We start from the raw sequence: 57671 nt of genomic DNA on the forward strand, positions 1-57671 counted from the left end.
CGCTATCCACCCAACCACTTTATTTCTGTCGCTATCAGGATTTTCAGGAGCCGCAAAATCGTTGAAAGCCTTTCATCGCATGCAAATTCCCCCGCATTACCGTTGTGATGCGGTAAACTACCGGCAGATTAACCCGTTAAGGCCGTATCATGTCCAGTTCGTACATCTCATTAAAAGCCGACAACACGCTGGGGCTTGATGTCAGCGCAAAAACACGTATTGTCGCCGAATCGCCGGAAGCCATACTTTCAGCCTGGCAAATGAGCCAGCATAGCCAGCAACCTTTTCTGATCCTCGGGGAGGGCAGCAACGTGCTCTTCCTTGAGGACTTTGCAGGCGTGGTGGTGATCAACCGCATTGCAGGGGTTGAAATCCTTGATGAGACTGAGCGCTGGAAACTGCACGTTGGCGCGGGCGAGAACTGGCACCAACTGGTAAAAACTACCCTGGAAAAAGGGATTTCGGGTCTGGAAAATCTGGCACTCATTCCTGGAATGGTAGGATCAGCACCCATACAGAATATCGGTGCCTATGGCGTTGAATTAAAAGATGTATGTGAATACGTCGATGTACTAAATCTGCATACCGGTCTCACACAGCGTTTGAGCCGTGACGATTGCCAGTTTGGTTATCGCGACAGTATTTTCAAACATCAGTACCAGTCAGGCTACACGATTATCGCTGTCGGATTTTCATTGAAAAAACACTGGCAGCCCGTCCTGACCTACGGTGATTTAAAAACGCTAAACCCTGCCACGGCAAATGCCTGGGATGTTTTTCATGCGGTCTGTCATATGCGACAGAGTAAATTACCGGATCCGAAAATAACCGGTAACGTGGGCAGTTTTTTTAAAAATCCCGTGATAACTGGCCAGCAGGCGGCTGTGCTGTTGAGTGAGTACCCAGCGATGCCACATTATCCTCAGCCTACAGGTGATAGTAAACTGGCTGCAGGCTGGCTCATCGATCAATGCCAGCTTAAAGGCAGCCGAATTGGCGGTGCGGCAGTGCATCAGCAGCAGGCATTAGTGTTAATCAATGCTGAAAATGCCACACCTGACGACATTGTCGCGCTGGCAAAAAAGGTACGTTCCCGGGTAGGTGAAAAATTTAATGTCTGGCTGGAGCCAGAAGTTCGTTTCATTCAGGCTCAGGGTGAATGTAACGCTGTAGAGGTCATCTCATGAAGGATCATAGCGTACCGCTTAAATTAATTGATATCCTGGCCGATGGTGAATTTCACTCGGGTGAGCAACTCGGTGAAACGCTTGGTATGAGCCGTGCGGCGATTAATAAACATATTCAAACGTTAAAAAGCTGGGGCCTTGAGGTGTATACCGTCACAGGTAAAGGCTACAGTTTTCCAGCCCCACTTCAGTTGCTCAATGAACAAGAGATTTTGGGGCAACTGTCTCAGGCTGATATAGCCGTAATACCGGTTATTGATTCAACTAATCAGTATTTACTCGAACGTATGCATTCTCTGCCTTCAGGATCCGTCTGCCTCGCTGAATATCAGCAGGCAGGACGTGGCCGACGCGGACGTCACTGGTTTTCACCCTTTGGTGCCAACCTCTATATGTCTATGTACTGGCGCCTGGAACAGGGCCCGGCAGCGGCAATGGGGCTGAGCCTGGTGATTGGTATCATTATGGCGGAAACGCTGCGGTCATTAGGTGCGCAGGACGTACGGGTAAAATGGCCTAACGACATTTATCTTCATGACCGGAAGTTAGCGGGGATCCTGGTTGAATTAACCGGTAAAACCGGCGATGCAGCACAAATCGTGATGGGCGCCGGAATTAATCTGGCGATGAGAACTGCCGAAGCGGCGCAGATTAATCAGGGCTGGATTAACTTACAGGAAGCCGGCGTGACAATTAATCGCAATGAACTGGCAGCAACACTGATTAATCGCCTGCGTGAAGCACTACCCGTATTTGAGCAGGAGGGATTAACGCCCTTTGTGACGCGCTGGGCCGAACTGGACAACTTCATCAATCGCCCGGTTAAATTACTGATTGGTGAACGTGAAGTGCACGGTATTGCTCGTGGCATTGATAATCAGGGTGGTTTGCAGCTGGAACAAGACGGAAAAATTCAATCGTGGGTAGGGGGAGAAATATCTCTTCGACCGGTTTGAAAAATAAAATAAAGCCTGCTTTTGGCAGGCTTAATCGCCACCTGTTATTTTCTGAGACGCAGTTTTTCCACCGCGTGGTTACCGCTTTTCGTCATAATTAAGCTGGCTCTTTCACGTGTAGGGAGAATATTTTCTTTCAGATTCAACCAGTTAATCTCCCGCCACAATGAGCCAGCAATATTAACGGCTTCGTCTTCAGGTAGCTGAGCATAGTGATGAAAATAAGAGTTGGGATCGGTAAAAGCGCCCTGGCGAAATTTAAGGAAACGATTCACATACCAGCGCTGCAAAAGATCTTCTTCAGCATCCACATAGATTGAAAAATCCACAAAGTCGGAAACAAAAACATGGTGTGGATCGTGAGGATAATCCATGCCGCTCTGCAGCACATTTAACCCTTCCAGAATCAGAATATCAGGTTGCTGGACAACCTTATCGCCATCCGGAATAACATCATAAATTAAATGGGAGTAGACGGGAGCGGTAACCTGGCTGGCGCCCGACTTAAGGTCGGAAACAAATTTCACCAGCCGATGCATATCATAGGACTGAGGAAAGCCTTTTTTCTTCATTAAGCCGCGCTCTTTCAGCACGGCATTGGGATGAAGAAAACCATCTGTCGTAATTAACTCAACCTTACGGTGTCCGGGCCAGCGGCTCAGAAGCGCCTGCAAAACACGAGCAGTGGTGCTTTTGCCCACCGCAACGCTGCCTGCAATGCTGATGATATAAGGAATTTTTTGCCCATTCGTTCCCAGAAACTGCTCCAGCACGGCCTGACGGCGGACATTTGAACTTATATAGAAATTAAGCAGACGTGATAGAGGCAGGTAGATTTCTGCCACTTCCTCAATGGAAAGATCTTCATTGATCCCTTTCAATTGCGCGATCTCATCCTCTGACAGCGTCATTGGAACCGAGTCGCGTAATGCCGCCCACTGTTCACGAGTGAACTGTAAATAAGGCGTCGTAAGTGATGTCGTTTTATCCATAAGTATACATTTGACTGCAGATTCAAACCGATCTGTACATTTTCGCCGATGACGAGTCGGGCCGTGTAGAGAAATGAATTGCCGGTCACAGGGCTATTAACGAGAACAATGGGCTGGAGGGTATCACCAGTATAGCTTTTAAAAGAAGTAAAAAATAAACGGCGGCTTGCTTTCGCAAGCCTCTCCGCAGATTTGATAAATCGTCGGTACAGAGACTTGAAATCTTTAATCGTTATGCTTTTTATTGCCATTCAGACATCAGGCAATTTTGTGCAAAGGCGTTTGTGGCTTTCGCACCGCTGTCATCGTGACGCATGATTCAGGCCGGGTGCATGGCATCAGATATGCCCGGATATACCCTTTTGATGCTGCACAGCTGGCGCTATAGCACGACGTCCGTGCCTGCTGTTCGAAAGACAGCCGCGCTGTGTCGTACAGGCGCATGCAGATTGTCAGCGCTTGCTCTCCATTGCGTGAACCCTGTCTGCCTTGGCGTCTTCGGTCTCGTGCTGCTGTATTAAGGACAGCCATAGCTTATCTGTCAGCGACGCTGGTGCATCAGACATTCTTATAGAGGCTGTCAGCGACGTTCTTTATCGCATCTGAGTTTCATGCTCACCCGACCTGCTATGCGGTGGACAGCATGACAGGCTGTCTGTGAGTCACACAGCCGCTCTACGAACGCTTATGCAGATTATCAGCCCTTATTCTCCTCAGGCACCGAACCGCCCCACAGGTGGTCTGTCAGCCGTGACGTTTTTATCTGCCTTTCGCCTGATACTGATACTTATCTTCATGCCGGGCAGTGTCGCCTGAAAACTTTTAGGGGATAACACTCAAGGCTGCGGCCTTAGGTAGGGTCCTGTCGCGATAAAAGTACGCATGAGGTGATTGAAAACTGAGCAGTTAATGCATTTTTCTGGCAGAGGCCTAAGAAAACCTGAGGGATGAAGACAACAAAGTGGGCGAGACAGGGGGAGGGAGCAACATTATCGGAAAGAGAGCGAAGAGAAATTTTAACCAATAATTGGATGTTATTTCTGCATATCAGGGGTAAATTGCGATGCTTTGCACAAATAGTAAGCGATAGAACAAAAACAGTGATTTTTTTGTTGCATCCTTCTGCCGACCTTCCTAGAATGCGCGTCACTTGATGCCGGCTTAGCTCAGTTGGTAGAGCAACTGACTTGTAATCAGTAGGTCACCAGTTCGATTCCGGTAGCCGGCACCATCAAGTAGGTGGGATTCCCGAGCGGCCAAAGGGAGCAGACTGTAAATCTGCCGTCACAGACTTCGAAGGTTCGAATCCTTCTCCCACCACCATTTCAACCCCCGGGTTGAGAAACAGATAAACAACCTGTTTATCTGGCAGGTGAGTCGCTTCTTCTCACCCTGAATTCAGATTGGGTGTAAGCTCAGTCAAAGTCAGTCAGCTTCGCTGACGGGCGAAGGATAACAGAGGACATCTTCTGTTATTCACAAGCTACAGAAAGAACAGGTAGCCGAGTTCCAGGATGCGGGCATCGTATAATGGCTATTACCTCAGCCTTCCAAGCTGATGATGCGGGTTCGATTCCCGCTGCCCGCTCCAGATGTGCTGATATGGCTCAGTTGGTAGAGCGCACCCTTGGTAAGGGTGAGGTCCCCAGTTCGACTCTGGGTATCAGCACCACTTCCTTTATCTCCCTCCTGATTTTTCTCTGTAACTCCTTGCAGTCAGGCAATGCCTGGTTAATGTGACGATATCTTTGATATATCCGTGTCTTAGAGGGACAAGCGATGGCTAAAGAGCAATTTCAACGTAACAAACTGCACGTAAACGTGGGCACCATCGGTCACGTTGACCACGGTAAAACCACCCTGACTGCAGCGATCACCACCGTTCTGGCTAAAACCAACGGCGGCCAGGCACGTGCGTTCGATCAGATCGACAGCACCCCGGAAGAAAAAGCACGTGGTATCACCATCAACACGGCACACGTTGAGTATGAAACCCCGTCTCGCCACTATGCGCACGTTGACTGCCCAGGCCACGCCGACTATGTGAAAAACATGATCACCGGTGCTGCGCAGATGGACGGCGCGATCCTGGTTGTTGCTGCGACTGACGGCCCAATGCCGCAGACCCGTGAGCACATCCTGCTGGGTCGTCAGGTAGGCGTTCCTTACATCATCGTGTTCCTGAACAAGTGTGACATGGTTGATGACGAAGAGCTGCTGGAACTGGTTGAGATGGAAGTTCGTGACCTGCTGTCACAGTACGACTTCCCGGGCGACGATACACCAATCGTTCGCGGTTCAGCCCTGAAAGCGCTGGAAGGCAACCCAGAGTGGGAAGAGAAGATCGTTGAGCTGGCTGGTCACCTGGATAACTACATCCCGGATCCAGTACGTGCAATCGATATGCCATTCCTGCTGCCAATCGAAGACGTATTCTCAATCTCTGGCCGTGGTACTGTTGTAACCGGTCGTGTAGAGCGCGGTATCGTTAAAGTCGGCGACGAAGTTGAAATCGTTGGTATCAAAGATACCGCGAAATCAACCTGTACCGGTGTTGAAATGTTCCGCAAACTGCTGGACCAGGGTCAGGCAGGCGAAAACTGTGGTGTTCTGCTGCGCGGTATCAAGCGTGAAGACATCCAGCGTGGTCAGGTTCTGGCGAAGCCAGGCTCAATCAAGCCACACACCAAGTTCGAGTCAGAAGTTTACGTTCTGTCTAAAGACGAAGGTGGCCGCCATACTCCGTTCTTCAAGGGCTACCGTCCACAGTTCTACTTCCGTACCACAGACGTGACCGGTTCAGTAGAGCTGCCAGAAGGCGTTGAAATGGTTATGCCAGGCGACAACATCAAAATGGTTGTTACCCTGATTCACCCAATCGCAATGGACGAAGGTCTGCGCTTCGCAATCCGCGAAGGTGGCCGTACCGTTGGCGCGGGTGTTGTTGCCAAAGTTATCGCTTAATTACCGATAATATTTGACGCAATGCACGTGGAAAGGGCATCATTTGATGCCCTTTTTGTACGCTGTTTCATAGAACCTGACTCATCAGTGATTTTGAACCATAATCATTGCTGAGACAGGCTCTGTTATGCGGCGCTGGATACCGAGTTACGCCCCAAAAGCTCATTCGGTTTGGATGCCTCGCAATGCGGGGCAGAATAGTTTCTGAATTATTGTGGCAGGTTGGTTTATGAGTGCGAATACCGAAGCTCAAGGGAGCGGGCGCGGCCTCGAAGCGCTGAAGTGGGTAGTGGTAGTCTTATTACTGCTTGCGGCGATCGTAGGTAACTACCTCTATCGCGATGTGACGCTGCCTTTGCGCGCGTTAGCTGTGGTTGTACTGATTGCGGCAGCAGGCGGCATTGCGCTTTTGACGACAAAAGGCAAAGCAACCGTGGCCTTTGCACGTGAAGCAAGAACCGAAATGCGTAAAGTTATCTGGCCAACCCGCCAGGAAACACTGCATACCACGTTAATCGTTGCCGCGGTTACTGCCGTGATGTCACTGATTTTGTGGGGGCTGGATGGTATTCTGGTCCGTCTGGTATCGTTTATCACTGGCCTGAGGTTCTGAGATGTCTGAAGCTCCAAAGAAACGCTGGTACGTCGTGCAGGCGTTTTCCGGTTTTGAAGGCCGCGTAGCACAGTCGCTGCGTGAGCACATCAAACTGCACAACATGGAAGAGCTGTTTGGCGACGTCATGGTTCCTACAGAAGAAGTTGTTGAGATCCGTGGTGGTCAACGCCGCAAGAGCGAGCGCAAATTCTTCCCCGGCTACGTTCTGGTACAGATGGTAATGAATGACGCCAGCTGGCACCTGGTGCGCAGCGTTCCGCGCGTTATGGGCTTCATTGGCGGTACCTCTGACCGTCCTGCGCCGATTAGCGACAAAGAAGTCGATGCGATTATGAATCGCCTGCAGCAGGTGGGCGACAAGCCGCGTCCGAAAACGCTGTTCGAACCGGGCGAAATGGTACGTGTCAACGATGGTCCATTTGCCGACTTTAACGGTGTGGTTGAAGATGTGGACTACGAAAAGAGCCGCCTGACGGTTTCTGTTTCCATCTTTGGACGCGCAACGCCAGTAGAACTCGACTTCGGTCAGGTTGAGAAGGGCTAACCTTTTCCGACATACAATTTGGCTGTTGCAGCAGGCGCGAAATTTAACTATAATTTCGCGCCTTTTGTTTTTATGCGCTGGCAACAGCGTGTAAATCGTTACCACGGGGAGCCTTTTACAGGCGCTATAACCCAATTGAGGAATTATCATGGCTAAGAAAGTACAAGCCTACGTCAAGCTGCAGGTTGCAGCTGGTATGGCGAACCCAAGTCCACCGGTTGGTCCAGCTCTGGGTCAGCAGGGTGTTAACATCATGGAATTCTGTAAAGCGTTTAACGCCAAAACAGAATCACTGGAAAAAGGTCTGCCGACTCCAGTTGTTATCACCGTATACAGCGACCGTTCTTTTACCTTTATTACCAAAACGCCTCCGGCTGCCGTTCTGCTGAAAAAAGCAGCAGGCATCAAGTCTGGTTCTGGTAAGCCGAACAAAGATAAAGTCGGTAAAGTGACTCGTGCTCAGGTACGTGAAATCGCAGAAACTAAAGCTGCGGACATGACTGGTTCTGACGTTGAAGCGATGACTCGCTCAATCGAAGGTACTGCTCGTTCCATGGGCCTGGTTGTAGAGGACTAAGAAATGGCTAAGCTGACCAAGCGCATGAGCGTAATTCGCGACAAAGTTGACGCGACCAAGCAGTACGATATTGCTGAAGCAATCGCTTTACTGAAAGAACTGGCTACTGCCAAGTTCGTCGAAAGCGTTGACGTTGCTGTTAACCTCGGCATTGATGCACGTAAATCTGATCAGAACGTCCGCGGCGCGACCGTTCTGCCACACGGTACTGGTCGTTCAGTACGTGTAGCTGTCTTCACCCAGGGCGCAAACGCTGAAGCTGCTAAAGCAGCTGGCGCTGAGCTGGTAGGTATGGAAGACCTGGCCGATCAGATCAAGAAAGGCGAAATGAACTTTGACGTTGTTATTGCTTCTCCGGATGCAATGCGCGTTGTTGGCCAGTTAGGCCAGGTTCTGGGTCCACGTGGCCTGATGCCAAACCCGAAAGTCGGTACTGTAACGCCTAACGTTGCTGAAGCGGTTAAGAACGCTAAAGCAGGTCAGGTTCGTTATCGTAACGACAAAAACGGCATCATCCACACTACCATCGGTAAAGTGGACTTCGATGCTGACAAACTGAAAGAAAACCTGGAATCTTTGCTGGTTGCGCTGAAAAAAGCAAAACCTGCACAGGCGAAAGGCGTGTACATCAAGAAAGTTAGCATCTCTACCACCATGGGCGCCGGCGTTGCCGTTGACCAGGCGGGTCTGACTGCCGTAGCAAACTAATTGCTACTTGAAACGGGCGAAAAATTCACCTAGAATCTTACGCCCGTTGTTCTGCATTAATGCAGACGTCGATGTGGGTTATTCAGAACGTGGTAAGACGGTGGCCGAGTCAGCGACCTGAAGCACAGTGAACTGTGCGGCGGGTGAGGGCAAAGACAGCCAGCGCAATGCGGTTTGAGTGACAACACACGACCCAAATTTTAGGTTGGAGCCAGGCCTTATCCTGGCCTCCGTCCAAGACCGCAGGAGCGGAACATCCTCGGATGTAATGCTTAATCCCCTGCGTAGACGGTGACAGAACCAAAAGATTTTTTCTTATCTGGATTCTGCTCACCGTGTATTAGCGCTTATTTCCCTTCGGGTGAGTAAGTGAAGTGAGTTCCGGGGAAATCCTTCCCCGGTCAAATCCAGGAGCTAAAGCTAATGGCATTAAATCTTCAAGACAAACAAGCGATTGTTGCTGAAGTCAGCGAAGTAGCCAAAGGTGCGCTTTCAGCGGTTGTTGCGGATTCTCGTGGCGTTACCGTTGATAAAATGACCGAACTGCGTAAAGCAGGTCGTGAAGCTGGCGTTTACATGCGTGTTGTTCGTAACACCCTGCTGCGCCGCGTCGTTGAAGGTACTCAGTTCGAGTGCCTGAAAGACACGTTTGTTGGTCCGACCCTGATTGCATATTCTATGGAACACCCGGGCGCTGCTGCTCGTCTGTTCAAAGATTTCGCGAAAGCGAATGCAAAATTCGAGGTCAAAGCTGCAGCCTTTGAAGGTGAGCTGATCACGGCGGCCAATATTGACCGTCTGGCAACTCTGCCGACCTACGAAGAAGCACTGGCACGTCTGATGTCGACCATGAAAGAAGCCGCTGCCGGCAAACTGGTTCGCACTCTGGCTGCTGTTCGCGATGCAAAAGAAGCGGCTTAAGGCCTCTCTTTTCTTCGCACTTGCTAACGTATAAACTTTTTCTGATTCTTAGGAACAATTGTTATGTCTATTACTAAAGACCAAATTCTGGAAGCCGTTGCCGCTATGTCCGTAATGGAAGTAGTTGAGCTGGTTTCTGCTATGGAAGAAAAATTCGGCGTTTCTGCTGCTGCTGCTGTAGCTGTTGCTGCTGGCCCAGCTGAAGCTGTTGAAGAGAAAACTGAATTCGACGTCGTTCTGAAAGCTGTTGGCGCGAACAAAGTTGCAGTAATCAAAGCCGTACGTACCGCAACTGGTCTGGGCCTGAAAGAAGCCAAAGATCTGGTTGAAGCAACTGGCGTTATCAAAGAAGGCATCAGCAAAGATGACGCAGCTGCACTTGAAGCTGCTCTGAAAGAAGCTGGCGCTGAAGTTGAAGTTAAGTAAGACAACCCTCGGGTTGCAGTCTGAGTAGTTTCAGACTGATGGCTGGTGACTTTTTGGTCACCAGCCTTTTTGCGCTCCAGGGCCTCAATGGGGTTTCGCACTGTTTGTCCATTGTTGCTCATCAATATCTTTCTCTATCGACGACTTAATATACTGCTTTCCCGTGCGGGTTCCCTGCCCACGCTGAAGCAATGAAATGATTTAAGCGTGATAGAAAGAGGTATTGCACGTACTGCAGAGCAGTAGGTGAATCAAACAAAATCGTGTTGCATGAACTGTCCTGTCAGGACGGACAGCGTGGGTCGACTTGTCAGCTAGCTGAGGAACCCTATGGTTTACTCCTATACCGAGAAAAAACGTATTCGTAAGGATTTTGGTAAACGTCCGCAAGTTTTGGACATACCTTATCTCCTTTCCATCCAGCTTGATTCGTTTCAGAAGTTTATCGAGCAAGATCCAGAAGGTCAGTACGGACTGGAAGCTGCATTCCGCTCTGTATTCCCTATTGCGAGCTACAGCGGCAACTCTGAGTTGCAGTATGTCAGCTATCGCTTAGGTGAACCTGTCTTTGACGTGAAAGAGTGTCAGATCCGTGGCGTGACCTACTCGGCACCGCTGCGCGTGAAACTGCGTCTGGTGATCTATGAGCGCGAAGCGCCAGAAGGCACAGTAAAAGACATTAAAGAACAAGAAGTCTACATGGGTGAAATTCCACTCATGACTGACAACGGTACCTTTGTTATCAACGGTACTGAACGTGTTATCGTTTCTCAGCTGCATCGTAGTCCTGGCGTGTTCTTTGACAGCGATAAGGGTAAAACCCACTCCTCGGGTAAAGTGCTGTATAACGCACGTATCATCCCTTACCGTGGTTCATGGCTCGACTTCGAGTTTGACCCGAAAGACAACCTTTTCGTCCGTATTGACCGTCGTCGTAAGCTGCCGGCCAGTATCATTCTGCGCGCACTGCATTACACCACTGCTCAAATTCTCGACGTGTTCTTCGAGAAAGTGGTGTACGAAATCCGTGACAACAAGCTGCAGATGGAACTGGTGCCAGAGCGCCTGCGCGGTGAAACCGCGACCTTCGATATCGAATCGAATGGCACGGTCTACGTTGAGAAAGGGCGTCGCATCACTGCGCGTCATATTCGTCAGCTGGAAAAAGACGGTATCCAACACATCGAAGTCCCTGTGGAATACATTGCGGGCAAAGTGGTCTCTAAAGACTACATCGATGAGAATACCGGTGAGCTGATCGTTGCGGCCAACATGGAACTGTCGCTGGATCTGCTGGCGAAGCTGAGCCAGTCGGGTCACAAGCGCATTGAAACGCTGTTCACCAACGATTTGGATCACGGCCCATACATCTCCGAGACGCTGCGCGTTGACCCAACCAACGATCGCCTGAGCGCGCTGGTTGAGATCTACCGCATGATGCGTCCTGGTGAGCCGCCAACGCGTGAAGCTGCAGAGAACCTGTTTGAGAACCTGTTCTTCTCTGAAGATCGTTACGATCTTTCTGCAGTCGGCCGCATGAAGTTCAACCGTTCATTGCTGCGTGATGAGATCGAAGGTTCAGGTATCCTGAGCAAAGAAGACATCATCGAAGTGATGAAAAAACTGATCGACATCCGTAACGGTAAAGGCGAAGTGGACGATATCGACCACCTCGGTAACCGTCGTATTCGTTCAGTCGGTGAAATGGCTGAAAACCAGTTCCGCGTCGGTCTGGTCCGTGTTGAGCGTGCAGTGAAAGAGCGTCTTTCTCTGGGCGATCTCGATACGCTGATGCCACAGGACATGATCAACGCCAAGCCAATTTCGGCGGCGGTGAAAGAGTTCTTTGGTTCCAGCCAGCTGTCTCAGTTTATGGATCAGAACAACCCCTTGTCAGAGATTACGCACAAGCGTCGTATCTCTGCTCTCGGCCCGGGCGGTTTAACCCGTGAGCGTGCCGGCTTCGAAGTGCGTGACGTACACCCAACGCACTACGGTCGTGTCTGCCCAATCGAAACCCCTGAAGGTCCGAACATCGGTCTGATCAACTCCTTGTCTGTGTACGCGCAGACGAACGAGTACGGTTTCCTGGAAACCCCTTATCGTCGCGTTATTGACGGTGTGGTTTCCGATGAAATTCATTACCTTTCTGCAATCGAAGAAGGTAACTACGTTATCGCGCAGGCGAACACCAATCTGTCAGAAGAAGGTGCGTTCGTTGATGACCTGGTCACCTGCCGTAGCAAAGGCGAATCAAGTCTGTTCAGCCGCGATCAGGTTGACTACATGGACGTTTCCACCCAGCAGGTGGTTTCTGTCGGTGCGTCACTGATTCCGTTCCTGGAACACGATGATGCTAACCGCGCCCTGATGGGTGCGAACATGCAACGTCAGGCCGTTCCTACTCTGCGTGCTGATAAGCCGCTGGTAGGTACCGGTATGGAGCGCGCTGTAGCCGTTGACTCCGGTGTTACCGCTGTTGCGAAACGTGGTGGTACCGTTCAGTACGTTGATGCATCACGTATCGTTATTAAAGTTAACGAAGACGAGATGTACCCGGGCGAAGCGGGTATCGACATCTACAACCTGACCAAATACACCCGTTCTAACCAGAACACCTGTATCAATCAGATGCCGTGTGTCTCTCTGGGTGAGCCCGTTGAACGTGGTGATGTGCTGGCTGACGGCCCGTCTACCGATCTCGGTGAGCTGGCGCTGGGTCAGAACATGCGCGTCGCGTTCATGCCGTGGAACGGTTACAACTTCGAAGACTCCATTTTAGTCTCCGAGCGCGTAGTGCAGGAAGATCGCTTCACCACCATCCACATTCAGGAACTGGCCTGTGTGTCTCGTGACACCAAGCTGGGGCCAGAAGAGATCACGGCTGACATCCCGAACGTGGGCGAAGCTGCACTCTCTAAACTGGATGAGTCCGGTATCGTTTATATCGGTGCTGAAGTGACCGGCGGTGACATTCTGGTTGGTAAGGTGACGCCAAAAGGCGAAACCCAGCTGACGCCAGAAGAGAAGCTGCTGCGTGCGATCTTCGGTGAGAAAGCGTCTGACGTTAAAGACTCTTCTCTGCGTGTACCGAACGGTGTTTCCGGTACCGTTATCGACGTTCAGGTCTTCACCCGCGATGGCGTGGAAAAAGACAAACGTGCGCTGGAAATCGAAGAAATGCAGCTGAAGCAGGCCAAGAAAGACCTGTCTGAAGAGCTGCAGATCCTGGAAGCGGGCCTGTTTAGCCGTATCCAGTCTGTCCTGATTTCCGGTGGCGTTGAAGCAGACAAACTGGACAAGCTGCCGCGTGAGCGTTGGCTGGAGCTGGGTCTGACTGACGAAGCCAAGCAAAACCAGCTGGAGCAGCTGGCAGAGCAGTACGACGAACTGAAGCACGAGTTTGAGAAAAAACTCGAAGGTAAGCGTCGTAAAATCACCCAAGGCGATGATCTGGCACCTGGCGTGCTGAAAATCGTTAAGGTTTATCTGGCTGTTAAACGTCAGATTCAGCCTGGTGATAAAATGGCAGGTCGTCACGGTAACAAAGGTGTTATCTCTAAGATCAACCCAATCGAAGACATGCCTTACGATGAGAACGGTACGCCGGTCGATATCGTACTGAACCCGCTGGGCGTACCTTCGCGTATGAACATCGGTCAGATCCTTGAGACTCACCTAGGGATGGCAGCGAAAGGTATCGGCGAGAAGATCAACGCGATGCTGAAGAAGCAGGAAGAAGTCGCCAAGCTGCGCGAATTCATCCAGCGTGCTTACGATCTGGGCACCGATGTGCGTCAGAAAGTTGACCTGAACACCTTTACTGATGACGAAGTTCTGCGCCTGGCTGAGAACCTGAAAAAAGGTATGCCAATTGCCACGCCGGTGTTTGATGGTGCGAAAGAGAGCGAAATCAAAGAGCTGTTAGAGCTCGGCGGTCTGCCTTCTTCCGGTCAGATTACCCTGTTTGATGGCCGTACTGGTGAGCAGTTCGAACGTCAGGTAACCGTAGGCTATATGTACATGCTGAAACTCAACCACCTGGTTGATGACAAGATGCACGCACGTTCTACCGGTTCCTATAGCCTCGTTACTCAGCAGCCGCTGGGTGGTAAGGCACAGTTCGGTGGTCAGCGCTTCGGTGAGATGGAAGTATGGGCGCTGGAAGCTTACGGTGCTGCGTATACCCTTCAGGAAATGCTTACCGTTAAGTCTGATGACGTCAACGGCCGTACCAAGATGTATAAGAACATCGTGGATGGCAACCATCAGATGGAACCTGGCATGCCAGAATCGTTCAACGTACTGTTGAAAGAGATTCGCTCGCTGGGTATCAACATCGAGCTGGAAGACGAGTAACCCTCAGTAACAGGCCTGGCCTGGAAGCGCAGGGTTAACGCGCTCGCATTTGTACTGGTTATGGGGCGTTCAATTTCGGTTGGACGCCCCTGAGTCTCACTCCGACGGGAGCAAATCCGTGAAAGACTTACTTAAGTTTCTGAAAGCGCAAACTAAAACCGAAGAGTTTGATGCGATCAAAATTGCGCTGGCGTCGCCAGACATGATCCGTTCCTGGTCTTTCGGTGAAGTGAAAAAGCCGGAAACCATTAACTATCGTACCTTCAAGCCAGAGCGCGATGGTCTGTTCTGTGCCCGTATTTTTGGGCCGGTAAAAGATTACGAATGCCTGTGTGGTAAGTACAAGCGTCTGAAACACCGTGGTGTGATCTGCGAGAAGTGCGGCGTTGAAGTGACCCAGACTAAAGTGCGTCGTGAGCGCATGGGCCACATCGAGCTGGCTTCGCCAACCGCACACATCTGGTTCCTGAAGTCACTGCCTTCGCGTATCGGCCTGCTGCTGGATATGCCGCTGCGTGACATCGAACGCGTGCTGTATTTTGAATCTTATGTCGTTATCGAAGGTGGCATGACCAACCTCGAGAAACGTCAGATTCTGACTGAAGAGCAGTACCTGGATGCGCTGGAAGAATTCGGTGACGAATTCGACGCGAAAATGGGTGCAGAAGCGATTCAGGCACTGCTGAAAAACATGGATCTGGAGCAAGAGTGCGAACAGCTGCGCGAAGAGCTGAACGAAACTAACTCCGAGACCAAACGTAAAAAGCTGACCAAGCGTATTAAGCTGCTGGAAGCGTTCGTTCAGTCTGGTAACAAGCCAGAGTGGATGATCCTGACCGTTCTGCCGGTTCTGCCGCCAGATCTGCGTCCGCTGGTACCGCTGGATGGTGGTCGTTTCGCTACGTCGGATCTGAACGATCTGTATCGCCGCGTGATCAACCGTAACAACCGTCTGAAACGCCTGCTGGATCTGGCTGCGCCAGATATCATCGTGCGTAACGAAAAACGTATGCTGCAGGAAGCGGTTGATGCCCTGCTGGATAACGGTCGTCGCGGTCGTGCGATCACCGGTTCTAACAAGCGTCCTCTGAAATCTTTGGCCGATATGATCAAAGGTAAGCAGGGTCGTTTCCGTCAGAACCTGCTCGGTAAGCGTGTTGACTACTCTGGTCGTTCTGTTATCACCGTAGGTCCATACCTGCGTCTGCATCAGTGCGGTCTGCCGAAGAAAATGGCACTGGAGCTGTTCAAACCGTTCATCTACGGCAAGCTGGAACTGCGTGGCCTGGCCACCACCATCAAAGCCGCTAAGAAAATGGTTGAGCGTGAAGAAGCTGTCGTGTGGGATATCCTGGACGAAGTGATCCGCGAACACCCGGTACTGCTGAACCGTGCACCAACTCTGCACCGTTTGGGTATCCAGGCATTTGAGCCCGTCCTGATCGAAGGTAAAGCTATCCAGCTGCACCCGCTGGTTTGTGCGGCTTACAACGCCGACTTCGATGGTGACCAGATGGCTGTTCACGTACCGCTGACGCTGGAAGCCCAGCTGGAAGCGCGTGCGCTGATGATGTCTACCAACAACATCCTGTCACCTGCGAACGGCGAGCCAATCATCGTTCCTTCACAGGACGTTGTACTGGGTCTGTATTACATGACCCGCGACTGTGTTAACGCCAAAGGCGAAGGCATGGTACTGACCGGTCCGAAAGAAGCTGAACGCGTTTACCGCGCCGGCCTCGCTTCGCTGCACGCTCGCGTTAAAGTGCGTATCACTGAGCACGAGAAAAACGAGCAGGATGAGTGGGTTTCTAAAACCAGCATCATCGACACGACGATTGGTCGCGCCATCCTGTGGATGATCGTGCCTAAAGGTCTGCCTTTCTCCATCGTCAACCAGGCGCTGGGCAAGAAAGCGATCTCCAAGATGCTGAACACCTGTTACCGCATCCTGGGCCTGAAACCAACGGTTATCTTTGCTGACCAGACCATGTACACCGGCTTCGCCTATGCGGCACGTTCAGGTGCGTCTGTTGGTATCGACGACATGGTTATCCCAGAGAAGAAAGTGGAAATCATCACCGAAGCGGAAGCGGAAGTGGCTGAAATCCAGGAGCAGTTCCAGTCTGGTCTGGTGACGGCAGGCGAACGCTATAACAAAGTGATCGATATCTGGGCTGCGGCCAACGAACGCGTTGCTAAAGCGATGATGGAAAACCTCTCTACTGAAGTCGTGATTAACCGCGATGGTGAAGAAGAGCGCCAGGTTTCCTTCAACAGCATCTTTATGATGGCCGACTCCGGTGCGCGTGGTTCTGCTGCACAGATTCGTCAGCTGGCCGGTATGCGTGGTCTGATGGCTAAGCCAGATGGCTCAATCATTGAAACGCCGATTACGGCGAACTTCCGTGAAGGTCTGAACGTACTCCAGTACTTCATCTCGACGCACGGTGCACGTAAAGGTCTGGCGGATACCGCACTGAAAACAGCAAACTCCGGTTATCTGACGCGTCGTCTGGTTGACGTTGCACAGGATCTGGTTGTGACTGAAGACGACTGCGGCACGCACGAAGGCATCATGATGACGCCGGTCATCGAAGGTGGCGACGTGAAAGAACCGCTGCGTGAGCGTGTTCTGGGTCGTGTGACTGCGGAAGACGTGCTGAAGCCTGGTACGGCTGACATTCTGGTTCCACGTAACACTCTGCTCGATGAACACTGGTGTGACGTGCTGGAACTGAACTCAGTAGACAGCGTGAAAGTGCGTTCTGTTGTTGGTTGTGAAACCGACTTTGGTGTGTGTGCGCATTGCTATGGTCGCGACCTGGCACGTGGTCACATCATCAACAAAGGTGAAGCGATCGGTGTTATCGCGGCACAGTCCATCGGTGAGCCGGGTACACAGCTGACGATGCGTACGTTCCACATCGGTGGTGCGGCATCACGTGCGGCTGCTGAATCCAGCATTCAGGTGAAGAACAAAGGTACCATCAAGCTGACCAATGCCAAGTCGGTAACTAACTCGGCAGGCAAGCTGGTGATCACCTCGCGTAACGTTGAACTGAAAATGATCGACGAATTTGGCCGTACTAAAGAGAGCTATAAAGTTCCTTACGGTGCGACCATGGCGAAAGGTGATGGTGAGCAGGTTGCTGCGGGCGAAACCGTTGCAAACTGGGATCCGCATACCATGCCGGTTATCACTGAAGTGGGCGGTTTCATTCGCTTCACGGATATGATCGATGGTCAGACCATTACTCGTCAGACTGACGACCTGACCGGTCTGTCATCGCTGGTGGTCCTGGATTCTGCTGAGCGTACTGCGGGTGGTAAAGACCTGCGTCCAGCCCTGAAAATCGTTGATGCTAGCGGCAATGATGTCCTGATCCCTGGTACCGATATGCCAGCTCAGTACTTCCTGCCAGGTAAAGCGATTGTACAGCTTGAAGATGGCGTGAAGATCAGCTCGGGTGATACCCTGGCGCGTGTTCCGCAGGAATCGGGCGGTACCAAGGATATTACCGGTGGTCTGCCACGCGTTGCTGACCTGTTCGAAGCACGTCGTCCGAAAGAGCCAGCAATCCTGGCGGAGATCAGCGGCATCATCTCCTTCGGTAAAGAGACCAAAGGTAAACGTCGTCTGGTTATTACTCCGCTGGATGGTAGCGATCCGTATGAAGAGATGATTCCGAAATGGCGTCAGCTGAACGTGTTCGAAGGTGAACGTGTTGAGCGCGGTGACGTGGTTTCCGATGGCCCAGAGTCACCACATGACATCCTGCGCTTGCGTGGCGTGCATGCGGTTACCCGTTACATCACTAACGAAGTGCAGGAAGTTTACCGTCTGCAAGGCGTTAAGATTAACGATAAGCACATCGAAGTCATCGTTCGTCAGATGCTGCGTAAAGCAACCATCATGAGCGCGGGAAGCACCGAGTTCCTGGAAGGTGAGCAGGCTGAATTCTCTCGCATCAAGATCTCTAACCGTGAACTTGAAGCGAACGGAAAAGTGGGCGCTACCTTCATGCGTGACCTGCTGGGTATTACCAAAGCGTCACTGGCAACCGAATCGTTCATCTCTGCTGCATCGTTCCAGGAAACCACGCGTGTTCTGACCGAAGCGGCAGTTGCAGGCAAGCGCGACGAACTGCGCGGTCTGAAAGAGAACGTTATCGTGGGACGTCTGATCCCTGCCGGTACCGGTTATGCGTACCATCAGGATCGTATGCGCCGCAAAGCGGCAGGCGAAGTGCCGGTTGCACCGCAGGTAACTGCGGATGAAGCCTCTGCAAGCCTGGCTGAATTGCTGAACGCTGGTCTGGGCGGTAACAACGACGAGTAATCGTCAAACGCCTGATAAAAAACCCTGCTCTGGCAGGGTTTTTTTTTATCTTTAAGCTATCAGTGAATATCGCGTCGATTTAACCCAATGTCTTTTAACTGACAATCGCTAAGCCTGGACAAAATAGCGCGGGTTTCCCGCTGGCATTGCCAGCGTCGGATGCTCCCCCAGACAATGCGCAAGAACCGAAACGGTCTTATGACAAACGGCTTAGCCGCGCGGTTTTCTTCATATCCCATGATCCTGCCCCTCGTTGTTTATCTGAGAAACATTTTCACGTAGACCGTCTGTTCAATACAGACTCACCAGGAACAAATATTTAACATACAGATTGCGCATTGACACATCTGAATGGTAGAAATAGCGTTAATCTGTACCGCTTTGCGGGGCAATCAAACTTCATAAGGCATACAATGACGCGTTATCAACATTTAGCCATGCTGCTGGAAAAGCGCATTGAGCAGGGTTTGTATCGGAACGGCGAACGGTTGCCCTCGGTGCGCAGCCTGAGTGCTGAACACGGTGTCAGTATTAGCACCGTGCAACAGGCCTATTATTTGCTGGAGCAGAAACAGTTGATCATCCCGCAGTCCCGTTCGGGCTATTATGTTGCGCCGCATAAAGCGATGCCGCCCATTCCGGCACTGACCCGACCGGTACAGCGCCCGGTGGAAATCACGCAGTGGGATGCGGTCTTTGATCTGCTTAACAGCCGGCTGGAAGATGACATATTGCAGTTGGGCAGCGGCATGCCGGATCTCACACAGTCTACCCTGAAGCCGCTCTGGAAAGCGTTTAGTCGGCAGGCACAGAAGCAGGAAAGCACTCTGCTGAATTACGATAATCTGTATGGGGTGACCTGCCTGCGAGAGCAGATCGCCCGGCTGATGATTGACAGTGGCTGTCAGCTCAGCCATGAAGATATTGTCATTACGACGGGTTGCCATGAAGCCCTGTCTGTTTCCGTTCGCGCTGTCTGCCAGCCGGGCGATATCATCGCCGTGGAATCACCATCGTTTCACGGCATCATGCAAACGCTGCGCGGTTTTGGCATTCGCGCCATTGAGATCCCCACTGATGCGGTAACGGGCATCAGTCTTGAGGCGCTGGAGCTGGCCTTTGATCAGTGGCCGATTAAGGCCGTCGTGGTGGTGCCCAACTGTAATAACCCACTTGGTTTCATCATGCCAGAGAAGCGCAAGCGCGCCCTGCTGGCCTTGGCGCAACGTTTTGACGCCGCGATTATTGAAGACGATGTCTATGGCGAGTTGGCCTGGGAGTATCCACGGCCTTCATCCATTAAATCGATGGATGAAGACGGGCGCGTATTGTTATGCAGTTCATTTTCAAAAACGCTGGCGCCGGGTCTGCGCGTAGGCTGGGTGGCGCCGGGGCGCTACCGCGATCGGGTTCTGCATATGAAATACATCGGGACCGGGTCTACTGCGACTCAGCCTCAGCACGCAGTTGCAGAGTTTATTCATCAGGGGCATTACCAGACCCATCTGCGGCGGATGCGTCAGGTTTACCAACACAACTACGAAACCTTTATTTGCTGGGTTCGGCACTATTTCCCCTGTGGAATCTGCGTCACGCGGCCTCAGGGGGGATTTCTGATGTGGATTGAACTGCCAGAAGCCTTTGACGCCGTGCAACTTAACAATACGCTGCGGGAGTCCGGGATACAGATTGCTGTGGGTTCGCTGTTTTCCGCCTCGGGCAAATATCGCAACTGCCTGCGCCTGAACTATGCCTTGCCTGCCAGCGATAAAGTTGAACGGGCACTGGCGATAACGGGCAGCGCCGTTGAGCAGGCGATAGCGGCATGTGTCCACGATCGGCCAAGGGCACATACCTCTGTACCTGTGGTTGAGGAGCAGGGCCAGAAAGAGGAGGGAACTGGCCCTGGTCCGGCCATCCCGGCCGGACACCTGTGACTTTACTGGGCATAAAAAAACCGCGCCAGCCGTAATACTCATTGCCGTGCGCGGCTTTCCACTCTTTAACAGCCTTTTGCACAGGCTGCAGGTATTTCTGGGCGCTGACGCGCGTTAGTACGCCGTTTCGGGTTCGGCAAGCCGCAGCAGAACACGCGTGGCCTCCTGCCAGTCTTCTGCCTGAGTAATCGCGCTCACCACCGCAATACTGCCCACCCCGGTGGCCAGAACCTCTGGCGCACGATCAATACTGATGCCTCCGATCGCGACTGTTGAGATGCCGTGCAGCCGGGCCAAATGGCGCTTAAGTTCAGCTACGCCCTGCGGGGAAGAGGGCATGGCCTTCGTCTGGGTGGGGAAGATGTGCCCCAGCGCCACATAGGAAGGGCGCAGTGCCAGCGCCCGATCCAGCTCTGCATCATCATGAGTTGAAAGTCCCAGCCGCAAGCCTGCGTGCAGGATCTGCTGCAGGTTAGCGACCTCTAAATCTTCCTGACCCAGATGGACGCCATAGGCCTGATGTTTAATCGCCAGTTGCCAGTAATCATTGATAAACAGACGTGCCTGATAGCGCTTACCTGCGGCGATAGCCCGAATGATCATGGGTTCAACCACCTCGTCCGGCTGATCCTTGATCCGAAGCTGAAGGGTTCGCACACCGGCTTCCAGCAGGCGCTCTATCCATTCCACGCTGTCAACGACCGGATACAGCCCCAGACGTGATGCGGTTGCGGGAAAGGCGTCCATTTATTCCTCCTTTATTGCGGTCGCAGGGTGATACAGCTCACCGCCGCGCTCACGAAAATGATCAGACATTTTCGCCATTCCCACCTCAATTGCCTGGGCTTCGGCTTCCTGCCTTGCGGCGTAGTCACGCACTTCCTGGGTAATTTTCATTGAGCAAAATTTGGGGCCGCACATAGAGCAGAAGTGGGCCACCTTACCGGACTCCTGCGGCAGGGTTTCATCGTGGTAAGCCCGGGCCGTATGCGGATCCAGTGCAAGATTAAACTGGTCTTCCCAGCGAAACTCAAAACGTGCTTTGGACATCGCATTGTCGCGGATTTGCGCGCCCGGATGACCCTTGGCCAGATCGGCTGCGTGCGCGGCGATCTTGTACGTGATTAAGCCCTGTTTAACATCTTCCTTGTTTGGCAGACCTAAATGCTCTTTGGGCGTGACGTAGCACAGCATGGCGCAGCCGAACCAGCCAATCATCGCGGCACCAATGCCGGAGGTAAAGTGATCGTAACCCGGAGCAATATCAGTGGTGAGGGGGCCCAGAGTGTAAAACGGCGCTTCATGGCAATGTTCCAGTTGTTCGGTCATGTTGCGACGGATCATTTGCATGGGAATATGGCCGGGGCCCTCAATCATCACCTGCACGTCGTATTCCCAGGCAATTTTCGTCAGCTCACCTAAGGTGTGCAGTTCCGCAAACTGCGCTTCGTCATTGGCATCCTGAATCGATCCCGGACGCAGGCCGTCACCCAGTGATAATGAGATGTCGTAGGCCGCACAAATTTCACAGATGTCGCGGAAGTGCTCATACAGGAAGCTCTCTCTGTGATGCGACAGGCACCACTTCGCCATAATGGAACCACCACGCGAGACAATCCCAGTCAGGCGCTTCGCGGTCATGGGCACGTAGCGCAGCAGCACGCCTGCATGAATCGTAAAATAATCCACACCCTGCTCGGCCTGTTCCAGCAATGTGTCGCGGAAAATTTCCCAGTTCAGATCTTCTGCCACACCGTTAACTTTCTCAAGCGCCTGATAGATCGGTACCGTACCGATAGGCACCGGGCTGTTACGCAAAATCCATTCACGTGTTTCGTGGATATAGCGGCCGGTGGAAAGATCCATGACGGTATCGGCGCCCCAACGCGTTGACCACACCAGCTTTTCAACCTCTTCTTCAATCGAGGAGGTCACGGCTGAGTTGCCGATATTGGCATTCACTTTCACCAGAAAATTACGCCCGATGATCATGGGTTCGGATTCGGGATGGTTAATATTTGCCGGAATAATAGCGCGCCCGGCAGCCACTTCCTGACGCACAAACTCAGGGGTAATATTTTCTGGCAGATGGGCGCCAAAGCTGTGCCCCGGATGCTGCTGCAGAAGCACCTCGCCGCGTATGCGTTCCCGGCCCATATTTTCCCGCAGCGCGATAAACTCCATCTCCGGCGTAATTATGCCCCGACGAGCATAATGGAGCTGGGTAACGCAGTGGCCTGCCTTTGCACGGCGTGGTGTGGGCAGGTGTTCAAAACGCAAGTGATCCAGGCCGTCATCGGCCAGCCGCTGTTGCGTGTAGGCAGAGCTGATTTGCACCAGATTTTCGCTGTCATTCCGCTCTTCAATCCAGCGCGCCCGCAGTTTATCCAGCCCCCGATGCACGTCGATTTGTGCGGCGGGATCGCCATAGGCACCGGCCGTATCGTAAACCGGAACGGGCTCATTCTCCTCATAAACCGGCGCTTCTTTACTGCCGCTGGTCAGGGTAGGGCTGAGTTGAATTTCCCGCATTGGGACACGGATATCATCGCGGCTGCCGGTAAGCCAGATACGTTTTGAATTAGGGAAGGCGCTGCCGCCCTGAAGAGAGTCAATGAATTCCTGTGCCTGAGCACGTTGTTCGCGACGGGTCGTTTTAGCAGTAGACATAGCAATATTCCAGTAAGAGGGAAGGTTGCTTGTCCGGAGTTCGGAAGGAGTAACGGCACTGCTGACACCATTCGGTGGCGTACCGTATAAATTTACTCTTGTTCCCTTCGCAGGTTCTAACCTGATCAGGTTCCGCGGATCCCGAATTAACGGTCTCAGCCCTTAGGCACTCCGACAAGATGAGGTTTCAACGATTTCGCTACGGCGCCCGCTCGGCTTCACCCCGGAAAAAGGGATAGCATGAACAGCGCCCGTAGATGACGTATCAACCGTAAACACCGACTACGTTCGGCGTTAAATGTAAAGCCCACTCAGCATAAGGGGGCTTTTGGCTAATCACAAGTCTTTTACAATCGATTAGGTTTTAGGCGGGGCGGGCAATTTCGCTGTCGTTAGCCACGGGCGGGGTCAGGTGATTATCCCATGCCATCTGGATGAGTTTGTCCTCAAGCGTAAAGCGTCCTTCCAGGGCTTCTCCGACCTCCGATAGCGCATTCTGAAAGGTGACGTAGTTATCGTCATCAATCGCCTGCTGCAGGTGTCCGTCATACAGCTTCATCAGTTGTTCGGTATTGGCTTCCAGCGAGGGATAAATCTGCGTTGCTGCCAACAGCGGACTGGTACCGTCCATTTCTCCGATCAGGCGTTGATAGAGGCTGAAGTGGCCGGATGAAAGGTAATCGACCAGATTATGGCAAAAGTTATCAAGTGCCTGTTCATCCAGACGCGTCAGTGCCTCTTTCTTTGGCTTGATACCGACCAAATGGTAATAAGAAACCAGTAACTGGCGGCGAGCGGCCAGCCATGAATCGACCAGTTCATTACTGCCACCTACGCGTTTGGTCAGAACGTCTAACTGGTTGAGCATAGTTAACTCCGTATGAGTTATGCACCTTCATATTTCAGATTAGCGATGCGTCAAGTGCGCTTGTTTTCCACGAGCCTGCCGGGGAGAAATAAGCGTGTTGCCGTCTTGCAACCAGAATTATTTGGGTATAGTTGTTCATCTACACACTTAACATCGGGACTTCAGCGTGCGGGTTGACGCTAAGGATGACGAAATAAATGCAATGCGAAATTTCAAGCGTAGACGCTGGATGGTGGATTGTCAGCAGTGAACAAAAAATTTGGTTACCGCAAGGAGACCTGCCTCACGGTAATGCGCAGCATTTTGGCCTGACGGGTCATCAGGGGCGCGTAATTGGCGAATGGCAGGGGGAGAATGTCTGGCTGATTTGCGAAACACGTTCGGAGGATATGCTGTCTTTGCGGCAGTTACTTAACGAAGATCCGGGACTGTTTCAGTTGGCAGGGCGCGGTGTACAGCTTGCCGAATTTTATCGCTCTCACCGCTGGTGTGGCTACTGCGGCCATGAGATGCACGCCAGCAAGCGTGAATTTGCCTGCCTGTGCAGCCACTGCCGTGAACGCTACTATCCACAGATTGCGCCCTGTATTATCGTCGCCATTCGCCGGGGGGACGAGATCCTGCTGGCTAACCATGCGCGCCAGCGTAATAACATTTACACTGTGCTGGCCGGTTTCGTCGAAGTCGGCGAAACCATTGAACAGGCCGTCGCGCGCGAGGTAATGGAAGAGAGCAACGTGCGTGTCAGGAATGTCCGCTATGTCACCTCGCAGCCCTGGCCTTTCCCGCAGTCTCTGATGATGGCGTTTATGGCGGAATATGATGGCGGCGAGTTACAACATGACGGCAAAGAGCTGCTGGACGCCGGATGGTTCCGCTTTGATGCGCTGCCTTTACTGCCGCCGCCCGGTACCGTCGCCCGTCGATTAATTGAAGATACGGTGGCCCTCTGCCGCGCTGAGGCGTGAGAGTGCTACACTACTCGCTTGATACCGAGAGAGTCCTGAGATGAGTGAACTGAAGAACGACCGTTATTTGCGCGCCCTGTTACGCCAGCCTGTAGATGTCACCCCCGTATGGATGATGCGGCAAGCCGGGCGTTATTTGCCGGAATATAAAGCGACGCGCGCCCAGGCAGGCGATTTTATGTCGCTGTGCAAAAATGCCGAACTGGCCTGCGAAGTCACCCTGCAACCCCTGCGTCGCTTTAAGCTGGATGCGGCGATCCTCTTCAGTGATATTCTCACCATCCCTGATGCGATGGGGCTGGGTTTATACTTCGAAACAGGCGAAGGCCCGTGCTTCTCCAACCCGATTACCTGCCGTGCTGATGTCGATCGCCTGCCGGTGCCCGATCCTGAACAGGAGCTGGGTTACGTGATGAATGCGGTACGCACCATCCGTAAAAACCTCAACGGCGAAGTACCATTGATTGGCTTCTCAGGCAGCCCCTGGACGCTGGCGACCTATATGGTTGAAGGGGGAAGCAGCAAAGCCTTCACTAAGATCAAAAAAATGATGTATGCCGAGCCTGCCACGCTGCACGCCATGCTGGATAAGCTGGCCGACAGTGTCATCCTCTATCTTAATGCCCAGATCCGCGCCGGTGCGCAGTCGGTGATGGTCTTTGACACCTGGGGCGGCGTGTTAACCGGGAACGACTATCGTGAGTTCTCGCTTTACTACATGCATAAAATTGTCGACAGCGTGCTTCATGAGAACGAAGGCCGTCGTGTACCCATCACCTTGTTTACCAAGAATGGTGGTCAGTGGCTGGAAGCCATTGCTGAAACGGGCTGTGATGCACTAGGTCTGGACTGGACTATCGATATCAGTGAAGCCCGCCGCCGTGTCGGCCACAAAGTTGCTTTGCAGGGCAATATGGATCCTTCCATGCTCTATGCACCCCCGGCGCGAATTGAGCAGGAAGTGGCAACGATTCTGGAAGGATTCGGCCAGGGTGAAGGCCACGTTTTCAATCTGGGACACGGCATCCATCAGGATGTTCCACCCGAGCATGCCGGCGTATTTGTTGAGGCGGTGCACCGTCTGTCACGCCAGTATCATTCGGCGTCATAATGGATATCGCCGCTCTTCGTACGGAGCAACGCCAACGGGCCGCAGAAGTCGTACGGCAGGATGATTTTGACGTGCTGCCGCCACGCTTTATTGGTGGCGCAGACGTCGGTTTTGAGCAGGAAGGCGCAGTGACGCGTGCGGCACTGGTTATTCTTGAATATCCGTCCATGAAGCTGGTGGAATATCGCATCGCGCGCATTGATACCACCATGCCTTACATTCCGGGCTTTCTCTCTTTCCGTGAGTATCCGGCCCTGCTGGCGGCCTGGGACATGCTGGAGCAGAAGCCCGATCTGCTATTTGTCGATGGTCATGGTATCTCACATCCGCGCCGGCTTGGTGTCGCGTCGCATTTTGGGTTGATGGTGGATGTTCCCACTATCGGTGTTGCGAAAAAGCGTCTGTGCGGGCACGTTGAGGCGCTGGATGAAACGCCCGGCAGTCGGCAGCCGTTGATGGATAAAGGAGAACAAATTGGCTGGGTATGGCGCAGCAAGGCACGCTGTAACCCGCTGTTTGTTGCCACCGGACACCGCGTCAGTCTGGACAGCGCTCTGGAATGGGTAGAAAAGTGCACACAGGGCTACCGTTTACCGGAGCCCACGCGCTGGGCGGATGCTGTGGCATCTCGCCGACCCGCATTTCTGCGCTGGCAAAGCGCGCTTTAACACTGTTTGTATGGCGCTTTTGGGTTACACTGCCGCCAGCGAAACGAATAAGAGCTCTGTGTATGTTACAAAACCCTGTACATCTGCGTCTGGCAAAGCTGGAAAGCTGGCAACACCTGACGTTTATGGCTTGCCTGTGCGAGCGCATGTATCCCAACTACGTGGCTTTTTGCCAGCAAACCGAGTTTGCCGATCCTGCACTTTACCGCCGTATTCTGGATCTGATTTGGGAAACGCTGACGGTTAAAGATGCGAAGATCAATTTTGACAGCCAGCTGGAAAAGCTTGAAGCGGCGATTCCCGATGGCGATGCGTTTGAGGTTTACGGTGTCTATCCGGCCATTGATGCCTGCGTGGCATTGAGTGAAGTGCTGCATTCGCAGTTAAGCGGTGAAACGCTTGAACATGCGATTGAAGTCAGCAAGACCTCGATCACCACCGTTGCCATCCTGGAAATGACTCACGAAGGTCGCGAAATGACCGATGAAGAGCTACGAGAAAATCAGGCTGTCATCGATGAATGGGACCTGCAATGGGAGATTTTTCGCCTGCTCGCGGATTGTGAAGAGCGAGACCTCGAATTGATAAAAGGTCTGCGATCTGACCTGCGTGAGGCGGGAATTAGTAACATCGGTATAAAAATTCAGCAATAAGGCGAGAAAACGTGACTTCAGGCCTTAATTAGCGCGCCTGGAGGCTTCACATCAGCCCCCAGTCTGGTCTACATTTGGGGGGCTGAAAATTGTGGCTATCGGTGCGTGCAGGCTGAAGAGTGCCCGAAGCTGGCTTTTCCCTCGCACTCGTTGCTTAGCAAGCGATAAATACACTTTAAGGATAACTTATGAACAAGACTCAACTGATTGATGTGATCGCAGAAAAAGCTGACCTGTCTAAAACCCAGGCCAAGGCAGCGCTGGAATCTACTCTGGCTGCAATCACTGAGTCTCTGAAAGAGGGTGATGCTGTACAACTGGTTGGTTTTGGTACTTTTAAAGTGAACCACCGCGCTGAGCGTACCGGTCGTAACCCACAGACTGGCAAAGAAATCAAAATCGCTGCGGCAAACGTACCTGCATTCGTGTCTGGTAAAGCTCTGAAAGACGCCGTTAAGTAAGACGTCGCACTGCGGTAACGTTTTAAAACAGGGGCGATTTCGCCCCTTTTGTTTAGGGGCCAGCCACCATGACTACGCTGTTTCAGCGATTATCAGCCCTGCTTCTCTCCTCTTTTCTCATTGGGTGTAGTTCAACGCCCGACATTCCGGCTTTCTCGGCCAGCGGTTATCTCGCCGATCGCGGCAGTGTTCGTATCTGGCGCAAGAATACCGATCATCACTCGGTACATATTCGTACGCTCTATAATCCGTTCAACAGCGAAAAAAGTGAAATTACGGACTATCGCTGGCTCGGCGATGATCTGATCAGCGTGGAACGCCAGGTGAAAGGCGAAAAGCCAGACGACGTTACGCTACGCTTTGATCAAGGCGGCAATCTCAATTTTATGCAGCGCCAGCTCGCGACGCGCCGTGAGGCAGTCAGTCCGGATGCGGTTGAGCTTTACAAGTTTGATGCACAACGTATGCGTGAAGTCAGCGATGCGCTGTTAAGTGGGCGGGTGTTTCTGAAACAAGGACACTGGTCAGGTGGAAGCGTTGTGACAACCTGTGAGGGCCAGCAGGTGACGCCGGCTTTCGACAGTTATGCACTGCAGACGCTTACGCACTACCGCCGTGATAAGGCGGAACCCTTGATGATTTCATGGCTGGAAGCGCCTGAAGGCGTGCAGTTGCTGCGTGTGACTCAAAAAGATGAATGCGCGGATGCGCCGGATGAGGCGAATTTCTGAGGCAATAAAAAGGGGCACTGGGTGCCCCTTTGATCATTATTTACGGTTAATGGCACGATAGCCGATGTCGCGTCGGCAGAAACTGCCTTGCCAGGAAATCGGCTTAGCCAGTTCGTAAGCCCGTTTCTGTGCGGCAGCAACATCATCGCCTAGCGCGGTGACGCAAAGAACCCGCCCACCGTTCGTCAAAACCCGATCCTCTTCAAGGCGCGTCCCGGCGTGGAAAACTTTGCCGTCGGCAACCTCTTCCAGCGGCAGACCGTGAATCTGATCGCCGTTATTGTAAGAGCCGGGATAGCCCCCGGCTGCCAGCACCACGCCCAGTGAAGGGCGGGGATCCCATTGTGAGTCTTTTTGATCAAGCTTGCCTTCACAGGCGGCCAGACACAGATCCACCAGATCCGACTGCAGGCGCAGCATAATGGGTTGTGTTTCGGGATCGCCGAAGCGACAGTTGAATTCGATCACTTTAGGCTGACCAGTCTGATCGATCATCAGCCCGGCATATAAGAAGCCCGTATAGACATTGCCTTCGGCGGCCATGCCACGTACGGTTGGCCAGATAACCTGATCCATAACGCGCTGGTGGATTTCATCGGTCACCACCGGGGCAGGGGAATAAGCACCCATTCCTCCCGTGTTCGGCCCGGTATCGCCGTCGCCCACCCGTTTATGGTCCTGGCTGGTGGCCATTGGCAACACATTCTCGCCATCAACCATCACGATAAAGCTGGCTTCTTCGCCGTCCAGAAACTCTTCAATCACGATACGGTGCCCGGCGTCACCAAACGCATTGCCCGCCAGCATATCCTGCACGGCATCTTCCGCTTCCTGCAGCGTCATGGCCACAATCACGCCTTTACCGGCAGCCAGCCCGTCAGCTTTGATGACAATCGGCGCACCTTTTTCACGCAGGTAAGCCAGCGCAGGGGCGACGTCGGTGAAGTTTTGGTACTCGGCACTGGGGATGTTGTGACGTGCAAGAAAGTCCTTGGTGAATGCTTTAGACCCTTCCAATTGCGCGGCGGCCTGAGTTGGACCAAAGATTTTCAATCCGGCCTCGCGGAACGCATCAACCACGCCTGCCACTAACGGCGCTTCAGGGCCGACAATGGTGAGATCAATCTGTTCACGTTGAGCGAAGGCCAGCAAAGCGGGAATATCGGTGGGGGCAATATCGACGTTCTGCAACGCGGGTTCCAGCGCGGTGCCCGCATTACCAGGTGCGACAAAAATGGTTTCTGCCAGCGGCGACTGCGACGCTTTCCAGGCCAGTGCGTGTTCACGTCCGCCGTTACCGATGATTAAAATTTTCATAAAAGGCTCCACAGAATTAATGGCGGAAGTGACGCATGTCGGTAAAGATCATGGCAATACCATGCTCATCCGCTGCCGCAATCACTTCATCGTCGCGGATAGAACCGCCAGGCTGAATCACACAGCTTACGCCCACGGCAGCAGCGGCATCAATGCCATCCCGGAACGGGAAGAACGCATCGGAAGCCATCGCGGACCCTTTTACTTCCAGGCCTTCATCACCCGCTTTAATTCCTGCAATTTTAGCAGAGTAGACGCGGCTCATCTGGCCAGCACCTATGCCGATGGTCATATTGTCGCGCGCATAGACAATGGCGTTGGACTTAACGAATTTCGCCACTTTCCAGCAGAACAGGGCATCACGCAGTTCCTGCTCAGAAGGTTGGCGCTTGCTGACGACGCGCAACTGGCTGGCATCGACCATACCGAGGTCGCGATCCTGAACCAGCAGACCGCCATTCACCCGTTTGAAATCAAGGGCAGCCACGCGACCCTGCCAGTCACCGCATACCAGCACGCGGACGTTTTGTTTTGCCGCGGTCACTTTCAGCGCAGCTTCCGTTGCAGCAGGAGCGATGATGACTTCAACAAACTGTCGGCTGATGATGGCCTGGGCTGTCGCCTCATCCAGCTCGCGGTTAAAGGCAATGATGCCGCCGAAGGCAGATGTCGGGTCAGTCTGATAGGCACGCTCATAAGCTGCCAGAATTGACTCACCCACCGCAACACCGCAAGGATTGGCGTGTTTGACAATGACGCAGGCGGGCTCAATAAACTCTTTCACGCACTCAAGCGCGGCATCGGTATCCGCAATGTTGTTATAAGAGAGTGCCTTGCCCTGCACCTGGCTGGCGGTAGCGACCGAGGCTTCCTGCACATTCTCTTCTATATAGAAGGCGGCGTCCTGATGGCTGTTCTCGCCATAGCGCATATCCTGCTTCTTAATGAAGTTGAGATTGAGGGTGCGCGGGAAGCGGCCGGCTGGTTGGCTGGTTTCACCATGATAGGCAGGAACCAGAGTACCGAAGTAGTTAGCGATCATGCTGTCGTACGCGGCGGTATGTTCAAACGCTTTGATTGCCAGGTTGAAGCGGGTTTCGAGCGTCAGTGAGTTCTGATTGGCGTCCAGCTCAGCGATAATGGCCGGATAATCGCTGCTCTTAACGACAATCGCCACGTCTTTGTGATTCTTGGCCGCCGAGCGCACCATTGTCGGGCCGCCAATATCAATGTTCTCAACGGCGTCTTCCAGTGAGCAATCTGGTTTTGCGACGGTTTGGGCAAAGGGATAAAGATTGACGACCACCATATCAATCGGGCTGATAGCATGCTGCGCCATCACCGCATCATCTTGTCCACGACGTCCTAAAATGCCGCCATGGACTTTCGGGTGCAGTGTTTTAACGCGTCCATCCATCATTTCCGGGAAGCCGGTGTAGTCAGACACTTCTGTGACGGGAAGTCCCGCCTCTGCGAGCAGGCGAGCGGTACCACCTGTGGAGAGCAGCTCAACTCCGCGCTGAGAGAGTGCCTGAGCAAATTCGAGGATGCCGGCTTTATCAGAAACACTGAGCAGGGCGCGGCGTAAAGGACGAGGTTGTTGCATGGTGGTTTTATCCCTTGGCTTTGATTCGCGTAAATAAGAGCGTTACATCAAGCTTGCGTGCTTACTTTTCTCTATATAGAGCAGCAAAAGCGTAAAAACTTCAGGTAACGCCCCGAAAAGGGGCATCCATTGCGTTGCGGGGCATTGTAGCGAAAACGTTTGCGTGATGCTCGTCTAAATTTGATGCGGCCGGGAATGTGGATAACTTTGTGTGTAACTGCGTATAAGGCGGGGTTTTGCTGTGGAATGCAGCGAACAGTCATTTTTATTGAATTTAGCCCTTGTCAGCCAGAGAGAACTCCCTATAATGCGCCTCCATCGACACGGCACAACGGCTTACGGAATGCGGTGTTGAGAGGGTCAGGCAACTGAGCCGCCGGAGAAAAACTTCTGAAAAAGAGGTTGACTCTGAAGGAGGAAAGCGTAATATACGCCACCTCGCGACAGACGGTTAACCCGCTGTTCGCACTGCTCTTTAACAATTTATCAGACAATCTGTGTGGGCACTCGCAGGATTGATATCAGCGTCTCCGGACGTAAAAAATATCAAAGCCTCACGAGTGAACACATAATGAAATTCATTATGACGTTTTACAGATGAGCACCGCTGGACTTGTTTCAGCAAATCAAACTTTAAATTGAAGAGTTTGATCATGGCTCAGATTGAACGCTGGCGGCAGGCCTAACACATGCAAGTCGGACGGTAGCACAGAGAGCTTGCTCTCGGGTGACGAGTGGCGGACGGGTGAGTAATGTCTGGGGATCTGCCCGATAGAGGGGGATAACCACTGGAAACGGTGGCTAATACCGCATAACGTCGCAAGACCAAAGAGGGGGACCTTCGGGCCTCTCACTATCGGATGAACCCAGATGGGATTAGCTAGTAGGCGGGGTAACGGCCCACCTAGGCGACGATCCCTAGCTGGTCTGAGAGGATGACCAGCCACACTGGAACTGAGACACGGTCCAGACTCCTACGGGAGGCAGCAGTGGGGAATATTGCACAATGGGCGCAAGCCTGATGCAGCCATGCCGCGTGTATGAAGAAGGCCTTCGGGTTGTAAAGTACTTTCAGCGGGGAGGAAGGCGATGTGGTTAATAACCGCGTCGATTGACGTTACCCGCAGAAGAAGCACCGGCTAACTCCGTGCCAGCAGCCGCGGTAATACGGAGGGTGCAAGCGTTAATCGGAATTACTGGGCGTAAAGCGCACGCAGGCGGTCTGTTAAGTCAGATGTGAAATCCCCGGGCTTAACCTGGGAACTGCATTTGAAACTGGCAGGCTTGAGTCTCGTAGAGGGGGGTAGAATTCCAGGTGTAGCGGTGAAATGCGTAGAGATCTGGAGGAATACCGGTGGCGAAGGCGGCCCCCTGGACGAAGACTGACGCTCAGGTGCGAAAGCGTGGGGAGCAAACAGGATTAGATACCCTGGTAGTCCACGCCGTAAACGATGTCGACTTGGAGGTTGTTCCCTTGAGGAGTGGCTTCCGGAGCTAACGCGTTAAGTCGACCGCCTGGGGAGTACGGCCGCAAGGTTAAAACTCAAATGAATTGACGGGGGCCCGCACAAGCGGTGGAGCATGTGGTTTAATTCGATGCAACGCGAAGAACCTTACCTACTCTTGACATCCAGAGAACTTAGCAGAGATGCTTTGGTGCCTTCGGGAACTCTGAGACAGGTGCTGCATGGCTGTCGTCAGCTCGTGTTGTGAAATGTTGGGTTAAGTCCCGCAACGAGCGCAACCCTTATCCTTTGTTGCCAGCGATTCGGTCGGGAACTCAAAGGAGACTGCCGGTGATAAACCGGAGGAAGGTGGGGATGACGTCAAGTCATCATGGCCCTTACGAGTAGGGCTACACACGTGCTACAATGGCGCATACAAAGAGAAGCGACCTCGCGAGAGCAAGCGGACCTCATAAAGTGCGTCGTAGTCCGGATCGGAGTCTGCAACTCGACTCCGTGAAGTCGGAATCGCTAGTAATCGTGGATCAGAATGCCACGGTGAATACGTTCCCGGGCCTTGTACACACCGCCCGTCACACCATGGGAGTGGGTTGCAAAAGAAGTAGGTAGCTTAACCTTCGGGAGGGCGCTTACCACTTTGTGATTCATGACTGGGGTGAAGTCGTAACAAGGTAACCGTAGGGGAACCTGCGGTTGGATCACCTCCTTACCTGAAGATACCTTCCCGCGAAGTGCTCACACAGATTGTCTGATAGAAAGTCACGAGCAGAAAAAACCTCTACAGGCTTGTAGCTCAGGTGGTTAGAGCGCACCCCTGATAAGGGTGAGGTCGGTGGTTCAAGTCCACTCAGGCCTACCAACTTCGCACTCATGCTGCGTTATGTCTCCGGCTCGCATAGTTCACTATGCTTCGCGGACACACGCCTTGCCTGAGCACGAAGTGCACTTCTCACGAAGTGTACTCGGTTGAGTGGTAGTAGTGGTCTCTGCAGTAACTGTATGGGGCTATAGCTCAGCTGGGAGAGCGCCTGCCTTGCACGCAGGAGGTCAGCGGTTCGATCCCGCTTAGCTCCACCATACTCACTACTGTATTTTTTCTGAAAATACTTCAGAGCGTACCGGCAACGGTGTGCTGCGAAGTATTCTGCTCTTTAACAATCCGGAACAAGCTGAAAATTTGAAACGACGCATTGTCGTGTTCCTCCGTAATAAGGAACACAGCACAACGCGTTCGAGTCTCTCAAAAGCTTACAGCTTACAAGCTAACTGTGAAGCCGTTACGGCGAAACAGATAAACGCCTGTGGGTTGTGAGGTTAAGCGACTAAGCGTACACGGTGGATGCCCTGGCAGTCAGAGGCGATGAAGGGCGTGCTAATCTGCGATAAGCGCCGGTAAGGTGATATGAACCGCAATAACCGGCGATACCCGAATGGGGAAACCCAGTGTGTTCCGACACACTATCATGCAGTGAATACATAGCTGTATGAGGCGAACCGGGGGAACTGAAACATCTAAGTACCCCGAGGAAAAGAAATCAACCGAGATTCCCCCAGTAGCGGCGAGCGAACGGGGAGGAGCCCAGAACCATCATCAGCTTGTGCATCAGTGGAAGCGTCTGGAAAGTCGCAGGGTACAGGGTGATACTCCCGTACACAAAGGTGCACAGGCTGTGAGTTCGATGAGTAAGGCGGGACACGTGGTATCCTGTCTGAATATGGGGGGACCATCCTCCAAGGCTAAATACTCCTGACTGACCGATAGTGAACCAGTACCGTGAGGGAAAGGCGAAAAGAACCCCGGCGAGGGGAGTGAAACAGAACCTGAAACCGTGTACGTACAAGCAGTGGGAGCCTCTTTATGGGGTGACTGCGTACCTTTTGTATAATGGGTCAGCGACTTATATTCTGTAGCAAGGTTAACCGCATAGGGGAGCCGCAGGGAAACCGAGTCTTAACTGGGCGTTAAGTTGCAGGGTATAGACCCGAAACCCGGTGATCTAGCCATGGGCAGGTTGAAGGTTGGGTAACACTAACTGGAGGACCGAACCGACTAATGTTGAAAAATTAGCGGATGACCTGTGGCTGGGGGTGAAAGGCCAATCAAACCGGGAGATAGCTGGTTCTCCCCGAAAGCTATTTAGGTAGCGCCTCGTGAACTCATCTCCGGGGGTAGAGCACTGTTTCGGCTAGGGGGCCATCCCGGCTTACCAACCCGATGCAAACTGCGAATACCGGAGAATGTTATCACGGGAGACACACGGCGGGTGCTAACGTCCGTCGTGAAGAGGGAAACAACCCAGACCGCCAGCTAAGGTCCCAAAGTCATGGTTAAGTGGGAAACGATGTGGGAAGGCCCAGACAGCCAGGATGTTGGCTTAGAAGCAGCCATCATTTAAAGAAAGCGTAATAGCTCACTGGTCGAGTCGGCCTGCGCGGAAGATGTAACGGGGCTAAACCATGCACCGAAGCTGCGGCAGCGACGCTTATGCGTTGTTGGGTAGGGGAGCGTTCTGTAAGCCGTCGAAGGTGTGCTGTGAGGCATGCTGGAGGTATCAGAAGTGCGAATGCTGACATAAGTAACGATAAACAAGGTGAAAAACCTTGTCGCCGGAAGACCAAGGGTTCCTGTTCAACGTTAATCGGAGCAGGGTGAGTCGACCCCTAAGGCGAGGCCGAAAGGCGTAGTCGATGGGAAACAGGTTAATATTCCTGTACTTGGTGTTACTGCGAAGGGGGGACGGAGAAGGCTATATCAGCCGGGCGACGGTTGTCCCGGTTTAAGCGTGTAGGTGTGTGTTCCAGGCAAATCCGGTTCACTTTACACTGAGGCGTGACGACGAGGCACTACGGTGCTGAAGTGATAAATGCCCTGCTTCCAGGAAAAGCCTCTAAGCATCAGGTAACACAAAATCGTACCCCAAACCGACACAGGTGGTCAGGTAGAGAATACCAAGGCGCTTGAGAGAACTCGGGTGAAGGAACTAGGCAAAATGGTGCCGTAACTTCGGGAGAAGGCACGCTGGCGCGTAGGTGAAGGGACTTGCTCCCGGAGCCGAAGCCAGTCGAAGATACCAGCTGGCTGCAACTGTTTATTAAAAACACAGCACTGTGCAAACACGAAAGTGGACGTATACGGTGTGACGCCTGCCCGGTGCCGGAAGGTTAATTGATGGGGTTATCCGTAAGGAGAAGCTCTTGATCGAAGCCCCGGTAAACGGCGGCCGTAACTATAACGGTCCTAAGGTAGCGAAATTCCTTGTCGGGTAAGTTCCGACCTGCACGAATGGCGTAATGATGGCCAGGCTGTCTCCACCCGAGACTCAGTGAAATTGAAATCGCTGTGAAGATGCAGTGTACCCGCGGCAAGACGGAAAGACCCCGTGAACCTTTACTACAGCTTGACACTGAACACTGAGCCTTGATGTGTAGGATAGGTGGGAGGCTTTGAAGCGTGGACGCCAGTCTGCGTGGAGCCGGCCTTGAAATACCACCCTTTAATGTTTGGTGTTCTAACGTAGGCCCGTGATCCGGGCTGCGGACAGTGTCTGGTGGGTAGTTTGACTGGGGCGGTCTCCTCCCAAAGCGTAACGGAGGAGCACGAAGGTTGGCTAATCCTGGTCGGACATCAGGAGGTTAGTGCAATGGCATAAGCCAGCTTGACTGCGAGAGTGACGGCTCGAGCAGGTGCGAAAGCAGGTCATAGTGATCCGGTGGTTCTGAATGGAAGGGCCATCGCTCAACGGATAAAAGGTACTCCGGGGATAACAGGCTGATACCGCCCAAGAGTTCATATCGACGGCGGTGTTTGGCACCTCGATGTCGGCTCATCACATCCTGGGGCTGAAGTAGGTCCCAAGGGTACGGCTGTTCGCCGTTTAAAGTGGTACGCGAGCTGGGTTTAGAACGTCGTGAGACAGTTCGGTCCCTATCTGCCGTGGGCGCTGGAGAATTGAGGGGGGTTGCTCCTAGTACGAGAGGACCGGAGTGAACGCACCGCTGGTGTCCGGGTTGTCACGCCAGTGGCACTGCCCGGTAGCTAAGTGCGGAAAAGATAAGTGCTGAAAGCATCTAAGCACGAAACTTGCCCCGAGATGAGTTCTCCCTGAGCCTTTAAGGCTCCTGAAGGGACGTTGAAGACGACGACGTTGATAGGCCGGGTGTGTAAGCGCAGCGATGCGTTGAGCTTACCGGTACTAATGACCCGTGAGGCTTAACCTTACAACGCCAGAGGCGTTTTGGTTGAGAGACGACTTAAATTTTCAGCATTGTTTACCGGATAAAGAATTTAGTTCTGTTCTGCGGACGTGAGTCCGAAGGATTTTGCGCTGAGTGCAAGGCGGCAACCGAGACGGGGTGAAGGAGCATACTGAGGTATGTGACTGAGCGGCGCGAGGGAAGCCAACGCAGCAGCAGCGTGAAAGACGCAGGACGGAGCACAAAGAATTTGCCTGGCGGCTGTAGCGCGGTGGTCCCACCTGACCCCATGCCGAACTCAGAAGTGAAACGCCGTAGCGCCGATGGTAGTGTGGGGTCTCCCCATGCGAGAGTAGGGAACTGCCAGGCATCAAACAAGTGAAGAAGCCCTGAACTGACGTTCAGGGTTTTTTTACGTCTGCGATGTGCCAGATAACCCCTCATCTCTGCGCCGTTCCGGACCGGACGCATCCCTTTACCGGCGTTTAGCGGGCAAGGGTGAACCTGCAGCAAGGCACGGGTGCAGTGGCGGAGCGACGTAAAACACAGGCACGTCATCTGGTACACGGCAGACAGGCTGTTATCAGTAGGCATCTTTGAAAACGCCTTAAAATCGTTACAGATCGCCTGGTTGAGTTGGATAAGATGGGCAGCATTAATTAAAGACAAAAAAAGACCAGCTATTTTAAAAACGCGGAATGCGTTTAAAAACAGCCGGTCGCGTGCTTTTTTAGCGCCGATATTATTTATATAACTCAGCGGTTACGTGGGCATAATTATTGGTGTCTGCACTGATAACTCTAAAATGATCGCCTTGTTGTTTCGCCTGTCTGGCAATTTTAGAGACCGCGCCATCCAGTGTTAATGAGGTGGCAGAGACGGTTTGTGCAAAACAACCGAAAGACATCAATGAAAATGCCACGGCAGCAGCAGCTGACGTTACTTTATTGATTTTCATAATATTACCCCTTTATTTCAGTTGATGAAGGAGTCTGTCTGGCTCCGTTAAAATTAAACTAGCAGAGTATGTGCAGTTTAAAATTAACGCCCTGTGCTCTAATTAATATCAACCTGCTAGCATTATTTTCAGTATGTAAAAGAGAATATCAGCAGGTTAAATCTGTAGGGATTTAATACTGGAATAATATAACTATACACTGGAATATCTTTCAGCCTGATTGTTTACAGCGCATAGTGAGATGCACTTTCCAGTTATGCCCGCTGACCAGCTCGTAATCTAAAAAACCGTCAAGTCGTCCGCACAGTGATTTATCTGACCTTCGCCTGTACAGCCTGAACACGTTCACAAAGCCCTGTCCACCTGGGCGAAGCTGTATCCCGCTGTCAGCTGTCAACATGATTCCGTTAAAGGCCAGTTCCGCAGCCTTGATGGTTTTAGCGCATCCGTTCTCTTTTTACCTTTCTGGTGTTTCGGTGACGCCGATTCGGAAACAGGATAAAGGAGCACAGCAGCGGTCAGGTATGCGCATCAAGAGGCTACCTTGCGACAGATAAGCGCTATATAATCTCTTGCATTACGCTTCGGGGAAACCTTATTGAATACAACATTAAAGCGCCTGATGCTTGCAGGCATAGTGACGCTTACCGCCTTAAACAGTTACGCCAGCCGTGTTGTGACCGATCAAATTGGCCGCACCGTTACGATTCCAGATCGGGTTGATCGTGTGGTCGTGCTTCAGCATCAAACGCTGAATCTCCTGGTGCAGTTAAACGCGACAGATAAAATCGTAGGGATTCTCGCTAACTGGAAGCAGCAGCTAGGGGACAATTACGCGACGCTGGTACCTGAACTGACGCATAAAGCGCTGCTGGGTGATTTGACCCACGTGGATTTGGAAAAGCTGGTTGCGCTGCATCCACAGGTGGTATTTGTCACTAACTATGCGCCAAAAGAGATGATTGACCAAATCTCTGCATTGGGTATTCCGGTCCTGGCAATTTCATTGCGCCATGACGACGCCGGACAGCAGGGTGAGATCAACCCCAATATGCAAAACGAAGATCAGGCGTACGACCTGGGTATAAAAGAGGGGATTACGCTGATTGGGGAAGTCGTCAACAGGCAGCAGCAGGCCAAAGCGTTAATCTCAGCGGCATTCGCCGGTCGTCAGATCGTCACCGACCGTCTCAAAAATATCCCCGAGCAGCAGCGTGTTCGCGCCTATATGGCTAATCCCGATCTGACCACCTACGGAGCGGGTAAATATACCGGCCTGATGATGGCGCATGCCGGTGCCCTTAACGTGGCGGCCTCGTCGATTCAGGGATTCAGGCAGGTCAGCATGGAGCAGGTTGTCGTATGGAACCCACAGGTCATCTTCGTTCAGGACCGCTATCCACAGGTGGTAAAGGAGATTCAACAGAATCCCCTTTGGCGAACCATTGATGCAGTGAAACATCACCGGGTATGGCTGATGCCTGAGTATGCCAAGGCATGGGGCTATCCCATGCCGGAGGCCATAGGGTTAGGCGAACTGTGGATGGCGAAAAAACTCTACCCAGATAAATTCCGCGACATCGATATGCAGCAGCAGGCTAATCGCTGGTATCAACGGTTCTACCGGACGTCATACCATGAGAAATCTACAGATTCTGGCAGCAGGTAGCCTGCGTGACGTGTGGAAGATGCTCATGACCGCCTTCCATGCCGAATCCGGCTTAAAAGCAAATACTCAGTATGGGCCGGTCGGCCTGCTGCGTCAGCGCATTGAACAGGGTGAAATATGCGACCTGTTTGTGTCGGCTAACCTACAGCATCCAGAAAAGCTGCGCCAACAAGGCCTGGCAGATCATACCGGCCATTTTACAAATAACAGGCTTTGCCTGACGGCTAAACGTGATTGCGTCATTGAACAGGATGACTGGCTGTCGCTATTACTCCGTGAGGATTTGCGGCTGGGAACCTCAACGCCGCTTTGCGATCCCTCAGGTGATTACACCCTGCAGTTGTTTGACCATATCGAACAGCGCCATCCCGGTTGTGGCGATGCACTCAGGCAAAGAGCGATCGCGATGGTTGGCGGACCAGACAGCTTGCCTGTGCCTGCGGGTGACCTGGCGGCGCAGTGGATTATCAATGCAGGCCATGCTGAGCTGTTTATCGGCTACGCCAGCTATGCGCCTCGCCTGGCTCGTTTTTCCCAGCTTCGGGTTTTTAACATTCCTTCCGCTTACAATGTCCAGGCACGATACGGCTGGGCCACGCTGTCCGCCGCTGCCAGGCCGCTCGCGGCATTCCTGAGTTCCGATACGGCGCAACAGATTTTACGCCAGTACGGTTTTCTGTCCCTCAGCCAGTGACAGAACAGGCTTTCAATTTCTTTTTCGCAGGGGCGCGCTTAGCGAGATGTCACATCTCTGCCCCGCGCCTTGAAACTTTTTCACCTGTTGATATGCAGACTCGACATTTAGCCTTTAACTGGTTATCTTTGGCTGTCTGGATGTCTAAACGTATATATGGTTACTAGAGGTGATTAAGCTATGCCAATCAGGGTCCCCGACGAATTACCGGCAGTGAATTTTTTACGTAACGAAAACGTCTTTGTGATGACGTCGTCACGTGCCAGTGTTCAGGAGATCCGTCCGCTTAAAGTGCTGGTTCTTAATCTCATGCCCAAGAAGATTGAGACGGAAAACCAGTTTCTGCGCTTACTCTCCAACTCACCGCTGCAGATCGATATCCAGCTACTGCGCATCGACAGCCGGGAGTCGCGGAATACACCCAGCGATCATCTCAACAACTTCTACTGCAATTTTAACGATATTCAGCACGATAACTACGATGGCTTAATCGTGACAGGTGCGCCGCTGGGCCTGGTTGAATTTAACGATGTGGCTTACTGGCCGCAGATAAAACAGGTGCTGGAGTGGGCGAAAGACCATGTCACCTCAACGCTGTTTGTCTGTTGGGCCGTCCAGGCAGCATTAAACATTTTATATGGCATTCCTAAACAGACCCGGCAGACTAAACTGGCGGGCGTCTTTGAGCATCAGATACTGCATCCCCATTCCTTACTGACGCGGGGATTCGACGATAATTTCCTCGCTCCCCATTCACGTTACGCTGATTTCCCGACGCAGCTCATCACGGATTATACCGATCTGGAATTATTTGCTGAATCGGAACAAACCGGCGCGTATCTGATGGCGAGCAAAGACAAAAGGCTGGCGTTTGTGACCGGGCATCCGGAGTACGATGCACTGACGCTGGCGGGAGAGTTTCAACGCGACTATGAAGCCGGGCTGAATCCTGAAGTACCCTATAACTATTTCCCACAGGATAATCCGCAGCTTACACCGCGCGCCACCTGGCGTAGCCATGGAAACCTGCTGTTTTCAAACTGGCTGAATTATTACGTCTACCAGATTACGCCGTTTGATCTGCGCCATATGAATCCCACGCTGGAATAATCCTTTTTTAGCGACAACTGAACCGTGTTAGCCGCTGGCAGCACGGTTTTTTTTCGTCTGTAAAACGTGAGTGAAAAGTATTACCTGTTAAACAATAAAATAAATCATTTATTAATCATTATGATAAGTTGTTTTTACATTAAAAATGGAAATAGTTTTTGATTTTAAAATTAAAATGAATATGCTCTGATCCTGTAGCTCAATAATTACCCTATCTGTGGATCATCCATGTTGATCCGCCTGTAAACAGGAGAGAGCAGACATGACAGACTCGGTTATCAACAGTGAATTACTTTTCAGTAAACCCTTTAGCGATGCGGAAAAGCAGTTGCTTACTCCCGACGCCATCGCTTTTCTGCAGGAACTGGTGACGCGTTTTGCACCCCAGCGTGAGAGATTGTTAGCCGCACGTCAGGTCCGGCAAAAAGAGTACGATTCCGGCGGGTTACCTGACTTTGATATGGAAACGGTTTCCATAAGAGAGCGAGCGTGGACGATCCGTGGTATTCCGGCCGATTTACAGGATCGTCGCGTTGAGATCACCGGTCCGCCCGATCGCAAAATGGTGATTAACGCCTTGAATGCTAACGTAAAGGTGTTTATGGCCGACTTTGAGGACTCGCTGGCACCTTGCTGGGAAAAACTCATTGACGGACAGCAAACCTTACGGGAAGCCGTGGCGGGAACGCTGCGCTATACCAGCGAGAACGGAAAAATCTATCAGCTACGGGCCGATCCTGCGGTATTGATGTGCCGGGTACGTGGACTGCATCTGTCTGAAAAACATGTTAGCTGGCAGGGCAATGCGATTCCCGGTGGTCTGTTTGATTTTGCTCTCTACTTTTTTCATAACGCGGAAGCCTTACTGGCAAAAGGCAGTGGCCCCTATTTTTATCTGCCTAAAACTGAGAGCTGGCAGGAAGTTGCGTGGTGGCGGGATATCTTTAGCTTTGCCGAGGATCGTTTTGATCTGGCTCGCGGCACCATAAAAGCCACCGTATTGATCGAAACGCTACCGGCGGTATTCCAGATGAACGAGATCCTGTGGAATCTGCGGGATCATATCGTGGGGCTGAACTGCGGCCGCTGGGATTATATTTTCAGCTATATCAAAACGCTGCGCGAACATGCCGATCGGATTCTGCCCGACCGGCAGTCTGTAACCATGGCTCAGCCTTTTCTGGATGCTTACTCACGACTGCTGATCCAAACCTGCCATCGCCGTGGTGCTTTTGCCATGGGCGGCATGTCAGCGCTCATTCCCAGCAAAGATAGCGCGCGCAATGAATGGGTGCTGCAGCGCGTAACTGAAGATAAACAGCGTGAAGCCAACAACGGACATGACGGTACCTGGATCGCGCATCCCGGTCTGGCAGACACGGCGATGTCAGTCTTCAACCAGGTACTGGGTGAACGCCCCAATCAGCTCAACATTCTGCGGCAGGATGACAGCCCGATAACGGCAGAGCAGCTTCTGGCACCCTGCGAAGGCGACAGAACCGAAGCGGGCATGCGCGCCAATATTCGGGTGGCGTTGCAGTATCTGGAAGCCTGGATTAGCGGCAATGGCTGTGTCCCCATCGATGGCCTGATGGAAGATGCCGCAACTGCAGAAATTGCCCGGACTTCAATCTGGCAATGGATCCGCCATCAGAAATCTCTGCTCGATGGACAGCCGGTCACGGCCGCGCTCTTCCAGCAACTGCTGAACGATGAGCTGCAAACGCTACAGATGCATCTGGGCGATAAGACATTCAGTTCAGGTCGTTATGAGGAAGCGGCGCGCCTGATGGCGCAGATCACAACTCAGGACGAACTGGTTTCCTTTCTGACTCTGCCAGGCTACCGCCTGCTTCCCTGACTTAAGGAGCCGTTGCCATGACACGTACTCAACATATTCAGCAACTCGAAAAACAGTGGCAGGACGCGCGCTGGCAGGGCATTACCCGCCCGTACAGCGCAGAGGAAGTGATTAACCTGCGGGGCTCTGTTGTGCCGGCCTGTACTCTGGCAGAGCGGGGGGCGGTGAAGCTCTGGTCGCTGCTCAATGGCGACGCCAAAAAAGGCTATATCAACAGTCTGGGAGCATTAACGGGCGGTCAGGCTCTGCAACAGGCAAAGGCCGGTATAGAAGCGATCTACCTGTCTGGCTGGCAGGTCGCTGCTGATGCCAACGTAGCAGGACAAATGTATCCGGATCAGTCGCTTTATCCGGTCAACTCCGTGCCTGAGGTGGTCACCCGTATTAATCAGACATTCCAGCGCGCCGATCAGATTCAGTGGGCTAACGGCACAGAACCGGGAGACAGCCGCTATATCGACTATTTTCTGCCCATTGTTGCCGATGCAGAAGCGGGCTTTGGTGGCGTGCTGAATGCGTTTGAACTGATGAAGTCATTGATCAGCGCAGGCGCGGCGGCCGTGCACTTTGAAGATCAACTGGCGGCGGTGAAGAAATGCGGTCATATGGGCGGTAAGGTGCTGGTGCCAACCCAGGAGGCGATACAGAAGCTGGTGGCGGCGCGTCTGGCTGCCGATGTCATGGGCGTACCCACGATCCTGCTGGCGCGGACCGATGCGGATGCTGCAGACCTGATCACGTCTGACTGTGACGAATACGACCGCCCATTTATACGCGGCGACCGCACGGCGGAAGGTTTTTTCCGCACCAACGCCGGCATTGAGCAGGCAATCAGCCGTGGACTGGCTTACGCCCCTTACGCCGATGTCCTTTGGTGTGAAACCTCCACCCCGGATTTGGCCATGGCCCAGCGTTTTGCCGATGCGATTCACGCCCGCTATCCAGGCAAGCTGCTGGCTTACAACTGTTCGCCTTCGTTTAACTGGAAAAAGAATCTGGATGACAAAACCATTGCGGCCTTCCAGCAGGCGCTCAGTGACATGGGCTATCGCTTTCAGTTCATTACGCTGGCGGGCATCCACAGCATGTGGTTCAACATGTTCGATCTTGCGCACGCTTACGCTCAGGGCGAAGGCATGCGCCACTATGTGGAAAAAGTTCAGCAGCCGGAGTTTGCTGCGCGCGAACGGGGTTACAGCTTTTCATCGCATCAGCAGGAGGTCGGAACAGGCTATTTCGATCAGGTGACCAACACGATTCAGGGCGGCAAGTCATCGGTGACGGCCCTGACAGGGTCCACCGAGGAGCATCAGTTTTGAGTTGAGTCTGTGTCTTTCCCGCCCGGCATCTGCGGGCGGGCTTTTTCAGGAGTGAATCATGCCGCCACGCGAATCACTGATTGCTCACACCATTCTGCAGGGTTTTGACGCGCAGTATGGTCGTTTTCTCGACATTACCGCAGGCGCACAACAGCGTTTTGAACAGGCCGAATGGCAGGCGGTACAGCAGGCGATGAAGGCGCGTATTCATCTTTACGATCATCACGTGGCATTAGTCGCCGATCAACTGCGCGTGCTGAACGGGGCGGCACACTGGGACGATGACTTTTGGCTGACGATTAAAAGCCATTACGAAACCCTGTTGCCCGGCTATCCGCGCTACGAAATTGCCGAGAGCTTCTTTAATTCGGTGTATTGCCGGTTGCATGGCCATAATGCACTGCAGCCGAAACGCCTGTTTATTTTCAGCTCTCAGCCAGCCTCAACGCAAACTTCCCCTGCGCGCCCTCTGGCGCGGACCTATCTGCCACATCAGGGCTGGCAAGCGCTGTTCCATCAGGTACTGCGCGACCTGCCTTTAACGCTGCCATGGCAGGATCGGGCGCGCGATGAAGCGTGGATTCACCGCCATTTGCGCGAGCAGTTTTCCGCCGCCCAGTTGAAGCAGGGCTGGCTGGACGTGTGCAGTGAGCTGTTTTTTCGCAACAAAACCGCCTGGATTGTTGCCCGGCTGCACCTGCCCGACGGCATATTTCCCTGTCTGTTGCCGATTCAGCGCAGCGATAAGGGCGAACTGTGGATTGATACCTGCCTCACGGACGTCAATGACGCGAGCATCGTGTTTGGCTTTGCCCGCGCTTATTTCATGGTCTATGCGCCGCTGCCGGCGGCGCTGGTGGCCTGGCTCAAGCCTGTATTGCCGGGTAAAACCCTGGCAGAGCGCTATATGGCTATCGGCTGTCAAAAACATGGCAAAACGGAAAGCTATCGGGAATATCTCCAGGCGCTGGCGCAAACCGACGCCGCGTTTGAGATTGCACCGGGTATTCGTGGCATGGTGATGCTGGTGTTCACATTACCGGGCTTTGATCGGGTATTTAAAGTCATCAAAGATCGGTTTGCACCGCAAAAAGAGGTCACAGAAATGCAGGTCAGGGCCTGTTATCAGCAGGTCAAAGAGCACGACCGTGTGGGGCGCATGGCCGATACACAGGCTTTTGAACAGTTTGCGTTGCCGCTCGCGCGTATCGCTCCCGCGCTACTGGAGGAATTTCAACACACGATTGCCGGAAAGATACGTATTGAGGGCGATCGCCTGATCATCAGCCACCTCTGGCTGGAACGTCGGATGCAGCCCCTGAATCTTTACCTGGCGCAGGCCAGTGAAAACCAACGCCAGCACGCCATTGAAGAGTATGGCAATGCGATCAAACAGCTGGCTGCCGCCAACATCTTTCCCGGCGACATGCTGTTTAAAAACTTTGGCATCACCCGACACGGGCGCGTCGTGTTTTATGATTACGATGAAATCCGCCCTATGCAGGAACTCAATTTTCGTGAGGTTCCTCAGGCGCGATATGAAGAAGATGAGCTCAGTGCGGAGCCCTGGTACAGCGTGGGGCCGGATGACGTATTTCCTGAAACCTTCCGCTATGCATTATGCAGCGAGCCTGCCACAGGCGCGCTACTGCAACAGCGGCATCCGGAAATTTTTGAGGCTAGCTGGTGGCGTGCACAACAGCAGCGCATCGCTCAGGGGCATATTGAGGACGTGATCGCCTGGCAGCATGCCCAGCGTTTCTGCATCCGTTACGGCAGCACGTTGACGACGTCGTCACGTGTGCCTGCTACTGCAGGCATTCAGCCGTCCGTTTTTGCCAGCGGCCATGAATCAAACAGATAACCATCGAAATCAAGGTCATCAACATTGGAAAACTCCAGCAGGCGCTGTTTCACGTTTTCAAGATGTTGCCACATCGCCAGCTTTGCAGCGCGTGCGTCCTTCTTGATGAGTGCAGCAAGAATCTGTCGGTGATCGATCAACCATGCTTTACGATAAAGCGTATCGCCCAGGTGACTGTGCAACTGAATCCACATAGGGTTATTTTCACGCCATTGCCATGACTGGCGAAACAGTTCGACCAGCATGCTGTTATGCGTTGCTTCGGCAATGGCAAGATGAAAATGCATGTCACCGCTCTCTGAGTTTTCCAGCGAGCAGCTTGCCAGTTCGCGCTCTTCTAACAGCAGGGCCTGACGCATTTTGACGATATCTTCCCGCGTGGCCTGAAGCGCGGCGAATTCGGCGATATTACTTTCCAGTAGCTGTCGTGCCTGAAGCTGTTCAAACGGGCCGGCATCGTTGCAAAAATGCGTGTTCACTTCTTCAATACGTAATGGATTTTTGTGCTCCACCACATAAATACCAGCACCGCGTCTGACTTCGATTAGCCCTTCAATTTCCAGCATAATCAACGCCTCGCGAACCACGGTGCGGCTGACGTCGAGCATGTCAGCAATTTCACGTTCTGGCGGCAAACGCTGACCCGAGCGGTAAGGCGTCTCCAGAATCAGTTGCCGGATTTTTATACCCACTTGCTGATAGGGCCGCTGCTGAGAGACAGACCTCATAATTATGCTCCCGTCAGATACCGTTCCGGCGAAAACTATATCACCCAACGGGTAAGGTAACAGGGTTTTGCGCACGTTAAGATAAACTGGTTGACCAGATGAAAAGGGGATTTATCCCTTATTTAACAATTAATTGCGGTTTTTATTAAAAGTGACATCATACGATGCCACTTTTGAAACACCTGTGCGACGTAATGGATGCGTCGTTACTTCAACATAAAATCGTATTGCACGCCGGTTTTCACATCCCAGTAATAAAGTTTATCGCCCAGCGCGCTGCCGGGCCGCTTCTCTCTGGCACGGTCAGCAGCCACGTACATATTCAGTCCTTTGAATGGCCCATCGGTAACGTTATACATCACCGCTCCCATGAGTCCGAGCCCGTTAATTTTAGTATTACGCTGCTTGTCTTCGTAACCTCTGGTGATAACTGGCCCCAGCATGACACCGACGTTTTGATTAAAGAAATACTGCCCGCCAAACTGCGCGGATAACATGTTTTCCTTGTTGCGGTCGATGCTCAGAGAGTCGGGATAGCCAATATCGGTGTAGACAATGCGCCCATCGATATCATGGGTCAGTTTGCCCACGGCGCCAAACAATCTTGCCTTATCAAAAGAGTAAGTTAAGCGTCCGGAAATTAAGGCGGTCTCGTGATGGTAACTAAGAGGCTTACTCATCCCTTCTACCTGACCATAAAATCCCATAAGCTCCCACTTCAGTGTATGGTCGTTGGAAAAGGTATGCGTTTTTTCAAAAATGCTCTGCACCTGGGTTGAGACATCTTGCTGATAAGACGCCCCCAACGAATAGCGTGACGACGCATCGTGCCATGATCCCACCAAATAGCCGCGTCCCCGGCGGGGATGGTACTTACCTGTTGCGCTGTCAATCACCCCTTCATCACGCACGCCGGTTGCCGAATCGACATAGTAGAAGGCGCGTTTACGCCACATTGACCAGAATTCCAGGTTTTCTGTTGCCTCAAAACGGGCCAGGACGCCTTCAGAAATCGTCTGTATCGTGCGGGACGAATTATCGGCGATCAGTGGAATGCGGTAGGGGAGACTGCCGTAACCATAGTCGGTACCAAACCGCCCAATGGTTAAGTAGAGATTATCGGCGGGTTTAAGCTTGACCGCGCCGACTGCCACGCCAAAGCTATCGTGCCCATCCAGATAGTAGCGGGTGCTCCAGCCGTCTTTCGCCCCCAGTTTGTATACGTAATAGGCACCCGCGCTGATACCAATAAAGTCAGAATAGTAGCGGGTGTTCACATCAATGAGCCCGCCTTGTACCCAGGCGTAGATATCACGCCCGGTACCTGCACTCGGCTTGTCTGCTCGTCGAAAATCATTCTTTAAACGAATTCTTAAACTGTCTTCATTATCATTAATGGCTGCGGCGTACAGCAGCGAGGGACACAGCAGCAAAGCGATGGCCATGCAGCGAAAAAAACGTGTGTTCATAAAGGAATCCCTGGCGTATTAAGTATTTTCATTACGTTCAGGCGCAGGCAGAACGGGCTGCTATCCGATGGGATCAGCCATGCGTAACGTGCAACCCACTCAAGAACTGGCCTGGTTGAATTAAGGGCGTGCGTTATTATCCTGCTGCCACACCTGTTCATAGTCGTAGCCGGTCAGGGCCTTCACCACGACTTTGGTTTCGGGTGTACAGTCGGCTTTATTCCCGCCGGCCTTAAGGCGATCAATTTCTTTCACCAGAACCCGATGCGTTTCACGGGTCAGTTTAAATTTGAAGGTCATATATAAGCTGATGAGTAATAAACCACCGGAGCCAAAGACCAGCAGACCAGTAATTGCATTCAGCGCACTTTCTGGCTGAATTAACTGCCCTTTGACGAAATGACTGTGCTCCAGTACGGCACCGACTATCATAATTGCGACGGCCACGGTACTTTTGCGCATCAGCGTCATCACGCCAGCAAAGACGCCTTCACGCCGTTGACGTGTGACCATTTCATCCACATCAGGAATAAAGCTGTAAATATTCCAGGGAATAAAATAAAGCCCTGCGCGGCCAAAACCTAACAGAACAAATACCAGCGTGGTGAGCCACCAGGAAGACACAGCGCTATGGCCGATATACATCAAAATGAGATAACCGAGTACAGCAAAAATACACAGATAAGAAATACGCATGGCCAGGGCGGGCCTGATATTCAGCTTGTCCAGCATAAACATGAAAAGCAGCGTCGCGGGAATGGATACGGAGGTGGCAATCGAAAGATAGGCTGACGCGTTTGCCGCATCCAGGCTCAGGCCATATACGACGAAATAAACAAACACCGCTATGAAAATATCCAGCGCCGTAAATGATGAAATATAGATAATCAAGTGCTGTCTGAATATTTTGATTTTGAAGGTGGTGGCCAGCTCGATAAACATATTTTTCAGGTGGGATATCAGTCCAATACTTGGCCCGGCGTTAAGTCGCTCAAACTCTTCGGGATTCATGTCTTTCGATTCCCAGGTACAGGACCAGGTAATCAGCACCACAATAAAAAACAGGCATGAAAACAGGATACCGGTGTAGGTGAATGTCAGGGCAGAGTCCTGACCAAAATACTGGATCATAACGCCCGGTACTGAGGCGGTGAGGAAGGTGCCCACCTGAGAAAACGTCAGGCGGATTGCCGCCATACGGGTTCTCTCGCCAAAATCGTTGGTCATCTCTGCCGCCAGGGTTTCCCAGGGCACTAACACCATCGCCACCAGTAACTCTACCGCGAGATAGGTTCCAAGATAGTACCAGTAGCTCATGTCGCTGACCCAGACCAGCGCATAGATAAACATCAGCGGGGCGCTGATGAGCAGAAAGAAGCGGCGTCGGCCAAAACGTTTACCGAGGCGGGTGCTGCCAAACTTATCGGTGATATAGCCCATTATCGGGCTGAGAATAGCGTCAATGATGCGGGCGATAGCAAAAATGGAGCTCGCCTCGAGCATCGAAAGACCACAAAATGTCGTATAGAAAAAAAGCAACCAAGTCCCAATTAGCGCCATGGAGCCACCGCCAAAAATATCGGTAATGCCATAGCCTATTGCGGTGCCCGTGCCCACCTTCCTGCGTGGCGGTATTGTTGTTGTCATCATAATGTTCCCTTGATTAATTCAGCGTAACGGTCAGAAAACATCTTCAGGTTGTTGTGCGATCGTGAAGATGAAGAGAATTGTTTTTTAGTTAATTTGTAATAGGAGAAAACGGTTAAATTGAATCGACGCTTTGTTTAAATAATGTTCCTCCTTTTGTTTTTTATTGTTGGTTGGTTTTAATGTTTAAAATAAGTGGGTTGATTCCCGTTCTGATGTTTAATGTCAAATGAACTTTATTTTGGTTAACCAGTGTTGACGGTGGTTAAGTCAACACAGTGAAGGCTATGTTGATTATCTGTCAGTGTATTTTTTGCTTGTAGTGCGAATGCATGGTAATCAGTCTGCTCTTTTAAAAAAAAGAGGTCGATCACAAATCCCCTGGATGTCCATAAGTTAGACTCAAAGTCAACTTTTGGTTGACCAGTTAAATGAATGGGATGTTTTATTATGTGAGAAGGATGTTATTTGATGTGGGTCTTGTTTGGGGTTTTTGTTAAATAAGGTGGTGGATAATATATAAAATCTATTCTTCTTGTAATGTATAAAAGTAATGAAAATAACGCTTTTTATTTTTTTTGAAATTATTCAAGGAATCGATAATGATTTATTTTACATCAGGACGTGTTCCATCCTCTGCAAAACTTGAAGCCGCTATGGATGCGGTTATCGATCAGGCGATTGATGCACAGCGCATTGTCGGTTGTACGGTGATGGTAGCCCAAGCCGGCGAATTAATGTATCAGCGAGCGGCGGGTCTGGCTGACAGAGAGCAGAAGAAAGGCATGGCGCTGGATGCGATTTTCCGCCTTGCCTCGCTGACCAAACCCATCGTGAGCCTGACGGCAATGCGCCTGATCGAACAAGGGTACATGACGCTGGATGACGACATTACGCGCTGGCTTCCCGATTTCCGTCCCTGCCTGGAAGAGGGGAAACCTGCAACCATCCGGGTGCGACATCTCCTGAGTCACATGTCAGGTTTACGTTACCGTTATTCCGCGCCGGCTGATTCCCTTTATCACACCCTGAACGTGTCTGATGGGATCGACTATCAACCGGGATTATCCATCGAAGAGAATCTACAACGCCTGGCAGGCACTCCGCTGCAGTTTGAACCGGGAAGCGGCTGGCGTTATTCCCTGGGCATTGATGTTTTGGGCGAAATCATGGTGCGGGCAACCGGTAAGCGTCTGCCGGATCTGGTAAGTCATGTGGTCACGGAACCGCTCGGGATGAAAGATACGCTGTTTACCGTCAGAGATGAGGCGCGTTTAACCACGGTGTACACCGATGACAGCCCGGTGCCCACGGCGATAGGCGAGAATCAACGAATACCTTTTGGTGAGGGCGCAGCCATTTTCTGTCCTGACCGTATTCTCAAACCCGATGCCTGGCCGTGCGCCGGCGGGGGAATGGCAGGGACGGCCCCCGATTTCATGCAATTGCTGGAAACGATCCGGCGGCAGGGCGCGCCGCTGATTACGCGCGACAGCTTTGACTATATGACGCAGGAACACGTTGCCGCGAAATATGCCACGCAGGGACCGGGATGGGGATTTGGTGTGGGCTGGGCACTGCTTGCCGATCCCGATGCGGCCGGGTCGCCTCAGTCAGCGGGCACGCTGTCGTGGAGCGGCGCTTACGGCCATACCTGGTTTGTTGATCGCCAAAAAGAACTCTGTGTACTAGCCATGACAAACACGACGCCGGAGGGGGTAAACGGTCAGTTCCCCGTGATGCTGCGCGATGCCGTATATAGCGGTCTTGCGTAATGGATTGTTGGACTGACGGCGGGCGCCCCCTTTTAGGGCGGCGCTGGCCAGTCCACAGGCTGTTTCTTATAAAGGCTGCGGTTGAGAAAGCATGAAGAGCGCGCTGGCGTTATCGGGTGAGGCGGGCGGCATTTCTTTAACGGCCACTGTACGCCAGGGTGACCTGACGGGCTTCGCGGATGACCAGCGCGCCCAGTTCGGTGATGCGGTCGTCCGTCATGCGGGCAATAGGCCCAGAGATGGAAAGCGCCGCAAATGGCTCGCCGTGCTCATCGTAAATGGGGGCCGCCACACAACGCAAACCGAGCGCATGTTCTTCGTCATCGAAAGAAAATCCCCGAGTCCGGATCTGTGCCAGATTGGTTTTCAGACTCTGAGGTGACATCAGCGTATTGGGCGTGTAGTAATGCAGGCCTTTCTGATGCAGCAGAGCGGTGACCTGCTCGTCGCTGAGATGCGCCAGAAAAGCTTTACCTGCGCCCGATGCATGCATTGGCAGTTTGCCGCCGATCGGTGCAGACATGCGCATCAGTTGCGTACACTGTACCTGATCGATAATCACCGCCTGAAAATCGCTGAGGTCCAGCACCGCCAGATTGACCGTTTCACCCGAGTTTTCCATCAGCGTACGCAGCACCGGGTGGACCAGCGCCAGCAGGTTCCGGCTCTGTAAAAAACTGCTGCCAACCACAAACGCATGTGCCCCCATGGTCCAGTAGCCTAAATCGCCCTCCTGGCGCACAAACCCCTGCTGCTGCATAGTGGTCAGCAAGCGATGTGTTGTGGAGTTAGGCAACCCGGCCTGCTGCGCGAGTTCGGTAAGCGCGACGCTGCCATGTGAATTAGCGATCAACTCCAGCAGCGTTAACCCACGGGTCAGTGACTGAACCTGACCGCCTGCGGGCGCTGAGGGGGCAGGGGTGCCACGGGGTTTTTTTCCGCGTTTCGCGGCGACGGGCGTTGCCATTCTGTTTCTCCTTTTCACATAGTGGAAACCATTTTCGTTTTAATCTGCCTGAATGCAAACGCTGACGTGCTGGTCAGACCTGATAATCACTTCCCTGAAAATCTCCGCTAAGGTTACTTTGAGGCATCATGACCTTATGCAAGAATGACTGGCTGGTATTTCACCAGCGCATTGACGTGGATGAGACAACCGTGAGCAATCTAACCGACGCGCTGCATCAGCAACTTGCCCACCGCATTATGGTATTAGATGGTGGAATGGGCACCATGATCCAGAGCTATAAACTGGACGAACACGATTTTCGTGGCAGCCGTTTTGCTGACTGGCCCTGCGATCTCAAAGGCAATAACGATCTGCTGGTGCTAAGTAAACCAGAGGTGATTCGCGAGATCCATGATGCGTATCTGGCCGCCGGTGCGGATATTCTCGAAACCAATACCTTTAATGCCACCTCCATTGCGATGGCGGACTACCAGATGGAAGCCCTGTCGGCAGAGATTAACTTCGCGGCCGCGAAGCTGGCGCGTACCTGCGCAGATGCGTGGACGGCAAAAACGCCAGATAAACCGCGCTATGTCGCGGGCGTACTGGGCCCCACCAACCGCACCTGCTCGATCTCACCCGATGTTAACGATCCGGCGTTCCGTAATATCACCTTCAATCAGTTGGTGGACGCCTATCGTGAGTCCACCCGGGCGCTGGTGGAAGGCGGTTGCCACATCATCATGATTGAAACGGTATTCGATACGCTCAACGCCAAAGCGGCTGTCTTTGCGGTGAAAGCAGAGATGGAAGCCCTTGACGTGGCGCTGCCGTTGATGATCTCCGGCACCATCACCGATGCTTCAGGCCGCACGCTTTCCGGACAAACTACCGAAGCCTTTTATAATTCGTTGCGCCATGCAGAACCCTTATCCTTTGGTCTGAACTGCGCACTGGGGCCGGATGAACTACGCCAGTATGTTGCTGAACTGTCACGCATCGCCGAAGGCTATGTCACTGCCCATCCCAATGCCGGTTTGCCCAACGCCTTCGGCGAATACGATCTTGATGCAGAAGTGATGGCGCAGCAGATTGGGGAATGGGCCAACGCCGGCTTTCTGAACATTGTTGGCGGCTGCTGCGGCACCACGCCACAGCACATCGCTGCCATGGCGGCGGCCGTGGAAGGCGTTGCGCCACGTCAGCGCCCCAAACTGCCCGTTGCCTGCCGTCTTTCGGGTCTTGAACCGCTGAATATCAGTGCAGAATCGTTATTTGTGAACGTGGGAGAACGCACCAACGTTACCGGCTCTGCTAAATTTAAGCGCCTGATTAAAGAAGATAAATATCATGAGGCGCTGGAAGTCGCGTTACAACAGGTTGAGAGCGGTGCCCAGATTATTGATATCAATATGGATGAGGGAATGCTGGACGCGGAAGCCGCGATGGTGCGTTTCCTCAACCTGATTGCGGGTGAGCCCGATATTGCCCGCGTGCCAATTATGATCGACTCCTCGAAATGGGAGGTTATTGAGAAAGGGCTGCAGTGTATTCAGGGAAAAGGCATCGTCAACTCCGTCTCAATGAAAGAAGGTGAGGCCGTATTTATCCACCATGCCCGCCTTGTCCGCCGCTACGGGGCCGCCATGGTGGTGATGGCCTTCGATGAGGTGGGGCAGGCCGATACGCGTGAGCGGAAGATTGAGATCTGTCGCCGCGCCTACCAGATCCTGACGCAACAGGTGGGGTTTCCGCCTGAGGACATCATTTTCGATCCCAATATTTTTGCCGTTGCGACCGGTATCGACGAACACAACAACTACGCGATGGATTTTATTGGGGCCTGCGAAGACATTAAACGTGAACTGCCCCATGCGATGATCTCGGGTGGCGTATCTAACGTCTCGTTCTCGTTCCGGGGCAACGATCCGGTTCGTGAGGCGATTCACGCGGTGTTTCTCTATTACGCCATCCGTAACGGTATGGACATGGGAATCGTGAACGCCGGGCAGTTGGCCATTTATGACGACCTGTCTGACGAACTGCGTGAGTCCGTTGAGGACGTGATCCTTAACCGGCGCGCCGACGGTACTGAGCGATTACTGGCGCTGGCGGAAAAATACCGCCGCAATAAAAGCGACAGTGCGGATGAAAAGCAGCAGGCTGAATGGCGCGGCTGGGACGTGGTGAAACGGCTGGAATACTCACTGGTCAAAGGCATCACCGAGTTTATTGAACAGGACACGGAAGAAGCCCGTCAGCAGGCCGCGCGCCCGATAGACGTGATTGAAGGGCCGCTGATGTCCGGCATGAATGTGGTGGGGGATCTGTTTGGTGAAGGCAAAATGTTCCTGCCGCAGGTCGTGAAATCGGCCCGCGTGATGAAACAGGCCGTCGCCTGGCTTGAACCCTACATTCAGGCCAGTAAAGAAGCCGGACGCAGTAACGGCAAGGTGGTGCTGGCAACGGTAAAAGGCGACGTCCACGACATTGGCAAAAACATTGTTGGCGTGGTCCTGCAGTGCAATAACTATGAGATTATCGACCTCGGCGTGATGGTGCCGGGCGAGAAAATCCTCAAGACCGCGCGCGAAGTGAAGGCTGACATCATTGGTCTTTCTGGGCTCATCACGCCGTCGCTGGATGAAATGGTCAACATGGCGAAAGAGATGGAGCGTCAGGGATTTACGCTGCCGCTGTTGATTGGTGGCGCCACCACGTCTAAAGCCCATACCGCCGTGAAAATCGAACAGCACTACAGCGGGCCCACCGTTTATGTGCAAAACGCCTCGCGCACGGTGGGTGTCGTGTCATCCCTGCTATCGGATACGCTCAGGGATGACTTCGTTGCGCGCACCCGCAAAGAATATGAAACCGTGCGTATTCAGCATGCGCGTAAAAAACCGCGCACGCCGCCGGTGTCACTCAGCGCTGCGCGCGACAACGCGACGAAGATTGACTGGGACAGCTATACACCGCCCGTAGCGAAGCACGTCGGTGTCAGGCGCGTTGACGCGGGCATTGACGTGCTGCGCAATTACATCGACTGGACGCCCTTTTTTATGACCTGGTCGCTGGCTGGCAAATACCCGCGCATCCTGGAGGATGAGGTCGTGGGCGATGAAGCGAAACGACTGTTTGCCGATGCTAACGCGATGCTGGATAAGCTGAGTGACGAAAAAGCGCTGACGCCACGCGGCGTGGTCGGCCTGTTCCCGGCTAATCGCGTGGGCGACGATATTCATATCTTTGCGGATGAGCAGCGCGATACGCTGCTGAACATCAGCCATCATCTGCGGCAGCAAACGGAAAAAACCGACTTTGCCAACTACTGTCTGGCCGATTTTGTGGCGCCGAAAAGCAGCGGTAAAGCTGATTATATCGGGGCTTTTGCCGTTACGGGCGGGCTGGAAGAAGATGCGCTGGCCGAGGCTTACGATAAGCAGCAGGACGACTACAACAAGATTATGGTCAAAGCTATCGCGGACCGCTTAGCCGAAGCCTTCGCCGAATATCTGCACGAACAGGTGCGCAAAACAATTTGGGGTTTTGCTCCCGATGAGCACCTCAGTAATGAGGCGCTCATCCGCGAAAATTATCAGGGCATTCGCCCGGCGCCGGGCTATCCGGCCTGTCCGGAACACACTGAGAAAGCCACTATCTGGGCGCTGCTGGATGTGGAAACGCACGCGGGTATGAAACTCACGGAGTCTTTTGCCATGTGGCCGGGCGCCTCGGTATCAGGCTGGTACTTCAGCCACCCTGACAGCCGCTACTTCGCCGTGGCGCAGATTCAGCGCGATCAGGTTGAGGACTATGCGGCGCGTAAGCGCATGTCGGTAAGCGAAGTGGAGCGCTGGCTGGCCCCCAATCTGGGTTACGACGCCGACTAAAAAAACAAGGCAGCCTGATGGCTGCCTCTTTTTTAGTTAAACCGGGCGTCACGGTCCGAGGTCATGTCATACAGCTGGTACTTCCTTCCCAGCATCTGGCCACCATCACGGGTGAGCGGTACCCAGTTAATCTGCGCACGGCCACGGGTTGGCGTAACGGTAAACAGATCCATGGGGATGGAGATATAGAAGCCTTTAGTAAAGTCACCTTCGCCATACTGTTGCGATGATACGTTGGTTTTTGTGGCATAAACGCCAACCATCACGCCACTGTCGAAGCGCTTAGAGAGATCAATCGTGACGCCTTTATCCTTCGCCAGATACTGCCCGACGCTGGCTTTCACTAAGACGTTCTCCATAAACCAGGGGCGCCAGTAGCCGGTAAGGTTGCCGGTAGGCGCTTCGTAACGGGTGAATCTCATCATGTCATCCCAGTCACGCTGGCGCACATAGTTAGCATCCACGCCAACGGCCCAGTTGCTGTCTACCGGAC

39 protein-coding genes, 6 tRNA genes, 3 rRNA genes and 1 riboswitch (1 of these 49 running past the window's edge) are annotated in these 57671 nt (G+C 52.7%); of the genes, 35 read left to right on the top strand and 13 right to left on the bottom strand.

Going from position 1 to position 57671, the window contains the following annotated elements; genetic code table 11:
- Window positions 1-149: 149 nt before the first annotated feature.
- Both murB and birA read left to right on the top strand, forming a co-directional pair.
- Entirely contained in the window at window positions 150-1187 is a 1038-nt protein-coding gene (gene murB, locus EL29_RS19040; RefSeq protein ID WP_015701288.1) for a UDP-N-acetylmuramate dehydrogenase, read from the top strand.
- Window positions 1184-2143, top strand: a complete 960-nt coding sequence (gene birA, locus EL29_RS19045) for a bifunctional biotin--[acetyl-CoA-carboxylase] ligase/biotin operon repressor BirA (RefSeq protein ID WP_015701287.1) — start codon at window positions 1184-1186, stop codon at window positions 2141-2143. Before murB ends, birA begins: the two co-directional genes overlap by 4 nt.
- A gap of 44 nt (window positions 2144-2187) precedes the next feature.
- On the opposite strand, the gene coaA is transcribed toward birA, so the two are convergent.
- Window positions 2188-3135: a type I pantothenate kinase gene (gene coaA / locus EL29_RS19050; protein ID WP_013024113.1), complete on the bottom strand. Its 948-nt coding sequence runs from the start codon at window positions 3133-3135 to the stop codon at window positions 2188-2190.
- A gap of 1155 nt (window positions 3136-4290) precedes the next feature.
- Here coaA and EL29_RS19055 point away from each other — a divergent pair.
- The 13 genes from EL29_RS19055 (at window position 4291) to rpoC (ending at window position 18592) form a co-directional block, all read left to right on the top strand.
- Window positions 4291-4366: transfer RNA gene (locus EL29_RS19055), tRNA-Thr, on the top strand.
- Between the two features lie 7 nt (window positions 4367-4373).
- Window positions 4374-4458, top strand: a tRNA-Tyr gene (locus EL29_RS19060).
- Window positions 4459-4651: 193 nt separating this feature from the next.
- A tRNA-Gly gene (locus EL29_RS19065) sits at window positions 4652-4726 on the top strand.
- A 5-nt stretch (window positions 4727-4731) separates the two neighbouring features.
- A tRNA-Thr gene (locus EL29_RS19070) sits at window positions 4732-4807 on the top strand.
- Window positions 4808-4914: 107 nt separating this feature from the next.
- Entirely contained in the window at window positions 4915-6099 is a 1185-nt protein-coding gene (gene tuf, locus EL29_RS19075) for an elongation factor Tu (RefSeq protein WP_013027471.1), read from the top strand.
- 229 nt (window positions 6100-6328) lie between these two features.
- Entirely contained in the window at window positions 6329-6712 is a 384-nt protein-coding gene (gene secE / locus EL29_RS19080; protein ID WP_014606967.1) for a preprotein translocase subunit SecE, read from the top strand.
- Between the two features lies 1 nt (window position 6713).
- A complete protein-coding gene (gene nusG / locus EL29_RS19085) occupies window positions 6714-7259 on the top strand; it encodes a transcription termination/antitermination protein NusG (protein ID WP_003848088.1) in 546 nt (181 codons plus the stop codon).
- Between the two features lie 148 nt (window positions 7260-7407).
- Window positions 7408-7836 carry a 50S ribosomal protein L11 gene (gene rplK, locus EL29_RS19090; protein ID WP_006121495.1) on the top strand — a complete coding sequence of 143 codons (429 nt, stop codon included), beginning with the start codon at window positions 7408-7410 and terminating at the stop codon, window positions 7834-7836.
- Window positions 7837-7839: 3 nt separating this feature from the next.
- The gene (rplA, locus tag EL29_RS19095) at window positions 7840-8544 is read left to right on the top strand and encodes a 50S ribosomal protein L1 (protein WP_013024115.1); all 705 of its coding nucleotides are present in this window, start codon (window positions 7840-7842) and stop codon (window positions 8542-8544) included.
- A gap of 423 nt (window positions 8545-8967) precedes the next feature.
- A complete protein-coding gene (rplJ, locus tag EL29_RS19100; protein ID WP_003848098.1) occupies window positions 8968-9465 on the top strand; it encodes a 50S ribosomal protein L10 in 498 nt (165 codons plus the stop codon).
- A 63-nt stretch (window positions 9466-9528) separates the two neighbouring features.
- A complete protein-coding gene (gene rplL / locus EL29_RS19105) occupies window positions 9529-9891 on the top strand; it encodes a 50S ribosomal protein L7/L12 (RefSeq protein ID WP_009092660.1) in 363 nt (120 codons plus the stop codon).
- Window positions 9892-10221: 330 nt separating this feature from the next.
- Window positions 10222-14250, top strand: coding sequence for a DNA-directed RNA polymerase subunit beta (rpoB, locus tag EL29_RS19110; protein WP_013024116.1), 4029 nt, complete (start codon window positions 10222-10224; stop codon window positions 14248-14250).
- 118 nt (window positions 14251-14368) lie between these two features.
- Window positions 14369-18592, top strand: coding sequence for a DNA-directed RNA polymerase subunit beta' (gene rpoC, locus EL29_RS19115; RefSeq protein WP_014606966.1), 4224 nt, complete (start codon window positions 14369-14371; stop codon window positions 18590-18592).
- 59 nt (window positions 18593-18651) lie between these two features.
- Here rpoC and EL29_RS23335 read toward each other — a convergent pair whose 3' ends face one another.
- A complete protein-coding gene (locus EL29_RS23335) occupies window positions 18652-18831 on the bottom strand; it encodes a DUF1127 domain-containing protein (protein ID WP_071822338.1) in 180 nt (59 codons plus the stop codon).
- 174 nt (window positions 18832-19005) lie between these two features.
- Between EL29_RS23335 and EL29_RS19125 the strand changes: the two genes are divergently transcribed.
- The gene (locus EL29_RS19125; RefSeq protein ID WP_028715921.1) at window positions 19006-20529 is read left to right on the top strand and encodes an aminotransferase-like domain-containing protein; all 1524 of its coding nucleotides are present in this window, start codon (window positions 19006-19008) and stop codon (window positions 20527-20529) included.
- 114 nt (window positions 20530-20643) lie between these two features.
- Here the strand turns inward: EL29_RS19125 and thiE are convergent, their stop codons facing one another.
- The 3 genes from thiE to EL29_RS19140 form a co-directional block, all read right to left on the bottom strand.
- Entirely contained in the window at window positions 20644-21276 is a 633-nt protein-coding gene (thiE, locus tag EL29_RS19130; protein WP_013024119.1) for a thiamine phosphate synthase, read from the bottom strand.
- Complete coding sequence (gene thiC / locus EL29_RS19135; protein WP_013024120.1) at window positions 21277-23199, bottom strand: phosphomethylpyrimidine synthase ThiC; 1923 nt, start codon at window positions 23197-23199, stop codon at window positions 21277-21279.
- A gap of 85 nt (window positions 23200-23284) precedes the next feature.
- Window positions 23285-23383: riboswitch (TPP riboswitch) on the bottom strand.
- Between the two features lie 180 nt (window positions 23384-23563).
- On the bottom strand, window positions 23564-24067 hold the full coding sequence (locus EL29_RS19140) for an Rsd/AlgQ family anti-sigma factor (RefSeq protein WP_013024121.1): 504 nt from the start codon (window positions 24065-24067) through the stop codon (window positions 23564-23566).
- A gap of 197 nt (window positions 24068-24264) precedes the next feature.
- Between EL29_RS19140 and nudC the strand changes: the two genes are divergently transcribed.
- The 6 genes from nudC to EL29_RS19170 all read left to right on the top strand — a co-directional run bounded on the left by nudC (window position 24265) and on the right by EL29_RS19170 (window position 28659).
- Window positions 24265-25035 (top strand): NAD(+) diphosphatase, encoded by a 771-nt coding sequence (nudC, locus tag EL29_RS19145; protein WP_014606963.1) that lies wholly within the window; start codon window positions 24265-24267, stop codon window positions 25033-25035.
- Between the two features lie 40 nt (window positions 25036-25075).
- Window positions 25076-26146 carry a uroporphyrinogen decarboxylase gene (gene hemE / locus EL29_RS19150; protein WP_013024123.1) on the top strand — a complete coding sequence of 357 codons (1071 nt, stop codon included), beginning with the start codon at window positions 25076-25078 and terminating at the stop codon, window positions 26144-26146.
- Window positions 26146-26814, top strand: a complete 669-nt coding sequence (nfi, locus tag EL29_RS19155; RefSeq protein ID WP_028715922.1) for a deoxyribonuclease V — start codon at window positions 26146-26148, stop codon at window positions 26812-26814. The genes hemE and nfi overlap by 1 nt, the downstream gene beginning before the upstream one ends.
- Before the next feature lie 62 nt (window positions 26815-26876).
- The gene (locus EL29_RS19160; RefSeq protein WP_013024125.1) at window positions 26877-27467 is read left to right on the top strand and encodes a YjaG family protein; all 591 of its coding nucleotides are present in this window, start codon (window positions 26877-26879) and stop codon (window positions 27465-27467) included.
- 188 nt (window positions 27468-27655) lie between these two features.
- Complete coding sequence (hupA, locus tag EL29_RS19165; RefSeq protein ID WP_006121511.1) at window positions 27656-27928, top strand: nucleoid-associated protein HU-alpha; 273 nt, start codon at window positions 27656-27658, stop codon at window positions 27926-27928.
- A 68-nt stretch (window positions 27929-27996) separates the two neighbouring features.
- Window positions 27997-28659, top strand: coding sequence for a DUF1481 domain-containing protein (locus tag EL29_RS19170; RefSeq protein WP_014595039.1), 663 nt, complete (start codon window positions 27997-27999; stop codon window positions 28657-28659).
- A gap of 36 nt (window positions 28660-28695) precedes the next feature.
- Here EL29_RS19170 and purD read toward each other — a convergent pair whose 3' ends face one another.
- Window positions 28696-29976 carry a phosphoribosylamine--glycine ligase gene (gene purD, locus EL29_RS19175; RefSeq protein ID WP_015701282.1) on the bottom strand — a complete coding sequence of 427 codons (1281 nt, stop codon included), beginning with the start codon at window positions 29974-29976 and terminating at the stop codon, window positions 28696-28698.
- A 16-nt stretch (window positions 29977-29992) separates the two neighbouring features.
- Entirely contained in the window at window positions 29993-31582 is a 1590-nt protein-coding gene (gene purH / locus EL29_RS19180) for a bifunctional phosphoribosylaminoimidazolecarboxamide formyltransferase/IMP cyclohydrolase (protein WP_013024128.1), read from the bottom strand.
- 635 nt (window positions 31583-32217) lie between these two features.
- Here purH and EL29_RS19185 point away from each other — a divergent pair.
- From EL29_RS19185 to rrf, 5 genes are all read left to right on the top strand, one after another.
- Window positions 32218-33757 (top strand): 16S ribosomal RNA (locus tag EL29_RS19185).
- Between the two features lie 73 nt (window positions 33758-33830).
- A tRNA-Ile gene (locus tag EL29_RS19190) sits at window positions 33831-33907 on the top strand.
- 142 nt (window positions 33908-34049) lie between these two features.
- Window positions 34050-34125, top strand: a tRNA-Ala gene (locus EL29_RS19195).
- 235 nt (window positions 34126-34360) lie between these two features.
- Window positions 34361-37266, top strand: a 23S ribosomal RNA gene (locus tag EL29_RS19200).
- A 229-nt stretch (window positions 37267-37495) separates the two neighbouring features.
- Window positions 37496-37611 (top strand): 5S ribosomal RNA (gene rrf, locus EL29_RS19205).
- Together the 16S, 23S and 5S rRNA genes with 2 tRNA genes alongside form the textbook arrangement of a ribosomal RNA operon.
- A 373-nt stretch (window positions 37612-37984) precedes the next feature.
- On the opposite strand, the gene EL29_RS19210 is transcribed toward rrf, so the two are convergent.
- Window positions 37985-38200, bottom strand: coding sequence for a YdgH/BhsA/McbA family protein (locus EL29_RS19210; RefSeq protein ID WP_014606960.1), 216 nt, complete (start codon window positions 38198-38200; stop codon window positions 37985-37987).
- A 622-nt stretch (window positions 38201-38822) separates the two neighbouring features.
- Here EL29_RS19210 and EL29_RS19215 point away from each other — a divergent pair.
- The 6 genes from EL29_RS19215 to aceK all read left to right on the top strand — a co-directional run bounded on the left by EL29_RS19215 (window position 38823) and on the right by aceK (window position 46717).
- The gene (locus EL29_RS19215) at window positions 38823-39869 is read left to right on the top strand and encodes an ABC transporter substrate-binding protein (RefSeq protein WP_014595041.1); all 1047 of its coding nucleotides are present in this window, start codon (window positions 38823-38825) and stop codon (window positions 39867-39869) included.
- Window positions 39838-40563 (top strand): substrate-binding domain-containing protein, encoded by a 726-nt coding sequence (locus EL29_RS19220; RefSeq protein WP_028715923.1) that lies wholly within the window; start codon window positions 39838-39840, stop codon window positions 40561-40563. The genes EL29_RS19215 and EL29_RS19220 overlap by 32 nt, the downstream gene beginning before the upstream one ends.
- A gap of 180 nt (window positions 40564-40743) precedes the next feature.
- Window positions 40744-41673: a homoserine O-acetyltransferase MetA gene (gene metA / locus EL29_RS19225; protein WP_013024132.1), complete on the top strand. Its 930-nt coding sequence runs from the start codon at window positions 40744-40746 to the stop codon at window positions 41671-41673.
- Between the two features lie 262 nt (window positions 41674-41935).
- Window positions 41936-43534 carry a malate synthase A gene (gene aceB / locus EL29_RS19230; protein WP_014595043.1) on the top strand — a complete coding sequence of 533 codons (1599 nt, stop codon included), beginning with the start codon at window positions 41936-41938 and terminating at the stop codon, window positions 43532-43534.
- Between the two features lie 17 nt (window positions 43535-43551).
- A complete protein-coding gene (gene aceA, locus EL29_RS19235) occupies window positions 43552-44853 on the top strand; it encodes an isocitrate lyase (RefSeq protein ID WP_014595044.1) in 1302 nt (433 codons plus the stop codon).
- Between the two features lie 58 nt (window positions 44854-44911).
- The gene (gene aceK / locus EL29_RS19240; protein ID WP_028715924.1) at window positions 44912-46717 is read left to right on the top strand and encodes a bifunctional isocitrate dehydrogenase kinase/phosphatase; all 1806 of its coding nucleotides are present in this window, start codon (window positions 44912-44914) and stop codon (window positions 46715-46717) included.
- Here the strand turns inward: aceK and uxuR are convergent.
- The 3 genes from uxuR to EL29_RS19255 all read right to left on the bottom strand — a co-directional run bounded on the left by uxuR (window position 46675) and on the right by EL29_RS19255 (window position 50564).
- Window positions 46675-47445, bottom strand: a complete 771-nt coding sequence (gene uxuR / locus EL29_RS19245) for a Uxu operon transcriptional regulator (RefSeq protein WP_014595046.1) — start codon at window positions 47443-47445, stop codon at window positions 46675-46677. The genes aceK and uxuR overlap by 43 nt on opposite strands.
- Window positions 47446-47651: 206 nt before the next feature.
- Window positions 47652-48914, bottom strand: a complete 1263-nt coding sequence (uidC, locus tag EL29_RS19250; protein ID WP_013024137.1) for a glucuronide uptake porin UidC — start codon at window positions 48912-48914, stop codon at window positions 47652-47654.
- A 120-nt stretch (window positions 48915-49034) separates the two neighbouring features.
- The gene (locus EL29_RS19255) at window positions 49035-50564 is read right to left on the bottom strand and encodes an MFS transporter (protein WP_013024138.1); all 1530 of its coding nucleotides are present in this window, start codon (window positions 50562-50564) and stop codon (window positions 49035-49037) included.
- 599 nt (window positions 50565-51163) lie between these two features.
- Here EL29_RS19255 and EL29_RS19260 point away from each other — a divergent pair.
- Window positions 51164-52336: a serine hydrolase domain-containing protein gene (locus EL29_RS19260; RefSeq protein ID WP_028715925.1), complete on the top strand. Its 1173-nt coding sequence runs from the start codon at window positions 51164-51166 to the stop codon at window positions 52334-52336.
- Window positions 52337-52472: 136 nt separating this feature from the next.
- Here the strand turns inward: EL29_RS19260 and iclR are convergent, their stop codons facing one another.
- On the bottom strand, window positions 52473-53303 hold the full coding sequence (iclR, locus tag EL29_RS19265; protein WP_014595049.1) for a glyoxylate bypass operon transcriptional repressor IclR: 831 nt from the start codon (window positions 53301-53303) through the stop codon (window positions 52473-52475).
- Window positions 53304-53494: 191 nt separating this feature from the next.
- On the opposite strand from iclR, the gene metH reads away from it, so the two are divergent.
- The gene (metH, locus tag EL29_RS19270) at window positions 53495-57178 is read left to right on the top strand and encodes a methionine synthase (protein WP_033766284.1); all 3684 of its coding nucleotides are present in this window, start codon (window positions 53495-53497) and stop codon (window positions 57176-57178) included.
- A 32-nt stretch (window positions 57179-57210) separates the two neighbouring features.
- Here metH and EL29_RS19275 read toward each other — a convergent pair whose 3' ends face one another.
- On the bottom strand, window positions 57211-57671 hold the 3' end of the coding sequence (locus EL29_RS19275) for a YjbH domain-containing protein (RefSeq protein WP_013024142.1). Its footprint extends 1630 nt past the window's final position; only the last 461 of its 2091 coding nucleotides appear in the window; the start codon falls outside the window, past its right edge — the gene reads right to left on this strand; it ends in the stop codon at window positions 57211-57213.

The sequence above is a fragment of the Pantoea ananatis LMG 2665 genome (genome assembly GCF_000710035.2).
In the GTDB taxonomy this organism is placed as follows: domain Bacteria; phylum Pseudomonadota; class Gammaproteobacteria; order Enterobacterales; family Enterobacteriaceae; genus Pantoea; species Pantoea ananatis.

What these genes read in the sequence shown, in the direction of transcription:
- murB (WP_015701288.1), top strand. Translation starts at nt 150, where the DNA reads ATGTCCAGTTCGTACATCTCATTAAAAGCCGACAACACGCTGGGGCTT.
- birA (WP_015701287.1), top strand. Translation starts at nt 1,184, where the DNA reads ATGAAGGATCATAGCGTACCGCTTAAATTAATTGATATCCTGGCCGAT.
- coaA (WP_013024113.1), bottom strand. Translation starts at nt 3,135, where the DNA reads ATGGATAAAACGACATCACTTACGACGCCTTATTTACAGTTCACTCGT.
- tuf (WP_013027471.1), top strand. Translation starts at nt 4,915, where the DNA reads ATGGCTAAAGAGCAATTTCAACGTAACAAACTGCACGTAAACGTGGGC.
- secE (WP_014606967.1), top strand. Translation starts at nt 6,329, where the DNA reads ATGAGTGCGAATACCGAAGCTCAAGGGAGCGGGCGCGGCCTCGAAGCG.
- nusG (WP_003848088.1), top strand. Translation starts at nt 6,714, where the DNA reads ATGTCTGAAGCTCCAAAGAAACGCTGGTACGTCGTGCAGGCGTTTTCC.
- rplK (WP_006121495.1), top strand. Translation starts at nt 7,408, where the DNA reads ATGGCTAAGAAAGTACAAGCCTACGTCAAGCTGCAGGTTGCAGCTGGT.
- rplA (WP_013024115.1), top strand. Translation starts at nt 7,840, where the DNA reads ATGGCTAAGCTGACCAAGCGCATGAGCGTAATTCGCGACAAAGTTGAC.
- rplJ (WP_003848098.1), top strand. Translation starts at nt 8,968, where the DNA reads ATGGCATTAAATCTTCAAGACAAACAAGCGATTGTTGCTGAAGTCAGC.
- rplL (WP_009092660.1), top strand. Translation starts at nt 9,529, where the DNA reads ATGTCTATTACTAAAGACCAAATTCTGGAAGCCGTTGCCGCTATGTCC.
- rpoB (WP_013024116.1), top strand. Translation starts at nt 10,222, where the DNA reads ATGGTTTACTCCTATACCGAGAAAAAACGTATTCGTAAGGATTTTGGT.
- EL29_RS23335 (WP_071822338.1), bottom strand. Translation starts at nt 18,831, where the DNA reads ATGGGATATGAAGAAAACCGCGCGGCTAAGCCGTTTGTCATAAGACCG.
- EL29_RS19125 (WP_028715921.1), top strand. Translation starts at nt 19,006, where the DNA reads ATGACGCGTTATCAACATTTAGCCATGCTGCTGGAAAAGCGCATTGAG.
- thiE (WP_013024119.1), bottom strand. Translation starts at nt 21,276, where the DNA reads ATGGACGCCTTTCCCGCAACCGCATCACGTCTGGGGCTGTATCCGGTC.
- thiC (WP_013024120.1), bottom strand. Translation starts at nt 23,199, where the DNA reads ATGTCTACTGCTAAAACGACCCGTCGCGAACAACGTGCTCAGGCACAG.
- EL29_RS19140 (WP_013024121.1), bottom strand. Translation starts at nt 24,067, where the DNA reads ATGCTCAACCAGTTAGACGTTCTGACCAAACGCGTAGGTGGCAGTAAT.
- nudC (WP_014606963.1), top strand. Translation starts at nt 24,265, where the DNA reads ATGCAATGCGAAATTTCAAGCGTAGACGCTGGATGGTGGATTGTCAGC.
- hemE (WP_013024123.1), top strand. Translation starts at nt 25,076, where the DNA reads ATGAGTGAACTGAAGAACGACCGTTATTTGCGCGCCCTGTTACGCCAG.
- nfi (WP_028715922.1), top strand. Translation starts at nt 26,146, where the DNA reads ATGGATATCGCCGCTCTTCGTACGGAGCAACGCCAACGGGCCGCAGAA.
- EL29_RS19160 (WP_013024125.1), top strand. Translation starts at nt 26,877, where the DNA reads ATGTTACAAAACCCTGTACATCTGCGTCTGGCAAAGCTGGAAAGCTGG.
- hupA (WP_006121511.1), top strand. Translation starts at nt 27,656, where the DNA reads ATGAACAAGACTCAACTGATTGATGTGATCGCAGAAAAAGCTGACCTG.
- EL29_RS19170 (WP_014595039.1), top strand. Translation starts at nt 27,997, where the DNA reads ATGACTACGCTGTTTCAGCGATTATCAGCCCTGCTTCTCTCCTCTTTT.
- purD (WP_015701282.1), bottom strand. Translation starts at nt 29,976, where the DNA reads ATGAAAATTTTAATCATCGGTAACGGCGGACGTGAACACGCACTGGCC.
- purH (WP_013024128.1), bottom strand. Translation starts at nt 31,582, where the DNA reads ATGCAACAACCTCGTCCTTTACGCCGCGCCCTGCTCAGTGTTTCTGAT.
- EL29_RS19210 (WP_014606960.1), bottom strand. Translation starts at nt 38,200, where the DNA reads ATGAAAATCAATAAAGTAACGTCAGCTGCTGCTGCCGTGGCATTTTCA.
- EL29_RS19215 (WP_014595041.1), top strand. Translation starts at nt 38,823, where the DNA reads ATGCTTGCAGGCATAGTGACGCTTACCGCCTTAAACAGTTACGCCAGC.
- EL29_RS19220 (WP_028715923.1), top strand. Translation starts at nt 39,838, where the DNA reads ATGAGAAATCTACAGATTCTGGCAGCAGGTAGCCTGCGTGACGTGTGG.
- metA (WP_013024132.1), top strand. Translation starts at nt 40,744, where the DNA reads ATGCCAATCAGGGTCCCCGACGAATTACCGGCAGTGAATTTTTTACGT.
- aceB (WP_014595043.1), top strand. Translation starts at nt 41,936, where the DNA reads ATGACAGACTCGGTTATCAACAGTGAATTACTTTTCAGTAAACCCTTT.
- aceA (WP_014595044.1), top strand. Translation starts at nt 43,552, where the DNA reads ATGACACGTACTCAACATATTCAGCAACTCGAAAAACAGTGGCAGGAC.
- aceK (WP_028715924.1), top strand. Translation starts at nt 44,912, where the DNA reads ATGCCGCCACGCGAATCACTGATTGCTCACACCATTCTGCAGGGTTTT.
- uxuR (WP_014595046.1), bottom strand. Translation starts at nt 47,445, where the DNA reads ATGAGGTCTGTCTCTCAGCAGCGGCCCTATCAGCAAGTGGGTATAAAA.
- uidC (WP_013024137.1), bottom strand. Translation starts at nt 48,914, where the DNA reads ATGAACACACGTTTTTTTCGCTGCATGGCCATCGCTTTGCTGCTGTGT.
- EL29_RS19255 (WP_013024138.1), bottom strand. Translation starts at nt 50,564, where the DNA reads ATGATGACAACAACAATACCGCCACGCAGGAAGGTGGGCACGGGCACC.
- EL29_RS19260 (WP_028715925.1), top strand. Translation starts at nt 51,164, where the DNA reads ATGATTTATTTTACATCAGGACGTGTTCCATCCTCTGCAAAACTTGAA.
- iclR (WP_014595049.1), bottom strand. Translation starts at nt 53,303, where the DNA reads ATGGCAACGCCCGTCGCCGCGAAACGCGGAAAAAAACCCCGTGGCACC.